The sequence below is a fragment of the Vibrio scophthalmi genome (assembly GCF_040869025.1).
GTDB lineage: Bacteria > Pseudomonadota > Gammaproteobacteria > Enterobacterales > Vibrionaceae > Vibrio > Vibrio scophthalmi.
Genome location: NZ_CP134272.1, coordinates 1,265,069 through 1,321,718, shown reverse-complemented (window position 1 = coordinate 1,321,718; position 56,650 = coordinate 1,265,069). Strand labels below are relative to the sequence as shown.

Genomic DNA, 56,650 nt, shown 5'->3' with positions numbered 1-56,650 from the left:
ATGTCTTCCTGACCCATTGAACCGGATAAGTCAACGACAAGCATCATATCGCGATGTTCGAGTTGATTCATGATCGGTTCTCCATACCAAACGGGTCTTGCAGCCGACAAGATCACAGCAACCCAAATGGCAGCTGCCAGTGTCTTCGCAAGCCATTGTTTTGGTGCAACTTGTGAAGCGGCAATTGGTAGATAAGGTAAGAAAAGTGGCGCAGCATTCTTTACTCTTGGCGCAAGGAAATAGATCACCAAAGGTAAAGGAAGTGCCAGTAATACTGGCCACCAGACAAACTCTATATTGAACAACTAGGCTCTCCTTTTCTTTGGCGGTAATGCCTGATTGACCCATTGAGAACAATGCTCAACGAGTTCGTTGCTGTTTTCGACTGCTTGACGTGAATAAAGGACCTTCTGCCATTGTTCAAAATTGGATTCAAACAAAGGTGAATCAATTTGTGAGTCTAAAAAGACGTACCAATCACGCCCCGTAAGTTGAGCGATTTGTTCTCTCGGGTAGTAACAAAGTGCCACTTGGCGAACCAACTCTATTGCCGCCGCAGGCTTTTCTTTTGGGATCAGCAATAACGCCGTTTTCTTTGGCGCTAAGCGTTTTTTTTGCCATCGCAAATAGACGGTAATCAATAACAATACAAGAACGACAGCAGCTACGGTTGCCCACCAGCCCCAAGCAAGGGGAAACCAGGATGGTACATCCGGTAAGTGTAAATCATTCAAAGGTAATACTGTGTCGTTGTTAGAGCTGGTCATACATTCATCCAGATAGTTGCTGTAACAGTGGTTGTGCACTGGTTAAGGCGCTAAAACTGATCCCTGTTTTGTGTGCGAGAGTTTTTAAGCCTTGTTGTTTGTGAGTAAATGCCAACTCAAGTTGTTGGCGGGTTTTTGGTGACGAAAAATCAAGCCAAAGCGTTTTCTTTCGATCGGAAACTTGTTCGACTCCGCGGAAAGGAGTTTGTCCTAACTCCAACGGGTCTGAGATGTGAATCATGCGCACGCGATTATGTTGTGCAAGTTTTGATAAGCCGCGTTCATCCTCTTTTGTCAGGCGGATGAAATCACTCATCAGGATAATTTCAGCGCCTTTAGGCGCAAGACGATGGATCGCTTGGAACGCCGCCGATAAGTTGTGTCTGCTATCTTGCCGGTTTGTGGCGAGTTGTTGTTCATTAAGGGTGATTAATTGCTGCAAAATGGCCAATGGCCCACGATTTTGTGCGCTAGGCTTGATCTCAACCAGTTGAGTACCAGTATCAATCACAGCACCAATACGGTCTTTCTGCGCGACAGTAAGCCATGCGACAAGGCTTGCCATGTGCATCATCACTACGGATTTCAGCATCAGCGTTGAGCCAAATATCATGCTAGGGCTGAGGTCTAGGTACAGAACCACTGGCTTTTCTTTCTCTTCACTAAACAACTTGGTGTGAGTTTTACCTGTCCGCGCCGTGACTCGCCAATCTATGCTGCGAATATCGTCCCCAGTCTGATATTGACGAACTTCGGCAAAGTCCATTCCTCGACCTAACTGACGACTTTGATGTTGCCCAAGCAGTTGCGACCACAGGCTTTTTGCCGGCGGTAACCATTTGACGCTTTGCTGCTTATAAAATAGCAACTCATCGAGTGTGACATTGACGCCATTGGCATCAAAGGGAAGCTTGTGTTCCATCATGACCCTTAAGCGCTACCAACCAAAGAGAGTAATCGCTCAATCACCTGATTACCCGTTGTGCCTTCAGCTTGTGCATGATAGCTGAGTAATAAACGATGACGAAGTACGGGATAAGCCATTGCTTGAACATCTTCAGGAGAAACAAACGCTCGGCCAGATAACCAAGCATGGGCGCGAGCACAGCGGTCAAGTGCGATAGTTGCACGTGGGCTAACGCCAAGCTCTATCCAACTTGCTAGGGTTACGTCATATTGATCTGGTTGACGGGTTGCCATCACCAAACGAACGATATATTGCTCAACGCTTTCAGCCATATGAATATTGAGCACTTCTTGTCGCGCTGAAAAAATGGCAGCTTGGCTTAATGTCGGCGGCTCAATACATTTGTCACCTTTTGCTTCGCCACGATTTAAACGCAAAATCGCCAGTTCGCTTTGCGCATCAGGATAATCGACATTGAGATGCAAAAGGAAACGGTCCAATTGCGCCTCTGGTAACGGGTAAGTACCTTCCTGTTCAATTGGGTTCTGTGTTGCCATAACCAGAAATAGATCAGGAAGCGGATAGGTTTTTCTGCCAGCCGTGATTTGTTTTTCCGCCATCGCTTCGAGCATCGCCGCTTGAACTTTCGCTGGAGCTCGGTTGATTTCATCTGCCAGAATTAGGCTGTTAAAAATAGGCCCAGCTTGGAAGGTAAAATCGCCAGTTTCTGGACGGAAAATATCCGTACCAGTGAGGTCTGCTGGCAGTAAATCAGGGGTGAATTGAATGCGGTGAAAATCACCTTCAATGCAATCTGCAAGCGATTTTACGGCGCGAGTTTTGGCTAACCCGGGAGGACCTTCTACCAAAATATGTCCGTCGGCCAATAGAGCAACGAGTAATTGTTTAACTAATTCTGTTTGCCCAACGACTTGGCTTTCTAGGTATTGTCGTAATTGGTCAAAGGCTTGTGATGTCATTGGTGTTGATCTCCTTGTTTTCCATTTAGTCACCGTACCAAAGGAAAGGTTTCATCATAATGGCCTGTTTGATGTTTTTATCACCAAATTGCCACATTAATGGCCGAGATTATGTATCCATAGCCAAAACCGATATTGTAAGAGATGTTTGATATCATAATCAGTGAGTTAAGCAATAGATAATCTATGAAATCTTAGGTTTCTGGCAATAAGTTTTCCCTAACAGTGAGTGTTCTGGCACAAGCTTTGTCGTTCTGTAGGCAATAGATAATGGTTAGTATAACAATCCGTTACCCAATTAGGTCCATGGTAAGGGCTTAGGTCCCCATTTTTTGGGGAATTACGTTTAACGTAGAAAGGGTGCTACAGAACAGCTATCTTTACTACGTTGTACCAGGTGATGGACATCAATTACGCTAGAATAAGGCTGCTTAAATGGGTACACTCAATAGAGTTATTTTGTATAGGTAAGTTTAAGTCCATGAGTGATTTTGAAAAAGAACTAGAACTGATGTCGCAGCAGATAAGCGAAGAGCCAGAAGTTGCTCTACCGTCTATTGATGAGCAAAAAAAGATTGCGGCAGAGCTTAAGCGCTTAGAAGCTGCAGGTGAATTAACTCCTGAAGTATTAGAGCAATACTTTGGACAGTTTTACGCTAAGTCTGATGCGCCAGTTCATTAAATGATCAGTTAAATCACTGGTCCTCGAATCCGAAAAGCCGAGTTTTCATTGATGCTCGGCTTTTTGATGCCTGCTCCGATCTACCTCACTCATAGTACTGTAAGTAATGATATTTATCAGAATTAAATGGAAGTAAAGTTAAATTTTTAATTTGCTGTGGTTGAATTGTTCGCGATGGTAAATAAATTCACTTTTTATTAAATTTAAAATTCTCATTTAAATCAGTTTGTTGTAATGATTGTTTTGTTATTAATGTTGTTGGTATTTTTATAGTTCTAATGGGTTAAGAGTAATTTTACTAAATTAATACTAAAGTATTAGTTAGTTTTATTTGTGGTCTTTATTGTTTTTAAATATTCACGTAAAGTTCGCGTTGGTTATTATTGATGAGACTGACTAAATAGACCTTTATGAAGTGGAGAGATTATTATCTCAACAAGGTGTAAATTTGAGTAATATAAAAATCTTGCCAGCATTAGTCGTCGATAATGAAGTTGTCTTTGTTGGTAAGCAGGGGCGAAATTCACTTTCATTTACAAAAGACGTTAGAAATAAGATTAATGAAATCCAGCAATCGCCTAATAAAAACAGAATGAGGGTAAAGACGTTGTAAGGATATACGTGGGTATGGCCACGGAGAAAAAGCAAGGCTAAGTGGCAGATGTCTATAACCGCATAAATTATCGATTTAGATGACCAAGAGAGTTTTTTGTTAAAAACTAAACAATACTGATGTTAAGAAATACCATTTATTCGTGTTGTACAGTTGCTAACAAATTCTTACATTTGCTACTCATGCTAATTGAACACTATTTACGTGCTGCATTACTAGACAAGAAAGCAGTAGTCGATATTATTCCGTTCAAAATTACTTTGCCGATACGCTAAGTGCACGAGTTAAGTTAAATTGTTCGATATTGGGGTGTTAATGAACGTTAAATTGAAGGATTGCTTTCCCTTATCAAAAAATATATTGATCATGGTTTATATTCCGGCTGTGAGCTTATTAATATTTGCCGTCATTATGAGTGTAAAAATGGGTATTCCATTTGAAGTGCTATCCAAAGACCCACTCTCATTTTCCGGCGCAAATCCTTTGACGGGCGTTCTGTCTAATATTGGGGTTATTATTTGGTCTGGTGCTGCATCAGTCTGCTTAATGACCGCGTTGTTGTTGAAGAAATATGGCTACCCAAGTAATCGGGGGCTGTCACTTTTTTTTGCGGGTGTGATCAGCCTTGTGCTGCTTCTAGATGACTGCTTTATGTTGCATGAAGTCATTTATCCCCAATGGCTTGGTATTCCTGAAAGCATCATTATGATGACCTATGCATTGATGTTGCTGGCTTATCTTTATCTATTTCGTGAAAAAATTCTTAGTGCAGATGTCTCCTTGCTGTTGGTGTTTTTTGTCATGTTTGGGTTATCTGCGATAGTTGATTTTGTCTTGCCTAGTACATTGCACTCTTGGCACTTTGTTATTGAAGATGGCGCAAAATTCATTGGGATTGTGAGTTGGTTTAGCTACCATACACTTATCTGTTTTACAGAGATAAAGCTCTCCATACTCAAGTAGTTCACCGATAAATGAGTCATTAGCGTTGCAATGTAAGTCAAAGAGTTAACCGTTTTGCTTTGCTATCATAGCTGAAGTTCAGCGCGGAAGAGTAACAACGGAATGTACGACTATATTATTGTGGGCGGCGGTATTATCGGTGCCTCGACGGCATGGCAGTTGAAAAAAAAGTTGCCAGATAAACGGATTCTTTTGGTTGAAAAGGAATCAGAGTATGCCCTACATCAAACCGGCCACAACAGTGGGGTTATTCATGCGGGAGTATACTATGCGCCAGATTCGCTCAAGGCCGATTTTTGTGTGAGAGGCGCCGTAGCGACTAAGCAGTTTTGTGCCCAACATGAGATACCCTTTGAGGAATGTGGCAAGCTAATCGTCGCGACAAATTCACTAGAAGTGACTCGTCTAGATACGCTTTATCAGCGTTGCCAGCAAAATGGGATTGATGTTGAGCGATTGGATGAGGTGCAACTCAAACTGGCTGAGCCGAATATTCGTGGCTTAGCCGCTATTAGAGTTCAGCAAACTGCCATTGTCGATTATAAACGTGTAACCCAGGCCATGGTGGCTGAGTTTATCTCCTTAGGGGGCGAAGCTCGTTTAGGGATAGAAGTGATTGGCATCTCTGAACTTGACGACGAAGTCCAACTCACCTGTGCATCTGATGAGCAAACGTTACAAATAAATTGCCAGTATTTAATTACTTGTGCAGGCCTTATGGCCGATCGCATCACAAAAATGTTGGGCATCGCCACTGATTTTCAGATCATTCCTTATCGTGGTGAGTATTTTAGATTAGCGTCGCGCCATAACCGAATTGTAAATCATCTTATTTATCCAGTGCCTGATCCTCAATTACCATTTTTGGGGGTTCATCTAACCCGTATGGTTGATGGTTCGGTGACGGTTGGACCCAATGCCGTCCAAGGATGGAAGAGAGAGGGTTATGGCCGATTTAACTTTAGTCTTAAAGATACGCTGCAGATGTTGCGTTTTACCGGCTTTTGGAAGGTGACATGGGCAAACTTAAGTACGGGTATTAAAGAGTGGCTTAATTCTCTTTGGAAGCCGGGGTATTTGACGTTAGTTAATAAATATTGTCCAGAGATTAGATTGGATGATCTAGAAAGTTATCCTGCGGGAATCCGTGCCCAAGCCGTAACTAAAGATGGACAATTAGTGCATGATTTTTTGTTTAGTGAAAGCGCGCGATCGCTTAATGTTTGCAATGCTCCAAGTCCTGCCGCAACATCAGCGATACCGATTGGTGAATATATTTGCGGCAAAGCGTTGCAAAAATTCGTTGATCATTAAAAGCAAACGCCCAGCTTAACTGGGCGTTAAATGCAGTAATTTCACGATCCTAACGGAAAATTTCGTTTCGATATCACTTCATTGCTATGAACATAATTTGCCTTGTTTAGCAACGCTATCAATCATGTAATCACCACGAATATTGCGATAAACGATCGCATGCCAAATTTCGCCGTTTTCTAACTCAATTTCAATTGCATAGTTTGTACCGTTGACGACTTGGCTGCGCACTTCATTGACTTGTTTTAATGGTGAAGCGGTATTCATACGATCCATTAATGTTGCGACTGCTTTCTCAACTTCAGGCGTCATTTCAGCAACTTGCCAGCCACCTGCGAGTATCTTATTTTGGCAGATTGGTGAAGTTGCTTGTTTCGGTTCAGATTGTGTTGCGCAGCCGGCGAGTGACAAGGCGGCAAACGCAGTAACAGCCATTAATTTCTTCATGTTTTTTCCTTCCTAACAGGCTACTTTGCAGCCGAGAGTGAGTAAGTGCTTGTTATAATTTGAATGCAGTATGGAGTATTGTCAAAAAGATCATTGGGATCTTAGTCAGTTTGATGTCAATTTTTCGTACAAATCTGCTTGAACCTTCTTGGTTAAGCTGGCGGTATAGATTAAAGCTAATATCGATAACCAGCAGTGGAAGGATACGATGAAACAGGGAGGTGCTATGAAACCTTGGCTATTATTGCTGTTGGTCTGTCTATCACTCAGCGGTTGTGGTACTAAATTTGTCTATAACAATGCCGATTGGATAGCGATTCGCTTTGTTGAAGAGTTTGTTGAACTTAACGACAATCAGCAAGAGGTGATCAGCTTTGCCATTGAGGATGCCAGTGTGTGGCATCGTCGCGAAGAAATTCCCGCCTATATTGCGGAATTGAACCAAATTTTACTGATTTCTCCTAGTACATTTACCGAAGCCCAATTTATCTCGCATGAAGCTCGCTGGCGTCAATTTTCATCCCAGTTATTAGATCGGTTTTATCCAGTCATTACGCTGTTGATTGCTAGCATGAGTGATGCTCAGGTTGAGCAGTTTATGAACGCACTACGAGTGCGTCATGTGCAATTTAAGCATCAGCGAGAATCTGAAGACGAAGCAGAACTCATCGCTCTTTATAAAAACAGAATTAGCGAAAACCTTGAAGATTGGTTGGGGCCGCTAACGTCCTCACAGTTGAAGGTTATCGACGCTTGGGCATCCGATTTACAAGTAACGACGCCGTTATGGTTTGAGTACCAAACTCAACTTAGAGTCGAGCTCATAAGGCTGTTTTCTCACCGACATAACCCAGATAAATTGGCTGCTTTGTTAAACTCGCTGCTTTATAGCCCAGAGCTGTTTTATTCTGACCAACTTGATAAACGTATTGAGCATAATAGTACGATTGGGCGTGCTTACTTGGTTGAAGTGATTAATCTAATGACAGAGCAACAGACTCAATATTTTCGTGATGAAGTTCGAAGTTGGCAGGATATATTGGCTGAGTTGCTCGACTAACACACGGCTAAAGTGGCATGTAAATTTAGCTGTTTTGTCGGTAGAGTGGCTTTCTATCAAGGAAAGATGAATTGGCGATAACGAAATAAAGCGAAGGAACGTGGATGGATTGGTGGTTGCTATTTTTTGCTGGAGTGATTGGCGGAGTCATAAACAGCGTTGCGGGCGGAGGCAGTTTTATTACCTTCCCAGCATTAATGTTGGTCGGAATTTCACCGGTTGTCGCGAATGCAACCAATACTTTTTCTGTCAGTGCTGGTTACGTGTCGGGGGCTTATGGCTTTCGAGACGACTTTATGCATCAACCCGCTAGAGTGGCTGTGATTCTTGCGTTAAGCGTGGTGGGGGGGACTATAGGGGCTGCTTTACTCATTACCATCGATGAGCAGCTTTTTACTCGTACTATCCCGTGGTTGTTGCTCTTTGCGACCTTGCTGTTTCTGTTCGGCTCTTACCTCAGTCGTTGGCTTGAAAAACAACAGACAGCGAAATGGATTTTACCCGCGGTATTGATTTTAGTCAGTGCTTATGGGGGCTTTTTTAACGCGGGTTTAGGCATTGTGGTATTGAGCTATCTGATTCTGGCGGGGTACCAAGACATTAATCAAATGAACGGTCTCAAATTGGTCGTGTCAAGCGGCGTCTCTCTGAGTGCCATGGTAGTGTTCGTTTATCAAGATATGATTGCGTGGTTGCCGGGGTTGGCCGTATTAACGGGCAGTGTGTTTGGAGGGTATCTTGCGGCTCGAATTTCGCGTCAATTAGCGCCTATCTATATTAAAACCTTTGTTGTGATATCCAGTACCATAATGACGGGTTATTTCTTTGTTGATGCCTATATCTAAGTGCTCGATAACTATTTGTGTTGACTCTCACATAACCTTTAATAGCCTCATCCGTTAGTGTGATTTTGAGATCTTGTTTGCGGTTTTTTTATACGATTTTGCTGATAATTTCACTGCACGCATTGGGCTTATTATCAGCCAATAACGGAACGGCTCTTTAGTTTTGTTCGTGCTTTTTCGATATTTCCAGTAGATAGAGGAGGAGTTATGGATAGAAAATTAGGTCACGTGATGACAAACAGCCGCATGATCACCTTTATTGCGTTTCTCGCAGCAATCTTCGCATGGTTTTTACATATGAATGCGTTGTTCTTTGTCTCTGTGGTCGCGCTCATTGGTGCCGCGTGCCTGTTTATTAAAGATAAGTATTTTCCTGTAAAGGTGATTCATCCGTCCAATCGGGAGAAGAATGCATAGCAACGGTTTTGTTGTGAACCGATCCCTTACTGCACAAAGAGATTCAAAAGAAATTAAGCAGCCGATTGGATTTCACCATCGGCTGTTTTGTTTTCACTGTGTTATTTCTTCTCTACAGTTCCTTCTCCGTGATTCCTCTGACAGCGCGTCTAAAGCGATACCTAAACTGGCTCAATTTCGCAGAGCTCAACGTATAGCACCCCCATCGCGTGGGTTTTTGCGACACTATCGTCAAGGGCAAGATCAGCACTGAGCTGAGAAGGCGGAGATGCTTGATATTGAGGCGTGGAAATGACATGCGGTCTGCCCAGATTTCTCGACCACGCAACTGAGAGGGTTGAGTACAGGTATATTGGCGAAATGCTCGAGAAAATGCCTCTTGCGATTCGAAACCATATTCAAGCGCGACATCAAGAATACGCTGGTCACAGTGAGCAAGTTGTTGCATAGCCAGGTTGATTAGTGATGTTTTTGATACTGAGAGATAGAAATCCCGGTGGTCGCCTTAAACTGATGCTGTAAGTAGGAGCGACTGAACCCACACTGCTGAGCGACCTCTTGAATAGCAACTTTATTCGGCAGCTGTTCTTCAATGATATCGATAATGTTGAGTGTTAGGGACAAATTCATTGTGAATCGCCAGTAAAATAACAACGAGGTTTAGCTTATGGGGGAGAGTGGTAAAGCCAAAGTGTAAAGACAAAAAGTCGATAATGTTTGTGATGCACTTCGCTTGTAATGTTGGTGTTAATGCAATACCCATTAAATAAAAAATCCGACACTCTCGATGAAAGTGTCGGATTTGTTTAGTGCTTAGTGATCGTTAAATCACATCTTGTCTAATTATTGCGGTTGTTACGCTTGAATTAGAGTCGCAGCTTGTTTCATCGCTTCTTTTGTCGAACATTCAATAACTTTTGCGTTTGCAAAGCGGTGAGCATCTTTCACTTGGATATCGTGAGCAAGGATAACCAGTTTCGCGTTGGCTACGTCTAGGTCAGTGATGCGGTTTTGAATGCCGTTTTGACCTTGTGTTTCTACTTTGATCTTGATACCTGCTGCTGCGCCTGCTTTTTCTAGCGCTTTTGCTGCCATGAAAGTGTGTGCAACACCTGATGGACAACAAGTTACTGCAACTACATCGTACTCGCCTTCACCTGCCACTGGAGCGACTGCCGCTGCTTGAACTGGTGCTGCTTCAACTTCTTCAGCTTGTTCTTCAACGACTGGTTTCCAGAAACCAACGATAAGTGCTGTTGTTAGAGAGCCTAGAGCGATGCCCACTACGTACATTGGAATGTTGCTTGATACAGGCGCTGTAATTAGACCACCCCACGGTGCGTGTAGCAGGATGTCAGTTAGGAAACCGAACACACAACCTACGATACCACCCGCAACGATTGAAGGAAGAACGCGCATTGGGTCGTTTGCTGCGAATGGGATAGCACCTTCAGAGATACCGATTGAACCCATGATTGCTGCTGCTTTACCTGCTTCTTGTTCTTCTTTAGAGAATTTCTTCTTGAATAGGAAAGTTGCAAGAGCCATACCTAGAGGAGGCGTACAGATTGCAATACCAACACCACCCATTAGCCATGGTTGAGTATCAACTTGAGTTTGAGCGAATAGCGTTGCTACTTTGTTGATTGGACCACCCATGTCGAATGCAGTCATACCGCCTAGGATAGCACCTAGAACTACTTTCGATGCGCCTGCCATTGAAGCAAGGAACTCGTTCATTGAAGTCATGAACAGTTTGATTGGCTCACCAATGCCCCATAGAACGATACCAGCTGATACTAGAGTACCGATTAGTGGGTAGATAAAGTACGCACCAAGAGCAGTCATATTTGGAGAAAGAGGGATTTTCTTCAGTTGGTATACAACACCACCCGCAAGGAAACCTGCCACGATACAACCTAGGAAACCGCCGCCCATGTCAGCCATGATGCCAGAAGAAATCATAGCTGGAGCCAGTGCTGGTTTATCCGCGATTGAGTAACCGATGAAACCACCTAGAATAATCGGGAATAGCACCAAGCCTTTAATGCCGATATTTGAGATATCTGCCAAGATGCCAGTTGCAGGAACCGCACCTTTACCAGATGCCATTACCGCAAGAGCCAGTAGAACACCACCCGCAACGATAAAAGGTAACATGTGAGAGGTACCAAAAAGTAGGTGGCCTTTTAATGTGCTGAGTGTCTTTTTAAAATCAGTATTGCTGGTATTTTGAGCTGTTAGGGTACTCATAAATAATCCACCTTAAGAATTGATTAAAATATTCAGAATTTCGTTTTGATCTTTCGCGTTATTAATATCTTGGATAAATTCATCACTGAATTTTCCAAATAGTTCTTGTAGTACATAAATATGATGATCTGCACCGTTATCAGGTGAAGCAATCATAAAAAACACGGTTGGTTTGATACCGTCTTCGTCACCGTAGTCAATACCTTCGCGCTTTACACCAACTGCGATTGCAGGGTCGATAACGGCCTTGCTTTTCGCATGTGGGTAAGCGATACCTTCGGTTGAAGTGACGCTGACAGATTCACGAGTTTCAATATCTTGTAAAAATGATTCTTTATTGCTGATTCGATTTTCATCAAATAGCATTTTAGCCAATTCTTCGAACACTTCTTTTTTATTAGTTGCTTGAAGTTCGTGTTTAATTAATTTGACGTTTGTTAGTGTAGTAATCATGTTTAACTCGGGTGTTGAAGTAATGCGATAAAATTAATCCAAGCGAGTGTTTTGCGAAATAGCAAAAAAAAACCATCCACTGTAGATTTGTATCAAGCGGATTTAAGTGTGATAGAGGTCATCAATAAAACTGTGAGATATTTGGCAATGGGCCGTTTGAGAATTGAGAATTGAGAATTGAGAATGGAAAGAAAAAAGCCCCGCGAATGCGAGGCTAAAGAAACATGGGTTGTCGATTAACTGTAAGCGCGAGCCACACGCCCTTCGCAATCAATCGTGTAGTTTTGTGCGTAAGCTGGAATGAATACCGATTGACCTTTTTCAATCAAGCAAGACTCCCCATTAACGTGCGTCAGCACCATTGCACCATCCAAAGGTAGCAATATCTCGGCGCTTTCCGTGTGGATCTGACGTTGCTGTGAATGGGACACAATGGCGAATTTGAAGTCGTCAACTGGGATTGGGTATTCCAACATCGCATCACATTCAATAGGATTTAATAACAAGCTGTCGTGGGGTTTCTCGTCAAATTTTGTACATGAAACAAGTTCGTTAATGTCCATAAACTTAGGCGTAAGACCGGCACGCAGTACGTTGTCTGAGTTGGCCATAATTTCAAGGCCCGTCCCTTTAAGGTAAGCATGAGGTGTTTCGGCATCGAGGAACATGGCTTGACCGGGCTGCAGAGTGATCACATTGAGCATCAATGGAGCAAACAAACCAATGTCACCTGGGTATTGGGTTTCGAGCTCTACAATCAGTTGATATAGCGGTTCTTCGGCATTTTCTACTCGTAGAAGAAGTGCGGTGATTGCTTGATTTTTTTGCTCTCCATCGACAGAGAGTAGATCTGAGAAAAACAGCGATAATCCGCGTGCGGTTGGGTTTGCTTTCAATTGAGCTAACAGTGGCTCAATGGTCGGAATCGCAAGGCGAGTAAAGTTCTCAATGATCTCGGTAACGCATCGAAAGCCGTTCATGGCATGGTATTCTGTTAACGCATAGACTAATTCTGGCTTATGGTTCGCGTCTTTGTAATTTCGATTTCCAGCACTTTGCGGAATGCCGAGCTGTTCTTCAAGAGCAAATCCGCGTTCTGCTTGACTCTTATTAGGATGAACCTGAATAGATAACGCTTTTTCTGCTGCGAGCACTTTAAATAAGTAGGGTAATTCACCAAAGCGTGTTGCAACCTTTTCACTCAAGAATGAATTGATATTCTGCGCAATAAGTGAAGACAGCTTAGTAGGCTCTCCATTTTGGTTGTGTACGGTTGAACAACCGTTAGGGTGTGCCCCCATCCAAATTTCAGCTTGTGGCTCACCGGTTTGGTTTGCCATACCAAATAATTGATTGAATGATGATGAACTCCCCCAAGCGTAGTTTTGTATTACGTTGGTCATCGGAAAAAAAACAGGGTTTGGCGCAAGATCAGACATAGCAATCACCGTAAGGACGAGTGTGGATGTTAAGAGGTTTATGGATAGTGATGGTGGTCATCGACGTTGCATTTCTTCACCTTAAAGTGAGATGCAGATATAAAACGCGATCACTGAGCGACCATCTCTCCGTTATTTGATGTGGTTTATTACCTAGCGGATATTTTGCTGGGAGAGGGAGGTGTGCTGTAGTGAAGAAAAAACTCATTTACTGGAAGATTGTATCGGACTGTTGGTTGTGTGATTGAGATCGAGTAATGCATGATGAGCAGAGTCTTGCCAGGATGTTCAGGTTAACTAATTGTTATTTATAGCTTCCTTATGTAGGAGGCGATTGGTTGAATGGTCATGATGGGAGATAATGGTAAGCTGCAATATTGGTGCTTTTGCTGGATTTTTGTAACTTAAGTTCCGAACTGTGACTTTACTCAGTAGCACGAAATGAGCGGGCGATGTATATCTATCCCAAGAGCATTTTTGGTGTATGCAAAGAGTAAATAATGATTTTCCACGATTTGATTTCGTCAGTATTGGGTGAGCGCGAGCCTTTGCATAACATATGGTTTGCTGGTGATTTCCATACCCCACCTGAATTTAGTTACCAAGTGAATTTTCCACGTTTAGAGCTGGTACTTGATGGCGAATATGTCAACGAGATGGAAAGCCATGATCGCAAAGTGACTCATATCACCGCGAGAGCAGGAGATGCGATTTTTATTCCGCCAAACTGTTGGAATAAACCTGATTGGGACACTAACTGTTCTGTTTTGAGTATTTTGTTTGGTCGTCGCCAATTAGGGCTTAGCTTGGTAAGCAAGCGCAAGGGCGAGACCGGTTTTTATGATATCCAAAAGCACAGCATCCAGACGCGTTCAGGATTTGCGATTGATAATATTCTTGAAGCACTGAGTTCGCTGGCGCGTGAGAGCCATAAAAAACCAATGGATGAGCTGTTACTGCAAGCATTATTGCAATACAGCAAAACCATGTTGGAGGCGCCTGTCGAGCAAACTCAGAGTCGCGTCCAAGATCTCTATCAAGGGATTTGTATTTATATCCAAGAAAACTTTCACCGCCCGATCACGCGCGACAGTATTGCAGAGCGCTTTAGTATCTCTTCGAACCATTTGTCCCGCCTATTCCGTCAACAAGGCCATATGACATTGGCGGACTACATTACTTGGGTGCGTGTTGATCGCGCTAAATTTATGTTGAAGAAATATAACTTTAAACTGAGTGATGTTTCGGTACGTTGTGGTTTTAAAGATGTGAACTATTTTTGCCGAGTTTTTAAAACGCGAACAGGGCGCACTCCAACGGAATATCGTGGTTCGGCTTAATTAAACACTGGGTTGATAATAGAGACTGAAATCGGCGCCTAAATTATGCGATTAGGCGTGACATTGAATACATCAATAGAGCTTGTAGATCGACACTGCTTCTGGTTGACAATAACCGTTCAGCCATTTGCCCGCTTAGCAGGTTACGGGTGAGGTTGGTAGCGGAAACGATTTGATCACGAGTGGGTTTTGCAGGAATTACCAGTGCTATTGCGATATGTACATCGCCCATCTTTGATGCCCAGTCTATTGCCTTGTCATTCACGATAACGGCGATAGAAACGTGTTCAACACCACCAAACATAACATGTGGTAAAGCGATGCCGGGGGTGACACACGTTGAGGAACGTTCTTCACGTTTAATGAAAGCAAGAATGAGTTCATCGGGATCGTCTGGATGAATTAATTGGGCAAGCCCTTTTAAACATTCAAACTTTGTCAGCTCAGTGCGCGCTTTGGCATAGTGCCAATGAATTTCGCTCGGTGGGCAAATTTGCGGTAAGCGCTGAGCCAATTGACTGGAAAACTCATAGTTGATCTGTGAACCCACCAGGGTGAAGTGATCAGCAATGATGTCTTTGATGACAAAACATGCCAGTTCCGCGTCAATACCGATTGCGGTAATTTGGCATAAATCACCTTTCAAGAGTCCTGCTTGTAACATCGCCATTGACTGCGTCAACTTGGCGCAACGGTCTTGGGTGATGTTGAGGATATGCAGGGAGCTTTTGAATTTTTTAGCAATGCGATGCAGCGGCGAAGCGACATGAGCACTGGCGTTAGCATCATCAACTAGAAAGGTAATTTGGTATTCGTTCATCCGCAGTTGGCGCTTTTATTTATCTATCGGCAATGAACAAGAAAGACTTTGTCGACGTTCAACAATACGTCTTCAATTGGGATCTGTACGATGTTCATACCCTCAAATCGGCCTGCTTGTTCAATCTCAATATCAGAGACGATCAGCACGCGATCGGCATGGGTAATATCAACGGGGGTTAATGGGTTTTCAATGCCCATAGCGCCTTGGGTTTCAACTTTTATTTGGACGTTAAATTTAGATGCCGCTTTTACTAAAGCGTCTGCGGCCATATAAGTATGTGCAATGCCTGTAGGGCAAGCTGTCACAGCAACAATTTTCATCATGAATCTCGACTCTATTTTTGCTGGATACTAGCATATCAAAGCGACAAAAGATCGATTTAAACCACTGATAGATAAGAGCCTCATCACAGTTTGAAATGAGTGTTACATTTTTCCAGTTAATGCTAGATTCCTCCTGTATCTCACCGAGACAAGTGTGGCTAATCTATGCACAAACCAGAACACTCCTCGGTCTTCTTAGCTATAGGTCATTTGGGTAAAACAGTAATGGATATCACCAATCTCATAGAGCCAGAGACGATTAGTTTAGAGTTAAAAGCTCAAACAAAAGAAGAAGTATTGCTGGAGCTTGTCGAGTTGTTAGAATCGGCAGGCAAATTGGACAATAAAAATGAATTTTTAGCGGATATATGGAAGCGAGAGAAGATAGGTAATACCGGTTTTGAGCAAGGTATTGCGATTCCTCATGCCAAAAGTTATGCGGTTTCGACTCCAGCGGTTGCTGTTGGAATTAGCCGTAAAGGTATTGATTATGGTGCGGAAGATGGCGAACTATCGGACGTGTTCTTCATGTTGGCTTCTCCAGATGGAGATGATCACCACCATATTGAGGTATTGGCGCAATTGTCATCGAAACTGATTGAAGATGGCTTTGTGGACTCGCTTAAAAAGGTAGAGACAGTCGAACAAGCGCTGGTTTTACTTACCGATGTCGAAACTGAGCAAAGTCACGCCCATTATCAAGATCGAGTCGATCTATCTTCGGTTTCCCCAAGCCCATTAAAACAGAGCTTGGCGCGAGCGAAAGAGCACTTGCTATTTGGCACTTCCCACATGATCCCTTTTATTGTGGCTGGTGGGGTATTACTGTCGCTATCGGTCATGATTTCCGGCCATGGTGGCGTGCCAACCAACGGCATCCTCGCTGATATCGCGCAAATGGGCATTGCGGGATTAACTCTTTTTACCGCAGTGCTTGGCGGTTACATTGCTTACTCTATCGCCGATAAGCCAGGTCTTGCTCCGGGGATGATTGGCTCTTGGATTGCTGTTAGCCATTACAACACAGGCTTTCTTGGTGCAATTGTGGTGGGATTCTTTGCCGGTTTTGTGGTTCATCTGCTTAAAAAAATTCAGTTGCCAAGCAGTATGACCTCGCTAGGTTCGATCTTTATCTATCCGTTGGTCGGTACTTTTGTCACTTGTGGGGCGGTGATGTGGCTGATTGGTACACCGATTGCCAATGCTATGGAGTGGCTTAACAATTGGCTGGCGGGCCTTGCAGGGTCAGGAAAAATTATCTTAGGTACGGTCCTCGGCGCGATGACGGCGTTCGATATGGGCGGTCCAATTAACAAGGTCGCGACACTATTCGCGCAGAGCCAAGTGAATACCCAACCATGGTTGATGGGTGGGGTTGGTATTGCGATTTGTACGCCGCCGCTCGGTATGGCATTAGCAACGCTATTTTCACCGAAGAAGTTCAAGCGTGAAGAGCGTGAGGCAGGTAAAGCTGCGGGCATCATGGGCATGATTGGTATCAGTGAAGGCGCGATTCCTTTTGCCGCCGCAGACCCAGCTCGAGTCATCCCAGCCATCGTTGCTGGTGGCATTGTCGGGAATGTGACTGGCTTTATGTTCCATGTCATCAACCATGCGCCATGGGGCGGTTGGATAGTTCTACCCGTGGTGGATGGTAAGTTGGGCTACATAATCGGCACTCTTGTTGGGGCGATGACGACGGCAGCTATTGTCATCTTATTGAAAAAGACCGTTAACGAAGATGAGCATTCATCCAATGCATTGCACTTTGGCGCGGTGGAAGGTGAAGGTGAGGCCGAAGTATTGGCAGTCACATCTTGCCCTTCAGGCGTAGCGCATACTTTCTTGGCGGCAAGATCATTGGAAAAAGCGGCGCAGGCACTGGGAGTAAAAATTAAAGTCGAGACGCAAGGCGCCAATGGGATTAACAATCGTATTACGGCGAAAGATGTTGAAAAAGCGCGATTTGTTATTTTTGCTCACGATGTGGCGATCAAAGATCCTGAACGATTTAATAATATAAAAATAATTGATGTCTGCACCAAAGATGCCATGTTAAGTGCTGCCGCTTTGCTTAAATCGAAAGCATAGGGTCGCCAATTTTAATGTCGTTATCTAAACAGTTCCCCCTAAGCTAATTAGTCTTTCCCCCTAGACTAGTTTGCTCCTGTAATCCAACGTCGTTGGGCTAAAAGCCAGTCAGTATTCTGACTGGCTTTTTTCTATTTAACAGCTTCAATCATTCATAAACGGCTCAAATGAATTTAATTGTGACACCGCAACGTTGGTGTGTTTTTGTACGAATCAGCTTGGTTTTACCCTTCCTTTATTTTACTAAATCCTTGTTTATCATGGTTTTAAATTGAGATTTTTGAGATGGGATGTGCAGGAGAATAAAAACTAAAATGTCATGCAGCCTTCAATAAAGTGAAACACAACTGTCATATTTCCTCCCTAAAGTGGGCATCGTTGAATAAACACAACGGCAATAAAGCCATTAAAGGAACTTGTGATGAAAAAGACAGTTATCGGAGCGATTGCTCTACTAAGCACACTAGCAGTGACTCCAGCTTCAGCGAAAGAAACTATCTCTGCGGTAGGTTCTAGTAGCGTAACTCCGCTGATGGAAGTTTTCTCTGAAACATACATGAAAGACAATGCGAACGTATTTATCGAAGTACAAGGACCTGGTTCTTCGGCGGGCGTAAAAGCGGCAAAAAATGGCAGCGCTGACTTAGGCATGTCATCACGCAACCTAAAAAATTCAGAAAAAGAAGCAACATTGATTGAAGAAGTGGTTGCTCGAGATGGTATCGCGGTTGTAGTTAACCCTAATAACAAACTTGAAGGCCTAACCGCTGAGCAAGTAACCGCAATCTACAAAGGTGAAATTACCAACTGGAAAGATGTTGGCGGCGCTGACAAGCCAATCGTAGCGATTACTCGCGATACGGCTTCAGGCACTCGTGGTGCATTTGAAGACATCATGAAGCTGAAAAAGAAAGTATCAGGTATGAAAGTATCGGCTATTTCTCAACGTGCTCAAGTGGCGAACGGTAACGGTGCACTGAAAACCATGGTTGCTTCTAACCCATACGCAATTGGTTATATTTCACTAGGTACTGTCGATGGTTCAGTGAATGCGCTAGACATCAACGGCACACCAGCCTCTGTTGCTAACGTGAAGAATGGCACTTACCAAGTTGCTCGTCCTTTCCTAGTGCTTTACCAAGAAGGCAAGCCTTCAGCTGAAACACAAAAATTCCTAGACTGGATGTTAACCGCAGACGCACAAGCGCTTGTTGAGCAGAAAGGCTACATCTCAGTTAACTAATACCTTGAAACATTAATTAATTGCTCAGCCTACTTTTGGGCTGAGCCTTTTGTTACACGACTGCCCAGATAGTTTGGGCAAGTACGGTGATTTTATATGTCCATCGCAACAAATAGTGAAAAGCTTATGAACACTGAAGCGACTCAAATTTCAAAGCCTGGTTTACGAGCGAAAAAGCGCGTTGACTGGAAAGAGCGCATCTTTCATGGCTTGTTTCTCACCAGTGCCGTTATTGGTATTGTCTCTCTAGCCGTTATTGCTTACTTCATCGTGCGCGAATCGCTACCCGCTTTTCAAGAAGTAGGTGTGAGTGGCATCGTTCTTGGTCAAGATTGGTTACCACCTGCGCTTTACGGTGTGGCAACCATGATTGTGGCATCGGTTGTATCAACATTTGGTGCTGTTGTCGTTGGTGTGCCTGTTGGCGTGTTAACCGCCGTTTTTATTGCAGAAATCGCCCCAAAGCGTTTAGCTGACGTGATCCGCCCTGCGGTGGAACTATTAGCTGGTATTCCTTCGGTTGTGTACGGTTTCTTTGGTTTGGTGATTATTGTTCCGCTCATTCAAAATGTGTTTGATGTGCCAGCGGGCAATACGATTCTTGCCGGTATCATTGTACTTGGCGTGATGATTCTACCTACTGTGATTACCGTTTCTGAAACCTCAATTCGCGCTGTACCTCGTGCATACAAAGAAGGCTCTCTTGCTCTTGGTGCGTCAAAGATTTATACCATCTTCAAGTTACTCGTTCCGGCGGCACGTTCGGGCATTATGACCGGTGTCATTTTGGGTATTGGCCGTGCTTTAGGCGAAACGATGGCGATTATTATGGTGATGGGTAATGCTCCAGCTATGCCTGAAGGCATTCTGGATGCAGCCAGAACGCTAACGGCGAATATCGCCATTGAGATGTCGTATGCAAGCGGCGTTCACGCAAGCGCACTTTACGCAACAGGTGTTGTTCTGTTGGCATTTATCATGATGCTCAATGCAGTGCTGCTTTATCTTAATCGTCAGAAGACCAAATAGAGACGGGTAATGATTATGGATTACGCAAAACTAAAACGCTCGCGTCAGTTTAAAGATAACATGCTTAGTGCATTCGTATGGGCTGCAGCGGCGCTAACGGTTGGATTCCTGTTCTGGATTATTTGGTACATTTTGTCGAATGGTCTTCAGCACGTAGATTGGAATTTCATTACTGACGACTATACACGTACAGGTGATGAACACGGCATTTTTCCAATGATTGTGTCGACACTGTATATGGTTATTGCATCGATTGCCGTTGCCGCGCCATTGGGTATTATGACGGCCATCTACCTCACAGAATATGCCAAAGTGGGTAGTCGATTAGTGAAAGTGATTCGCTTCTGTACAGAGTCACTCGCTGGTATTCCTTCGATTATCTTTGGCTTGTTTGGTATGACATTCTTTGTTGCCATTCTTGGATTGGGCTTTTCGATTCTGTCAGGTGCACTTACGTTAAGTATTCTGATACTACCTGTCATTATTCGTACCACTGAAGAAGCACTAATGTCGGTACCTCAAACATACCGAGAAGGTTCTTATGCTCTAGGGTCTTCACGAATTTACACCATCTGGCGTTTGATCTTACCAAGTGCGATGCCAGGTATCTTAACTTCGATCATTCTAAGTACTGGTCGTGTCATTGGCGAGTCAGCTCCGGTGTTTTTAACGGCAGGCATGGTAGCGCGTATTCCAGATTCTTTATTAGATTCAGGACGCACCCTAACCGTACACCTTTACAAACTGACGACTGAACTCTTCACCATTGAAGAGTGGAACCAAGCATACGGAACCGCCACCGTACTGATTGTTGTTGTCCTGCTGATCAATATGATCACCAAGTTAATTGCTAAACGTTTTAATACAGCAACTTACTGATTCGAATTTAAGATTTAAGAGAAATAGTTATGAACAAATTTAACATTGAAAACCTAGACTTGTTTTACGGTGAGAGCCAAGCATTAAAATCTATTAACCTGCCGATCCCGACTCGTCAAGTGACCGCTCTTATTGGCCCTTCAGGTTGTGGTAAATCGACGTTATTACGTTGCTTAAACCGCATGAATGATCTGATTGAAGGCGTAAAAATTACGGGCAAACTGACCATGGATAATGAAGATATCTATGGCAATATCGATGTGGCAGACCTGCGAATTAAAGTAGGAATGGTATTCCAAAAGCCAAACCCATTTCCGATGAGCATTTATGAAAACGTTGCTTATGGCTTGCGTGCTCAAGGGATTAAAGACAAAAAGCATCTTGATGAAGTAGTAGAGCGCTCATTGCGTGGTGCTGCATTGTGGGATGAAGTTAAAGACCGCCTTAAATCACATGCATTTGGCTTGTCTGGTGGCCAACAACAGCGTCTGTGTATTGCGCGCACCATCGCAATGGAGCCTGATGTTATTTTAATGGACGAACCAACATCAGCATTAGACCCGATTGCGACGCACAAAATCGAAGAGTTGATGGAAGAACTGAAGAAAAACTATACGATCGTCATTGTGACTCACTCAATGCAGCAAGCACGACGCATTTCTGATCGCACCGCATTTTTCTTAATGGGGGAGTTGGTTGAGCACGATGAAACCAATGTGATTTTTAGTGCACCACGTGATGACCGTACACAAGGTTATGTCAATGGTGACTTCGGTTAAAACGTATTTACTGGTACATACTATAACTATAAGCGATGGTAACTATTGCCCCTCATAATGAGGGGTTTTTTTATGTCTGAAAAATGCCAAATAGAGGCATCAAATGTGGCTATGAAGTTATTTGTATAAAAGATGGTCATTCTGTAAACCTCTTCCCCGTTACATCTGTGATTAATTTAGCTTTCTAATGATAAAGTTGTAGCTTTATTTATTTTTCATCACTTCAAATTGCTATAAAGCCATACTTATTCCATGGCTAATGGCTGGTTGAATAATGCAAAATAAATAAATTTATCTCATTTTAGTGTTTTTTAAATGGTGTTCTCATTTATTGGAAATTTTGCAATCTCAAAGTCTGGAACAAGTTGAATAGAGAATAATTATAGTTTGTTTTTGTCGCAAATAAATACAGACTATGTGCTTGTTGAGGTGATGCTATCTGCTCGTTTTAAATGAGCGTGCGTTATTTCGCTATGAAAGGGGATTGGTCTATGGCAGGGAATTTGGTATGAGAGAGATAGGTATTATAAAACAGCATGGTGACGAGCATGTCGTTGCCTACCGTGTGTTAGATATCGCGATTATTATCGCTACTATTTTAATGACCGCCAATATTTATGCTGACAGTTGGAATATTTACTATCTTTTAGCGACCAGTGTTGCGGTGGTTTCATTTAGTGTCATGGCCGAGCTACTTGGTGTTTATAACCCTTCATATACGTCGTCTCTGCGTCAAACTTTACCACCTATTTTGCTGTCCTGGTTTTGTGCCATTGGTTTGTTACTTGTACTCGCTTTTGGTTTTAAAATTACTGACTCGTTTTCTCGTATTGCGATGACGTTTTGGTTTGTTGGCACACCGGTATTACTGACTTCTTACAGATTGGTGAGCAGTAAAGTTCGAACTTCAGCGAAGTCGGATTCTTATGAGAAAAAAAGCATCATCATTGGCGCAACACCAGCTGGTCTAGCTTTGGCGAAGGAGATCCAATCAAGTCGTCATCATGGCCTTAACCTCGTCGGCATTTTTGATGACCGCAGCCTCGATCGTCTTGCAGATGAAAACCTTGATGTGCAACTCCGAGGTTCAATTAATGATGCTTTGCAAATGGCGAAAGAGCGCGACTTCCGCCACGTATACGTTGCCTTGCCAATGAAAGCATCTAATCGAATTAAAGAAGTGATCAATTACTTCGCCGATAGCACCGCTCGTGTTTATATCGTGCCAGATTTTTTCACTTATGATCTTATTCAATCACGTTGGCGCAATGTGGGTAATATTCCCACGTTAAGTATCCATGATACGCCATTTTATGGTATGTCGACTTTTGTAAAACGACTAGAAGATATCGTCGTTTCAGCGCTTATTCTTTTGCTTATTAGTCCGGTGCTATTAGCGGTTGCCATCGGTGTGAAACTGTCTTCTCCAGGTCCAATTATATTTAAGCAACATCGTTATGGTATTGATGGTAAGCAGATCAAAGTGTGGAAGTTCCGCTCAATGCGCTCTATGGATAATGGCCAAGTAGTAAAACAAGCTACGAAAGGTGACCCACGAATTACCAAATTTGGCGCATTTATTCGTAAAACTTCTTTGGATGAATTGCCGCAATTTATCAACGTCCTCCAAGGCCGCATGTCAATTGTTGGTCCTCGTCCTCATGCTGTATCGCACAACGAAGAATATCGCCAAATTGTTGACCGCTATATGTTACGTCATAAAGTGAAACCAGGCATTACTGGCTGGGCGCAGATTAATGGCTATCGCGGAGAAACAGATACTATCGACAAAATGGAAAAGCGTGTCGAATATGATTTGACCTATATTCGTGAGTGGTCACTGTGGCTCGATATTAAGATAATCTTCTTAACCATATTTAAAGGTTTTGTAGGTAAAACCGCATATTAATTTATCCAATAAGATTAGGTGTAAAAGTGATTAACAAGCTGTTTAAAATCCTTGTGCTGAGTTGTATTTCTATTGGTTCGGTCAATGCGAATACCACGGTTCTGTACAAACTTGCGGCTGGTGACGTCATCAGTATTAAAGTCTACGGTGAAGAGAATCTCACCATAGAAGAGCAAAAAATCGATAACCGTGAAGTGATCGATTACCCGTATTTGGGGGTGATTAAACTCGGTGGTAAGACATTAGAGCAAGTTCAGAGTGAAATTACTCAAGGTCTGCAAGGTGACTATTTAGTTAGTCCTAAAGTGAACGTCGCTATTGTTCAATATCGTAATGTTTACATTAACGGCCTCGTCAATAAACCTGGTGGCTATGAATACGAACCGGGACTCACGGTACAAAAGGCGATTTCATTAGCGGGTGGCGTGATGAGTAAGTATCGACGCAGTGCGAGAGCTTACCGCACTAAATCTACAGAAGCTGATCAATATGCCAATCTTACTGCAGAACAGTTAGCGAGGGAATTTGATAAAAATACAGAAACGGAAGCTGAGTTATACCAAGTCATTCACCCCGGTGACACGATTCATGTCGTTGCTTCTTTTTGGTAATAAGCCTCACCAGCCAACTCAATTTGACGAATTATTAGGGAAAGTATGAAGTTACTAAGCGATGAGAAAACCTCGATTGAAGGGGAGTCGGTGGATTTTGGTAAGTACATCGTATTACTAAAACGCAGTTGGTTAAAAATATCACTGTTTACCACTCTTGTTACGGTACTTGCTGCGTTATTTGCATTATCAATTGCCCCGACCTATCAAGCAACTGCGACACTATTGATTGAATCAAACACCAGTAAAGCCGTCTCGATCGAAGAAGTAGTGGGTATTGATTCTACTCAGCAAGAGTACTATTTAACTCAGTTTGAAATTCTAAAATCGCGTCGTATCGCTGAGCGTGTTATTGCGCAATTGAATTTGGAGCAAAATAAAGAGTTCAATCCCTATATTGAACCCAAGCAATCCTTTAAAGCAATTGTGAAAGAGAAGATTCTAGCGCTACCGATGTTTAAGTCAGAAGAGGCGAAAGTAGAGCCTACCGCAGAAGAACTGGCGACCAAGGTGCGTTATGCGGTGTTAGCGAACTTTCAATCGAGATTGTATATCTCGCCTATTCGTAAAACACAACTAGTCCGCATTACCTTTGAATCTGTAGACCCACAACTTGCGGCAGATGTGGCTAATGCTGTGGGGGAAGCTTACATTCTTGAAGGACTTGATGCTCGATTAGATGCCACTGAACATGCATCGTCTTGGATTTCTGGTCGAATGGCGCAGCTACAAGAACAATTGAAGCGCTCTGAAAATGCTCTAATCGAATTTCTGGCGCAGGAAAAACTTGTTGATGACGATGATAGCGGTATTGATGTTCAAGCGAGCGCAGTAATTAATGATCTTATCTTGCGTTTAAGCGAAGTCACTGACCGTCGAATTCAACTGGAATCTGCTTATAGCACATTGAGTAGTGGTGGTTCATTGGCCATCACTGATGTCTCTTCAGTACCTGAAATATCTAAACACCCTCAGGTGATTAATTTGCGTGGTTTGTTGTCTAACGCCAAACATGAGCAAACAGAATTCTCGAAAACCTATGGCCCTAAGCATGAAAAGATGATCGCTGTTAGTGCCAAGCGTGCCAACCTTGAGGAGCAGTTGAATCAATTGATCCGTCAATTGGTCGGTGGTATAGGTAAAGAGCTGCAAGCCGTGCGCTCTCAAGAGCGTTTGATTTCACGCGAGTTGGATAAGCGTAAACAAGAATTCCAAAGTTTGACGGTGAAAAAACGTCAATATGAAGCGTTACTGCGTGAGGAAGAGACCAACCGCAATATTTTAAATATCTTCTTAAATCGTCAAAAAGAGACCACGGCAACCAGTGATTTTGATTCACGAAATGCCCGTTTTACTGATGAGGCTCTGGTACCGCAGTTCCCGGCTAAACCGAACAAGAAATTGATCGTCGGTCTTGCGATGATCGCAGCGCTGCTTCTGTCGATCTCGGTTGTGTTGTTGCTGGATGCCTTTAATAACACCATTACGTCAATTAAACATTGTGAAGACAAACTCGGCATAATTCCACTGGGCGGAATCCCTAGGCTCAACAAATTTAAGAAGCGAGCGCTGGGTAGTGATGTCTTCTTTAGCGAAAAGTTCATGACATTTAACGAGTCGATCCGTTCGGCTAGGACAGCGCTAGCACTAGCAAATAAAGACAATAAATTTATTACAATCTCTTCCTCTTTACCGAATGAAGGGAAAACAACGTGCTCAATCAATCTAGCACTCGCATTTTCAAAAGTAGAGAACACCCTGCTTATCGATTGTGATTTAAGAAAGTCAGCGGTTGCGGAGCGTTTTGGGCATAAACGTTATAAGCCAGGTTTAACCAACCATCTTCTGATGAACGCCAGCTTAGATGAGTGTCTGTTTGTCGATGAGCGCTCGGGGCTAACGGTACTGCCAGCGGGTATGCCAACTCAGAATCCACAAGAACTGCTAAGTTCAGAACGCTTCTCACAGCTGTTACACCAACTTGCTGAGCGCTTTGACAAGGTCATTATCGATACGCCACCCGCTCTAGTGGTCAGTGATAGCATGATTGTAAGTAAAATCACCGGCAAGGTTGTGGTGGTGTTAAGGGCGTCTAGTACACGAGTTGTCACTCTACGCAACACAATATCCAGATTTATGTCTCATGACGTGCAGTTTGAAGGTTTGCTGCTAAACCAAATTAGTGAAGGGAAAGGTAAGCAAGATTATGTTTACGGTGACTACATTCACCATTTGGACAAAGTTCCTCAAGCACAGCAATCATAAGTGGGAAACCTAAAATGGATTTTATGTATAGCATCGTTGTGCCGCATTACAACAGCGAGCAAGGTTTGAAACGGTTATTAAACTCGATTCCTACTAGACCGGATATTCAAATCATCGTTGTTGACGATAACAGCAGTGAAGCGCTGGATAGTCAGCGCCTAGCTGAGCAGTATAAGGACCATCATCTAGAGTTTCTAACGAACAATACGGGTATTAAAGGAGCGGGCTCTGCTCGTAACGTGGGGTTAAAACAGTTACGTAGTCGATACACCTTATTTGCGGATGCAGATGATCTGTTTTGTTCAGGGACTTTTGAGTTACTTGATACGGTTTTGTATGGTGATGATATTAGTTATTTTTCTCCGACTAGCCGTTGTGATGTCACGGGTGAGTTATCGGATCGTCATCATATTTATGCCAATTTGGTGCGTGATTTCCTGAATACAGGTGATGAGGATATTCGTTATCACTTTTCGGTTCCATGGAGCAAAGTCTTTCGTACCGAGTTTATCGAAGAGAATGGGCTCTATTTTGACCAAGTCATTGCATCCAATGATGTGATGTTCTCGCTGGTTTCCGGAAGAAAAGCAGCTTCTATTTCGGTTCATCCGCAGGAGATTTATTGCGTGACGCGCGGTAAAGGCACCCTGACAGTGAATTTTAAACCTGCGGTGGTGCGTTCACGTTATGAGGTGGAATTAAACAGAATCGATTACATTGCCTCCTTCGCTGTACCAACAGACAGTACCTCACTTTACAAGATGGTGAAGAACTTCCGTAAGGTGATGTCACTGCGAGACTTTATGCAGGTAGTGGGTTTGGTTTTTCAAGGAAAAATTTCGGTTGTGCCTAAGCGCACATACTACTACCTAAAAAACCCAATGGCATTGTTCGGTCGTTTTATCAAAAGAAAACAATCTCTGAGCAGTCAAAAATATCAAGCGTAGTAATTCGTTACTGCTTAAAAATTGAAAAATTACGGAAGATTTATGAAGATTACAGTTGTTGGTACCGGTTATGTCGGCTTGTCGAATGCAGTGCTTCTGGCGCAGAATCATCAAGTGGTCGCATTGGATATTGATGAAGGAAAAGTCGCCAAAATCAATCAGCGTATTTCGCCTATTTCAGATACTGAAATTGAGTTGTTTTTGGCAGAAAAAACGCTGGATTTAACCGCAACCATCGATAAAGAACTCGCGTACAAAGAGAGTGATTTCATTATCGTGGCTACGCCAACAAATTATGATGCAGAAACGAACTTTTTTGATACCAGTTCAGTCGAGTCGGTGATCAAAGAAGTCAAGCAGTATGCGCCACAAGGTGTGGTGGTGATCAAATCAACAATCCCTGTGGGCTTTACTGAACGAGTGAAGCAAGAGCTTGATTTTGAAAATATCTTGTTCTCGCCTGAATTTTTACGTGAAGGCAAAGCGCTGCATGACAACCTTTACCCTTCGCGCATTATTGTGGGTGAAACCTCGCCTCGCGCTGAAACGTTTGCCGGGCTATTGCTTGAAGGTGCGGTAAAAACAGATATTCCAGTGCTGTTCACCAATTCGACAGAAGCTGAAGCTGTTAAGCTGTTCTCTAATACTTATCTGGCGATGCGTGTGGCGTATTTTAATGAGCTGGATTCTTACGCAGAAAGTCATGGCTTAGATTCACGTCAAATCATCGAAGGTGTCGGTTTAGACCCGCGTATTGGCTCTCATTATAACAATCCTTCGTTTGGCTATGGCGGCTACTGCTTACCAAAAGACACCAAACAGTTATTGGCTAACTATCAAGATGTGCCAAACAATATTATTCAAGCAATTGTTGAGGCAAATACTACCCGCAAAGATTTCATTGCTCGTTCGATAGTCAACAAGCAACCTAAAGTAGTGGGTATTTACCGTCTGATTATGAAGTCTGGTTCAGACAACTTTAGAGCGTCGAGTATCCAGGGCATTATGAAGCGCATCAAGGCGAAAGGGATCGAAGTCATCGTATATGAACCATTGTTAGAGGAGCCGACATTCTTTAACTCAGAAGTGGTGAATGACTTTGCTTCGTTTAAACAGATCAGCGATGTGATTGTGAGTAACCGCATGGTGGAAGAACTAGCGGATGTCGCGGATAAAGTTTACACCCGTGACCTATTTGGTAGCGACTAAGGACAAGGTTGAATACTTGATGAAACTCGTCACCATTAATCCTCAGAAGTCGACCACCATGGGTGGGGTAGAGACGTTGATCAGAAGTTTGCATACTCTATTTGATTGTGAAAACTATGAGTTGTATCAGTTTGAACCTGAGAAGGAACATTATCCTGAAAGTTCAAAGATCCAATACGTTAAGTATGGCAGTGGTAACAAAATCGCGGCAAAGTTAAGCCAAATTGATGCGGTGAGAAAGCTGCAACTTTCTGCCGAAGACGTTGTGGTGTTGTTTCACCCCAATGACTTGCTCTACTTGCCTCTACAGGTATTGAAAAAGACCAAGGTAGTATTGGTGCAGACCAATAAGTTCTCGGTCTTTTTTAAACCGTTATCAAAATTAATTATGGCTTTGTTACACAGTAAAATTGATTTGTTTACGGTTTATACCGATCAAGACAAGCAGGCATTAGCGACGTTATTTCCTCGCTTGGTTTCGAAGGTAAAAGTGATTCCTCGCGGCTGTAAGCTTTCGACTTCGTCGGATCCACAACAGTTGAGCAAAAGGTTAGTGACGATTGCTCGAATTGATGAAGAGCAGAAGAACTTCTCAGCCATGATAGAGGTTATCGACCAGTTACCTGATGGGTATCACTTAGATATCTATGGGGATGGCCGTGACAGCGAAGTGAACGCTTTGATTGAGCGTGTCGCGGATAACAACAAAATCCAATTTAAAGGCCCTACTAGCGATGTAGCCGATACGCTACAAAACTATGCTGCGTTTATTATGACCTCAAGGTATGAAGGTTTTGGACAAACTCTCATCGAGGCACGAAGCCAAGGTTTACCGATAGTTGCTTATCAAACCTTTGATGCATTGCCATGGATTGTTGAAGAGGGGGTCAATGGCTATCGTGTTATTGAAGGCGATAGCCGTCGCTTTGCTGAGCGAATTATCGATATTTGCAGCAACGAAGCGCGTTACACCACCTTATCAAATAATGCACTAAACAAAGCGAAAGAAACTGAAATAGAAGTTGTTAATCAGTTATGGCAGGAGGCTGTTGCATGAAATATTCCGTGGTTGTACCTATTTACAACACCTTTGATTATGCCCAACGCATCGTAGAGTGGTTTATTCAAGAAGTATCGGCCCGTACAGAGCAAGACGCAGAGCTAATACTGGTCGATGATGGCTCAAAGCAGGGACCTAACTACACGATTGATCATCCGAGTATTAGATTGATACGAAAAGAGAACGGTGGCGTTTCAAGTGCTCGTAACGTTGGTATTGAGAATGCGCGTGGTGAGTTTGTCTTATTTTTAGATTCAGACGACAAATATCAATCCGGCTTATTCAGTTACTTGGATAAAGTGCTGTTGGAACGCACTAATTTAGATACGATATTATTTTCGTTCGAAAAAGTATCCGATGATAAATCAGAGCAAGCTCAGAACCGTGCTCAGCACTGAGGGATCCCCTCATAATTTCCCCAAAGCACAACCATGTTTGAATAGATTTTGAGCAAGCAGGGTTGCAGCCGCGAGCAAGTCTTCCCTCGTTATTGTGTAGCCAGAATGCCGCAAAACTTCCATCCCTAAGCGCACTGTTGAGAGTACATTTCGATTTTTGACAGTGTTAGCTTGGAAGTGCTTATCCCAACCTTGTTTCTGACCATGAACTCCAGCAAGCCAAAATGTCAGTTGAAGCATTAGGGCGATTAGCAGCATGATATCAAAGCGCTCTGAGCTGCTAGTTCGGCTATGACGGAGGCCTAAACCGTAGGCTGGGCTTTTCAAGTCTCGGAAGGTTTCTTCAATTTGCATACGCTTCGAGTAGAGCCTAACAAGTTGCTTTGGTGTTCGGATTTCAACGGGCAAGTTAGTCGCTAAAACCCATGGTTCTTTTGTCGAAGCGGAGTAGATTTTAGGTGACGGATGATGACAATTAGTCCGTGTCGAACGCTGATTTTTTCGGCCTTTAGGACGTGATTTATACAGTGCAATTTGACATGAAATTGGGTTGCTCTTAGTCAACCTCTTATAGCCTAAAGTCTTTGAGCGACTTGAGGATATGCTATGTAAGTTGCTGATAGGTTGCCAGTTTTCCGCACCTAAATCTGCATATTGCACTTTCCCTCTGACTCGACTTAACCAGTACCAACCTAGCTTTTCAACGGATTTATACCATGGCACTTTAAAGCCAGCATCACTGACAATGAGCGGTGTAGTGTTACTCGGTAGAATGCTTGCAAGGTCGGCTAGAAATTGGTCATGAGCCTTCTTTGAACATTGCTCTGAAAGCGGAAAGGCTTTCTCATAAAGAGTAATAGAACGACCATGTAGTGCCACCGAAGCCCGCAATACCATAAGCCGTTTTTGCTCACGAATATCAGACCAGTCAACAAGAACAATGGGCATCGAATTACCTGAACAGATAAAGCTGGCATGCCAACGGTATACAGCGAGTCGCTCTTTGTGCAAGTGACGATTACCTAACAATCTGTCGATTCGTTTGATGTTATGTTTTGTTCTGGCTTTCGTTGGCAGGTTACGACCAAGTTCGGTAAGAGTGAGCGTTTTACATTCAAGTAATGCGTGGCAAGCCAGCGTTAAACTGTTGAGTCGTTTTAAGTGCAATTCAGGGCAGAATTGGTAAAGAGAGTCGTGTAAAATATCGAGTTCGCACATCTTGTTGTCTGGTTATTGATTTTTCTCAGAACCATTTGATCACATGACAAGATGTGCATCTACCTTAAATTTATGATTTTTATCAAAATCATTAGGGGATTCCTCAGTGCTCAGCAGGTGACTGGTCAACAAGCGCTGTCTCAGTATTTAACCAAAGAGATCCGTCTTCATATATGTGGTTTGATGGTATCACGTCGACTACTTTCCGAGCACTCATTGAGATTCGATGAATCTTTGCATTTCAGCGAAGACTTGCTTTTTATCATTGATTACCTGTCATTCGCCCATGATTGTTATATTAGTGATGAAATTCTCTACTTCCATGTGATGCGTAGTGGTTCCGCAATCAATAGCCCACTAACACAAAAAGATACCACGCACATCGATGCGTTTGCTCAAATTTCCATCCAAGCGAAAAAGTCGGCAAGGGAGCAGGATGTTAACTTTTTCATTTCTACCTGTTACATCAACCTAATCAAGTTTTTGATTAAAAATAAGACTCAAGATAAGGATGTATTTGAAAAAATCATCTCAAATCAACAGTTTTTATTTGGTCAGCTCGATGCAAAGTTGAGTCGATATTCCGTCATCGTGATGGTTTTGCGGTTGTTATTTAAGCTGGATGGATTAACGCAGCATCGCATGTTACGTCGATTGAGTTATACGGGGTAGGCATGAAAGTTCTTAATATATCGGAAACCACACCGGGTGGAATCGAAACTTTTTTTGAGTCTCTGTCTCGCGCAGAGTCTGTGCAAAATGACTTTTTAGCGTTTAATTATCATCGTTCAATTTTGCCACTAAAGCCCAAAGGGTTTAGACCATTCAATGTACTCGTTTTACTTTGGACTTTACTGTTTAAGCTAGAGATCAAGCAGTATCAAGTCATTTTTTTACACAGTACTTTTGCTGGTTTTTTGCGCCCATTTTTATGGCCTTTCGCAAAGTGGCACAGGGTGTCAGTCGTTTTTTGTAGTCATGGCTGGTCGTTTAATGTCCACTACAGCTCAAAGTTCAAAAATACGCTCTATCGTTCGATCTATATTGGTGCCGAACGATTGCTGGCGCCTTTTTGTGACCAAATTTATTGTATTTCCCCTTCTGAATATCGCGAGGCACAAAAGATCGGTCTTAAAGAGAATAAGATCACTCTTGTTTGGAATGGTGTACAAGGTAGTGCGTTACCATTGACTAATACTGATAAAAATCAGCATAAAGGCGTAACTCGCATGTTGTTTGTTGGCCGCTTAGACATGTGTAAAGGGCTGCATCTGTTTATTGATTCACTCAAGAAATTGCCGAAGGTTGATCAACCTATCGAGCTCAGTGTTATCGGAGAACCGGTGCACAATGATTGTCCGGAATTGTATGAGTTATTGGACAGCTCTATCGACAATGTCACGATTAAACGACTTGGGTGGGTAAAAAACAGTGACCTAGACCAACACTTCCAACAAGCCGATTTTGTGGTGGTGCCTTCTTTGTGGGAAGGCTTTGGCCTGAGGAATCCCCTAATGATTTTGATAAAAATCATAAATTTAAGGTAGATGCACATCTTGTCATGTGATCAAATGGTTCTGAGAAAAATCAATAACCAGACAACAAGATGTGCGAACTCGATATTTTACACGACTCTCTTTACCAATTCTGCCCTGAATTGCACTTAAAACGACTCAACAGTTTAACGCTGGCTTGCCACGCATTACTTGAATGTAAAACGCTCACTCTTACCGAACTTGGTCGTAACCTGCCAACGAAAGCCAGAACAAAACATAACATCAAACGAATCGACAGATTGTTAGGTAATCGTCACTTGCACAAAGAGCGACTCGCTGTATACCGTTGGCATGCCAGCTTTATCTGTTCAGGTAATTCGATGCCCATTGTTCTTGTTGACTGGTCTGATATTCGTGAGCAAAAACGGCTTATGGTATTGCGGGCTTCGGTGGCACTACATGGTCGTTCTATTACTCTTTATGAGAAAGCCTTTCCGCTTTCAGAGCAATGTTCAAAGAAGGCTCATGACCAATTTCTAGCCGACCTTGCAAGCATTCTACCGAGTAACACTACACCGCTCATTGTCAGTGATGCTGGCTTTAAAGTGCCATGGTATAAATCCGTTGAAAAGCTAGGTTGGTACTGGTTAAGTCGAGTCAGAGGGAAAGTGCAATATGCAGATTTAGGTGCGGAAAACTGGCAACCTATCAGCAACTTACATAGCATATCCTCAAGTCGCTCAAAGACTTTAGGCTATAAGAGGTTGACTAAGAGCAACCCAATTTCATGTCAAATTGCACTGTATAAATCACGTCCTAAAGGCCGAAAAAATCAGCGTTCGACACGGACTAATTGTCATCATCCGTCACCTAAAATCTACTCCGCTTCGACAAAAGAACCATGGGTTTTAGCGACTAACTTGCCCGTTGAAATCCGAACACCAAAGCAACTTGTTAGGCTCTACTCGAAGCGTATGCAAATTGAAGAAACCTTCCGAGACTTGAAAAGCCCAGCCTACGGTTTAGGCCTCCGTCATAGCCGAACTAGCAGCTCAGAGCGCTTTGATATCATGCTGCTAATCGCCCTAATGCTTCAACTGACATTTTGGCTTGCTGGAGTTCATGGTCAGAAACAAGGTTGGGATAAGCACTTCCAAGCTAACACTGTCAAAAATCGAAATGTACTCTCAACAGTGCGCTTAGGGATGGAAGTTTTGCGGCATTCTGGCTACACAATAACGAGGGAAGACTTGCTCGCGGCTGCAACCCTGCTTGCTCAAAATCTATTCAAACATGGTTGTGCTTTGGGGAAATTATGAGGGGATCCCTCAGGGCTTTGGCTTGATCGTTGCTGAGTCTTTACGCAACGGTACGCCTGTGTTTGCTTCAAATGCTGGGTCACTCGCAGATATGCTTAACGATAAAACCGGCTGGGTTTTTAATCTAGAAAGTAAGACGGATTTGTCTCAAAGTATAGAAAAGGTATTGGTGAATAAAGCTTATCTTAATATTAGTCAGCAAGATTGTGTTGAGCACTTTGAGCATAACTTTCATGAAGATATTATGAATCAGCGCTACTTCCAGTCATTTTCGACACTCAGCTAGGAGCTCCCAGTGCAAAAAGCGGTATTTCTATTTTTTTGTTTGCTAATTCCGTTTGAGAACACTGCGCTTGCCTCTATTGGTGGCGTATTTACTGCACCACTTGGGATCACTATGATCCCGTTGCTCGCGTTGCAGATTGCTCTGTCTTATCGTTCTTTATCGGAGACGGAGTTCAACACGGTCAAATTACTGTTCGGTTTTTTTGTTTATTCCTTCTTACTGCTGACATTCTTTTATGGGGATTACAATAAAACCTTTCTATTTGACCGAGGACTGAGATTTCTACTTCTGCTCATTCCTCCTGTCGTCGTCTTCCTGACGGTGATTCGTCAAGATGAAAAAACGATATATCAGGGATTATTAGTCATCGCTGGTGTTGTTATCTTCGCATTTTTATTGAATTTGGCGGCGCGTGGCTTCATCAATAGTTCTTCATTTTTCCACCAAAACTATGCGCTGTCTCCACATCGAATGCGGGGCTTTACTTTTGAAGCAAGTACATTTGGCTTCCAGTTTTGTTTAGTGTTGTTAATGGTCGCGGCTATTTTCCGTATCAACCTCTTTGTGATTACGCCAATCATTGTGGCAAGTGTGCTATTAATCACTTCAAAGGGGACATTGATTTGTTTCTTGATGACCATTTTTATTACTTTTGTCACCTTTAGTCGTATCAATGCTTTCCATAAGTTGTTGGCCTCATTGATTTTGCTCTTTGGTATCACCGTGTTTGTTTCAACATTTTTGGGCGGTTCTATCGTCAATGACGTTGAACGTTATACCAGTGTCGCGACTCGCGGAACCGCGGTGATGACAGCAATCATCTCATTAATCTATAACCCAATTGGCAGTGGTTTCTTTGGCTATCTACCATCCATGTATGAATATGGTGTACATGCAGTGAGCTTTGTCGATGGTCTAGCGCCTGGGCTACTAAATTTTTCTGAATTCTCAAAATATTTAGTCGTGGGTGAAACCAAAAGTGTATCGACTAAGTCGTTCTTTTTTGATTGGGTCATATTTGGCGGGATTTTTTTCGTCTATGTTTATGTAAAATATGTTGGACGGCTGTTTAAGTTTTTCGTTAAACACCGCATGCAATATGATTTTGCTGTGCTGCTGTTTTTAGTGTTATCCAGTGCTTTTTTTATGACGATTGATGCAAGATATATTGCGCCATTTGCTTTAGCGTTTGTTTATGTTCGTTATCGAATCGTACAAAAAAGAGTGTTGCAGGATGATAAAGAACAAACCACACAAGGATTGTCTTATGTATGAGCGCGTCGGGATTTTAACTCTAATGGTTGGTTCATTGCTTTTGATAACGCTTTCTCTTATCAAAGGAGCGGATGATTGGCAAAATCAGACAATACGTAATTATCTTAGCGACATTAAAAAGTCGGCTGAGCAAGAAAACGGCATAGTAGGGACGTTAAATAGCTTAGTGGAACCTGTGTCCCAAGGCCCTTTTATCGACCATCAAGCCTTCGGTTTGTACTATTCATGGTTGGCTTTTACTTCGCAAGATAAGGCGTCGATAGAGACTTTTTCATTGAAGTCCGTGGAGCAGTTTCAATTGCAATTGGCACAGCGACCTCTCGATTCATCTGTGGTGATCGATAAAGCAAACCAAATGTGGAGAAATGGCGCAGAGTTTGATGCGGTCGTGGCTGAGTTCCATTATGCCCAAGAGGTAGGCCGCTATGAGCCTTTTACGGTGATGCAGTCTTTAAAATATTATTTGGCACATTGGCCAGAATTATCGTTAACAGATAAAAAACAGACAATTTCTTATTTGTTGGATCATAAAAGATATAAAATGAAACTTTGGCAATATGATTCAATATTGAAGCTGCCAGTTATAGGTGAGAGAGCCTGTAATATTTTGGCATTTAACAGCGTAAAGCCCTATTACTGCCGTATGAAAATTAAATAGTATCGATTCAAAGGTAGTTATATGGTTAGTTCGTTCTTATGCAATTAAAAAGGATATTTATGAAAAGGCTAAAAATAGCAAGCATGGCGCTTGCACTCTCTGTTGCATCTATGGCAAATGCTGAATTAATGACTCAAGATCAACTTGATAGCCTGTTTCAAGATGCCTCAACAAGCCCAGCAGCATTGGTGGAACAGTTTTCTCAGTATCCTGCTGCCGATAATTTGGTGCCATTTTTGAAGGAAACAGCAAAGCAGAGAAACGAAATTTTGCCACAAGTTATCACACATGCCTTTATCAAATATCCAGAACATATTGATTTAATCGTGCAAACCGCGCGTGAACTAGGATTATCAAACCAAGATATTACCATTGCGGCAATTGAGGCTGGGATTGACCCGACGATTATCGCACAGGCCACCGCGGCGGGTATTGAAGCTGTTGCTGAAACGCCAGTGCCAAATGCACCTACGAAAAAAAATCCGATTTCCGCCAATTAAGTGATTTCGTAAAAACAAAAAATGGCTGTTGGTAACAGCCATTTTTTGTGCTTAAACAAGTGGTCAATGTGGGTAACTCACTTGATTGTAAACGAGGTAGAGATTTCCACTCCCCCGTATTTACTTCGAAATGGCCTTGATAGATATCGAATGCTCATCAAGCGGTTTACCAAGCGATAGCTGCACCGAGGGCAAAGTTAGTTTCATCAGGGGCTTGGATAGGAGAGTTGAAATTAACTTCAGCAAATAACTTGGTGTACTCAAGCGGAACTAACGACACTCCAAGGTAGCTGTTATTTTGGGTGCCAGTTAATGCAGAGTTAGCGGAGTCTTGGTTAATAACCTCATGACCAGCATAACCAGTAAGGGCAACGGTGAATGCGATTTGACCGGCAATGGCAAAGGCGTTTTTATCTACTGAGCGCGATGGTTGTGAATCATTATTAAAATTCTGATGGTAGTAGGTAACCCCTAAATTGGTGTCACCCATTTCTAAACGAGCGGTGGTATGAAAATATAGAGCGTCAGTTTTGTTATTTGTCGCGTTAGTTTCCGTTGAACCAATACCACTGACTAATATCAGATCTGCGAGATTATATTGGCCAAAGAATTCCGTAAGGGTTCGTTTTTGTTCGCCAGACTCAAAACCGTATGTACCATTGAGGGTAAAGAGTTCGTTATCGTAAACGTACTTTATGGTATCGCCTTTAACACCAACTGAGTTGAGGTTGGATTGACCGCCAAATACTTCGGAGTAATCAGTTCCACCTAAGTCGTCAGATGATGTACTGTGTTTACCATAAGTCAGAGCGCCGATTGACTCCTCGTATAAACCGATAAAGTACTGTGAGATGAAGATTTGATCTTCATTTTTATCTTCATCAGCATCAAGATTGACTTGTGCTTCTGTTCCTCCCGCGACGGAAACGAGATCAGTGATTGCATAGCGGGCACGAACACCAATTTTAGAATCACCAAATGAGTACTCATTGTCTTTTCTATCGAGAAATAGAGCGCTCGCTTTTATATCGCCGTAAAAATCAAGATAAGCAATATCGTTATTGATCATCTCGTAACCGTGAGAAGTGGCGCTGATAAGAAGTATAGAGGACATCGAAACTATACGTTTATTCATGATTCTTCCGTTAATCAAAATCTGGCTGATAATCAACCTTAAAGCAAACGGAAAATATATTATAAATAGAGATTTAATTGTGTCCCAAATTTGAGAGTTAGCGTAATTATTTGGCGAATATTTTGACTTAATGACGCGGAGAATTGAGACTCTTTGGTCGTGAAATAAATATTATCAGCAAGGACGTAAGAATGATAAATAGACTTGAACGTGGTTGTTTTGCAAGTCTAGTCGCGCTACTTATATGGCTGCCAATGCCATTGGGATCAAATCGAATTTGGGCATGGACCATTGGGGAAGTATGGATAGCGAGTACTACTTTCGTTTTAGCTTGGGTGCTCTATAAGAGCCGAGAGATGGCGAAAGATCGTCAACCTCTCTCAATTCGCCAATTGAAGCCTTTTCGTTGGCTTATCATCCCTGTCGCAGCCTTTCAAATATGGGTGTTTTGCCAAATTATGCCACTACCAATATTTATCCTTGAATGGATATCGCCTGCATCAGCAAGTGCCTATCAGGATGTTGGTGCCGAATGGGGCTACATTTCACTGGATCCCGCTGCAACCTATATATCTTTGATTAAAGGGATCGCTTATCTATTTTTTATCTGCTGTTGTGCCATGTTAATTAATAGTAAAAAGCGACTAAAAACCGTCATGCTTGCAATAGTGATTAGTGGCACGCTGCAAGCTTTGTATGGTGCGATTAATGTTTTACTTGGGGTTGAATCGTCTTGGGTTTTCAGTTTGCCAGAAACAGACATTGCGACGGGGTCGTTTGTTTATAAGAATCACCTGGCTAACTATTTATTGCTCTGCCTCAGTATGGGGATAGGATTAATTGTTATTGATCTGAGTAGTTCCCAAGAGCGCCTGTCATCGTGGCAAGAGTGGGTTAATGCGCTGCTTCAGTTGTTAGTTTCAAAGAAGATGTTGATTCGATTTGCTTTGATCATCATGGTTATCGCTTTGGTTATGACTCGATCGAGAATGGGCAATAGTGCCTTTTTTGCCGCCACTTTTGTCACTGGTGTTATTGCATTGTGTTTTTATAAACAAAGACCGCCTAAGCTGACTTGGTTGCTAATTAGCTTATTTGTTATCGATATTATCGTATTGGGCTCTTTTTTCGGATTAGAGAAAGTGCAGCAAAGAATTGCGGAATCTCATTTAGGCAGCGATACCAGACCTCTCGTGGTTGAATGGAGCATACCGATGATGAAGGACTTTCTGTTGACGGGAAGTGGTTTAGGGAGCTTTTATATTGTTTTTCCAAGCTACACTCAACAAGCGATTGGTTATTATGATCATGCTCATAATGAATATATTCAATTCATTGCTGAGGCAGGGTTACCAGCGACGTTATTTTTATCAATATCATTGATTTGGGCGTTGGGTTTAGCTATCTGGGTGATTAGTCATCGACAAAGTCGCACATGTAAAGGTGCGGCCTTGGGAGGGCTTATCGCTCTGGTCGCAATGTTACTGCACATTACTGTTGATTTTAATTTGCAGGCACCAGCTAATACGGTCACCTTTTTGGCAATATTGGTGATTATCGGAGCGAGCTATTCTATTGCGACGCCTTTGAAGAGGGTAAGAGGGGATGTTTAAGCGTTTTTTAGTGGTATGTAGCGGGAATATTTGCCGCTCTCCTTTAGCGGAAGTATTGCTTAAGCAGTATTTACCACTTGTTGAAGTGCGTTCTGCTGGAACGGCAACAAAGCAGAGTGAACTAGAGGGATTTCCAGCAGACAGTACGATGGTAAGTGTCGCCAATGATATTGGTATTGTGATTGATGAACACAAGGCTCATCAATTGACGAAAGAAGATTGTCTCTGGAGCGATATTATTTTGGTGATGGAGCCCTGAGGAATCCCCTAATGATTTTGATAAAAATCATAAATTTAAGGTAGATGCACATCTTGTCATGTGATCAAATGGTTCTGAGAAAAATCAATAACCAGACAACAAGATGTGCGAACTCGATATTTTACACGACTCTCTTTACCAATTCTGCCCTGAATTGCACTTAAAACGACTCAACAGTTTAACGCTGGCTTGCCACGCATTACTTGAATGTAAAACGCTCACTCTTACCGAACTTGGTCGTAACCTGCCAACGAAAGCCAGAACAAAACATAACATCAAACGAATCGACAGATTGTTAGGTAATCGTCACTTGCACAAAGAGCGACTCGCTGTATACCGTTGGCATGCCAGCTTTATCTGTTCAGGTAATTCGATGCCCATTGTTCTTGTTGACTGGTCTGATATTCGTGAGCAAAAACGGCTTATGGTATTGCGGGCTTCGGTGGCACTACATGGTCGTTCTATTACTCTTTATGAGAAAGCCTTTCCGCTTTCAGAGCAATGTTCAAAGAAGGCTCATGACCAATTTCTAGCCGACCTTGCAAGCATTCTACCGAGTAACACTACACCGCTCATTGTCAGTGATGCTGGCTTTAAAGTGCCATGGTATAAATCCGTTGAAAAGCTAGGTTGGTACTGGTTAAGTCGAGTCAGAGGGAAAGTGCAATATGCAGATTTAGGTGCGGAAAACTGGCAACCTATCAGCAACTTACATAGCATATCCTCAAGTCGCTCAAAGACTTTAGGCTATAAGAGGTTGACTAAGAGCAACCCAATTTCATGTCAAATTGCACTGTATAAATCACGTCCTAAAGGCCGAAAAAATCAGCGTTCGACACGGACTAATTGTCATCATCCGTCACCTAAAATCTACTCCGCTTCGACAAAAGAACCATGGGTTTTAGCGACTAACTTGCCCGTTGAAATCCGAACACCAAAGCAACTTGTTAGGCTCTACTCGAAGCGTATGCAAATTGAAGAAACCTTCCGAGACTTGAAAAGCCCAGCCTACGGTTTAGGCCTCCGTCATAGCCGAACTAGCAGCTCAGAGCGCTTTGATATCATGCTGCTAATCGCCCTAATGCTTCAACTGACATTTTGGCTTGCTGGAGTTCATGGTCAGAAACAAGGTTGGGATAAGCACTTCCAAGCTAACACTGTCAAAAATCGAAATGTACTCTCAACAGTGCGCTTAGGGATGGAAGTTTTGCGGCATTCTGGCTACACAATAACGAGGGAAGACTTGCTCGCGGCTGCAACCCTGCTTGCTCAAAATCTATTCAAACATGGTTGTGCTTTGGGGAAATTATGAGGGGATCCCTCAGGATGGAGCCTGAACATATTGTCAGTGTCGCGAAAGTTTCAACTCAGGCTCGTGGTAAAACATTTTTGCTTGGTCAGTGGGGAGAGGGCAGTATTGCTGACCCGTTTTTAAAATCTCTGGACTGTTACCAAGCTTCAGCTACCCAGATTCGTTCGGCTTGTCAGTCTTGGAGTAAAAAACTTTAACGGATCTATTTTGCTGTATCAGAGTTGAATCGAGCGTTTTTGAGTTGCGAATTTCATTTGATACATATTGCTGTCGGCCGTTTTAAGTAATTCACTAAAGTTGCTACCTTGGGCTGGGTAGCTAGCCAGACCCAAGCTGGCGCTCAGTTGAACCGAGGTTTCTAGGGATAGCGTAATTTTTTCGTCGAAGCAGCTTAGAATCGCCTCCAATGTTTGTTCCATTTCTTCTTGTCTTTGTTGCGGCAGTAATAATGCAAATTCATCGCCGCCCATACGATATGCACGACAATGGCATTCTACATTCTCGAACCGTTTAGCCAGTGTTTGCAGGGCAATGTCGCCTGCATGGTGACCATATCGGTCGTTGATTTGTTTGAAACCATTGAGGTCAAGCAAACAGACAGTAAAGTGGGTTTTGCTTTCTATTTTACGATTGACGTCTTCTGTCATCGCAAGGCGATTCTTAATTTTTGTTAATGCATCTGTTAAAGCTAAGTGTTTGTTGTAATTGGACTCTAAATGCAAAATATAGCCAACCAACAGAGCACAAATGAAAAGTAATGACATCAGAAACCATTGCGTTTGATTAAGCAGTCTTGCTTGAACCATTTGCTGCTGATATATCGGGCTTTTGATGCGGAAGTTGACATTTACATAAGTGATCATGTCTTGATAGATTGAGTCTAGCTGGTTGGTCAGCACCATCGCCTGTCGTTTGGATGTTAGTCTCCAAAGCTCTGGCTCCAAGCTAATATATCGTTGGAATAGAGCGGAAAAAAATTCTCGAGCACCTGTCAGTTGCATGAAACTGTCGGCTTCTTTGGCGTTAAGCAAGAGGTCAAATCGACTCCATGTAAGCTCGTAACTTAGCTCTGCTTTTTGTCGATATTGATCGTTCTCTAACGCAAAAGGGGTGACAGATACTAGCGCTGAAAACTCTTTACTTAATTGGAACAAAAACCAAGTCGCTTGGTTTTGTTGCTCCGAATAGGACCGTGCTAACTGTCGTGTTTCAGAAAAAACATACAAATTAGCGAGAATGAGTAAAGCAGAGAGGGCTAACAACATACCTTTCAAGCGAGCTTGTAGGGTTGAAAAACCTTTTGTTTTGTTTTTATTAGTCATTACTATTGCTATAAAGTACGATTTCATCAATTTGCCACACCATTTGTGAATGGTAAGTAGCGTTATCGATTTCAGGATATTTATCGAGATTGTAAATCATCCAAAATGGGCCTTTGTGCCTTATTTTCATCGGTTCGTTGTTCATAGATAAGGCAATAATAGGTTGATAATTATTAATGTCTTCGATGGTGCTGGTCGCTCGATAATCATTGAGGGCTGAGAAGGTCACGGCAAAGGTGTTTTTATCACCATAACGTTCTATTAATTCGATGACAGGAATACCAGTAAACTGCCGAGCGTCTTCAAACCAAGGTAAGTGTGTTTCAAACGTTTCCGTTTCAAAATTGCTTAACAGCGTTTCAGTATCTGTGTAGATAACCGATTGATCCGGAAGTTGAATTTTAAGGGGTGAGCCAAAAACTACTGCTGAAAAAAGAATTGGCATCAAGGTAATCAGGACGCGCATATCGATTCCTTGGGCATTTTTATAATGTAAGTAAAATTATATGTATGAATGTACCAAAATGAAACTGATTTATTAATAAATATGACATTAATTGGCGTGTAATTACTGTCATTGGACGTTTAAACGGTTGAATCATTGCTCATTGTTTGTCGATTATCAGCGGCTGTTTCGACCATAGTGTAACTTCATCTGACGGTTTAAAAGTAATTGAGAGCGATGGTTGATTATTGCTCACTTTTCAATGTCATACGATTCTAGCAGCTGTTATTATCAAATGTTATGTTTTATCAACTCAAGGAATGAGTGACATGCGAACCTTTGCGATTTTATCTGATATCCATAGCAATGTTTATGCATTGAGTGCGGTTGTCGAACATGCCAAGCGCCTTGGGATTCATCAATTTATCAATCTAGGTGATATTCTCTACGGGCCGATAGCACCTCAACAAACCTTCCAGTATTTGCAATCACTGAATGCGATCACTATATGTGGCAACCAAGATCGGCAAATATTTCAAGCGACTCAGGACGATATTGACGCTAATACAACTATGCAGTTTATCTGGCAGCAATTAAGTCAAGAGGCGATGCTGTGGATGCAAGCGTTGCCGTTCGATTATCAGATTAGTGACGATATCTATGCCTGCCATGGTACGCCAAGCGATGATTTGGAGTACTTACTGGAAGATGCCCGCCATGGGCATGCGCAATTGCGTGATGATCAATCTATTCTCGATCGTTTAGATGGACAAACCTCTCCTATCATTTTATGTGGTCATACCCATACGCCTCGTTGTGTCACCCTATCAACAGGACAAATTGTGATTAACCCTGGGAGTGTTGGTATGCCTGCTTATACCGATGATGAACCGTTTCTTCACTCGATGGAAAGCTATAGTCCACATGCCCGTTATGCAACATTAACACTGAATGTAGAGCAGCAGTGGGATGTGGCGTTCCATTGTGTGGACTACGATGTGGCTTCTGCTGTTGAGCAAGCGTTGTGCCGAGAGAGAAATGATTGGGCGCAGTTTTTAACCACAGGACGAGGGTTGTCTTCCTAAGTAATGTCTTTTCAAATAAGGTAAAAGAATGAAAACAATTGGTTTAATCGGTGGAATGAGCTGGGAGTCGACAACCAGTTATTACAAAGCAATCAATGAAGGTGTAAAAGCGCAGCTTGGTGGTTTGCATTCCGCAAAAATCTGTCTTTATAGTGTCGATTTTCATCAAATTGAGCAACTGCAGCATCAAGGCCGTTGGGACGATACAGCAGAAATTTTAAGTCAAGCAGCTCAATCGGTACAGGCGGGTGGCGCGGATTTTGTGCTGATTTGTACCAATACGATGCACAAAGTTGCATCTGTAATTGAACAAGCGATTTCGATTCCAATTTTACATATTGCTGATGCGACGGCGATGCAACTGGTTAATGATGGCGTGACCAAAGTCGGCTTGTTAGGTACGCGTTTTACGATGGAACAAGATTTTTACAAACAGCGCCTAACCGAGCAATTTGGTATTGAGGTGGTGATTCCTGATGAGCCACAGCGCAATCTTGTTCATGATGTTATCTATAACGAATTGTGCCAAGGTATCGTGTCAGACAAATCGCGACAAGAATACCTTCAGATCATTGCAAGCCTTGCCGAACAAGGAGCGCAAGCGGTGATTTTGGGGTGTACGGAAATCGCGTTGTTGGTGGAACAGAACCACACCTCCGTGCCTCTGTATGATACAACGCAGATCCATGCAGAAGCCGCGGTTCGGCATGCGTTGCAAGAGGCCTAAATGAGCCTCGTGAGACAAATTCAGTACGGTCGTCAGTTTGCGTGTAAAGTATAAACATTAAGGAAGAGGAGAGAAGATGGAACTTGATATCTATATTGTCGATGCGTTTAGTGATGAACAGTTTAAAGGGAATTCAGCGGCTGTAGTACCAGTTAATGAATGGCTAAGCGATGAATTAATGCAAAATATCGCCGCAGAAAACAACCTTTCGGAAACCGCGTTTATTAAACAAGAGTCGCTTAATCAATATATTATTCGCTGGTTTTCTCCTCTCACCGAAGTGGATTTTTGTGGTCATGCGACGTTAGCGGCCTCCTATGTACTGTTCAATGTATTTGAGAGCCAAGGCGAGCTCGAATTTCTCACCAATAAGGTCGGCTCTCTGTTCGTCAATTGCAAAGATGATGGCCGGATTGAGATGAGTTTTCCAAATCAGTCACCGACTGAAGTAGAGGAGATCCCTGAAAGCCTGCGAAACGGTTTATCTATTATGCCAAGTTGTGTGTTAAAAAACCGTCAAGCCTACTTTGCGGTGTTTGATGATGAGCAAGACGTCTATCAAGTTCGCTACGATTCTGCGCAATTGGAGCGACTAGCTCCACTCGATGTGGTCGTGACCGCCGCTGCACAAGAGTATGACTTTGTGTCACGTTATTTTTGGCCTGCTAATGGCGGGGATGAAGATCCGGTAACAGGTTCTATTCATTCTGGGCTTGCGCCGTACTGGGGTGAGCGATTGGAAAAACAAGAGCTGTTCGCTCACCAAGCGTCAGCGCGAGGGGGGAATTTGTATTGCCGTCTTTTAAGCGACAGAGTGCTTATTTCCGGTTTCGCCATGATTTACCTCAAGGGCACGATCTACGTGTAGTTAGTTGCTAATTTTTAGTCAGAAGTTAGTTAGCCAACTTTTGCTGTAAGTGCTCAATGGCAAAATCAATAAAAGCCCGTACTCTGGCCGGCATATATTGGGTTTGCGGATATTGCATTGCGATCGCGCCATGGTAATTACTCTTTAGTGTCCAGTCGCCAAGTACTTCGATTACCTCTCCAGTAGTGAGTGCTTCGGCGATCACGAAATCGTGGAAAATACCAATACCTAAGCCACTTTTAACGCCATTTAAGCGCATTTGAGAGTGGTTTACTGCATATCGACCTCGCACTGAGATGGAGTGGTATTCATCATCTTTGAAAAAGTCCCAGATATGGTCACGCTCAGTTTCAGCAAGATATAAGCATTGATGCTCAATAAGCTGCGTAGGGTGATCTGGCATGCCGTATTGTTGAATATATTCAGGGCTGGCGCATAAACGCAGATGCGTCTGGCCAATCTCTTTAAGTACGAGATTCTCATCAGGCTTGTCAGTCAGTTTAAAAGCAATATCGATACGATCACGCAGCAGATCAAACTGGCCATCCGCCACGCGCAAGCGAAGTTCAATCTCTGGATATTTTGCTAAAAACGGCAGCACCAGAGGCTGTAATACTGAGTTTAGAAACGCTTCTGGTGCAGCAACAGTAATCGAGCCACTTGCTTCCGTGTGATCGCTGGTGGATAGTTCAATGGCTTGTTGCGCGGCATTCACCATCAACAATGCTTGGTCATACACTTTTTGCCCGGCTGGAGTGATGATTAATGATCGAGTCGTTCGTTCAAACAACTTTACTGACAGTGCTTTTTCTAAACGTGTGATCAATTTACTTAGAGCGGAAGGCGTTACGTCTAAAATCTTGGCGGCGGCAGTAAAACTGCCTTCGTTCACAATAAGAATGAATGAAGCGAGGTCAGGTAGTAACGCGATAAGGCGATTGTTGATCATAATTAGTCACATAGTAATATATTTATAAATAAGGATTTTTTGCGATTTATATCTCGGTTTAGAACCAATACAAAGACTAAGGTATCTCCAACGACAACAGACGAGGAGACCACGATGCTCTATGCCGATATGATGCTCGACCTTTGGTCGACACTCGAAAATATCCTGTTATTTATTGCTGCAATCATGGTGCTTGCAGGTATTCAACTCGGAACACACAGCGCTTAGTTAAGCTGATTTGTGCCTCAGATTCAATAATGTTTTTCCACTTAGTGGGATAATGCAATTTCTTCTCCTAGATTACACTTAACAAATGTAGGTTGATTGAGCGTTCACGCCTTAATCAACCTAGCGCCTGGCCAATGTACAATTCATTAATGAAAGCCGAAATGGGCGCTATTTATAAAGATAATGATAAGGAATTGAAGATGTCCTCTGCATTTTACCAACAGATCCAACAACAAATTGAAGATGTAAAAGGTGAAGGCCTTTACAAATCTGAGCGTGTAATTACTTCTCAGCAGCAAGCGCAAGTCAAAATCTCTACTGGCCAAGAAGTTTTAAACTTTTGTGCGAACAACTATCTAGGCCTTGCTAACCATCCTGCACTTATCGAAGCGGGTAAAGCTGGTATGGATGAGCACGGCTTTGGTATGGCATCAGTTCGCTTTATCTGTGGCACTCAAGACATCCATAAAGAGCTTGAGCAGAAGCTATCTCATTTCCTAGGCAAAGAAGACACCATCCTTTACACCTCATGTTTTGACGCTAACACAGGTCTATTTGAAACTATTTTAGGTGCAGAAGATGCCATCATTTCTGACGCATTGAACCACGCTTCAATCATTGATGGTGTGCGACTATGTAAAGCAATGCGTTACCGCTACTCAAACAACAACATGCAAGAGCTTGAGCAGCAATTGATTGCCGCAAAAGAAGCGGGTGCGCGTCATACTCTTATTGTTACTGATGGTGTGTTCTCAATGGATGGTGTGGTTGCCAACCTTCCTGCTATCTGTGATCTTGCCGATAAGTACGATGCTTTGGTGATGGTTGATGATTCTCACGCGGTGGGTTTCATGGGTGAAACAGGTGCTGGTACACCGGATTACCATAATGTGGTTGATCGTATCGATATCATCACCGGCACATTGGGTAAAGCACTCGGCGGCGCATCAGGTGGTTACACGTCTGGTAAGAAAGAAGTGATTGACTGGCTTCGTCAACGTTCACGTCCTTACCTGTTCTCAAACTCAGTCGCACCAGCAATCGTAAACGCATCACTACGTGTGCTTGAACTGCTGCAAGAAAGCGGCGATCTACGTACACACCTATGGGAAAACGCCGCGCATTTCCGTGCTCGTATGGAAACCGCTGGCTTTACCATGGGCGGCGCTGATCACGCAATTATTCCAATCATGTTGGGCGATGCAAAAGTTGCAGCAGAATTTGCAGAGCGCTGTTTAGAGAAAGGCATCTACGTTGTTGGCTTCTCATTCCCAGTGGTACCAAAAGGCCAAGCGCGTATCCGTACACAAATGTCAGCAGCACATTCACGTGAACAGCTAGATCGTGCGATCGATACCTTTATCCAAGTTGGTCAAGATATGGGCATCATCTAAGCCCGCTTTTGTTTTTTATGGTGACGGCACATATAGTGCCGTCACGACTAAGAACGAGCTATGTTGTCATTAAGAATAGATTTTTTTGCTACGCACAGAGCGGAGCAATATTGGGTGAATAGAATGAAAATTAAAGCATTAGCAAAGCTAAAGCCTGAAGAAGGCATTTGGATGACAGAAGTGGACAAACCTGAACTTGGCCATAATGATCTGTTAATCCGCATCAAGAAAACCGCCATTTGTGGTACTGACGTTCACATTTATAAGTGGGATGAATGGTCGCAAAAAACCATCCCAGTACCGATGGTTGTTGGCCATGAGTATGTAGGTGAAGTAGTTGGAATTGGTCAAGAAGTCCGTGGTTTTGAACTTGGCGACCGCGTTTCTGGTGAAGGCCATATCACTTGTGGTCATTGTCGTAACTGTCGTGGCGGCCGCACTCATCTATGTCGCAACACGATTGGTGTGGGCGTAAACCGCACTGGTTGTTTCTCTGAATACCTGGTGATCCCAGCTTTTAATGCTTTCAAAATCCCTGCGGATATTTCAGATGATTTAGCGTCAATTTTTGACCCGTTTGGTAACGCAGTGCATACCGCGCTTTCATTTGATCTTGTGGGTGAAGATGTCCTGATCACAGGCGCTGGCCCTATCGGCATCATGGCGGCAGCGGTGGCTAAACACGTTGGTGCTCGTCACGTTGTGATCACCGATGTGAACGAATACCGTTTAGACCTTGCTCGTAAAATGGGCGTGACCCGCGCAGTTAACGTGGCGAATGAAAGGCTTGAAACGGTGATGGAAGAGCTGGGCATGAAAGAAGGCTTCGATGTTGGTCTTGAAATGTCAGGCAACCCAATGGCGTTTAACTCAATGTTGAGCACGATGAACCACGGTGGCCGTATTGCTTTATTAGGTATTCCACCATCAGACATGGGTATCGATTGGACACAAGTGATCTTTAAAGGCCTTGTGATCAAAGGTATCTACGGTCGCGAGATGTTCGAAACTTGGTACAAGATGGCTTCGCTAATCCAATCTGGCCTAGATCTGACCCCAATTATCACTCACCACTACAAGGTTGATGACTTCCAAGAAGGCTTCGACGTCATGTGTAGCGGGATGTCTGGTAAAGTTATCCTAGATTGGGAATAACGAAAACCAAGGGATAATACTGGGGTGTAGCGCGTTCTAAGTTACACCTTATGAAGGCGTTAAGAGAGTGTGTGACTCCATTTAATGTCGATAATCCTAGCAAGCCCCAAGAATTTCTTGGGGCTTTTTTTCAACGTATGGTTATAAATTGAAAAGGGCACTTTATGAATCATTGCCATGTTGATTGCGTGTACCTTTCTCTGTGGTAAAGGTTTCGCTTTACCGCCATGAGGCTCAGTTACCTTGCAAACAGAGCTGTCTAGAACTATGAGAACACAACGCCGCGACGTTCAAGTTCTGTCACGATGGCGGCGCTCAATCCCTCACAGCTATTAATTTCGGCCAGTTGTATTTCGAGCAGTTTATGGCCATCAATGACTTTCTCAAGTTGCAGTAATTCAAGGCATTTGAGGTTAGTGAGTTTTTCGATCCCCTCAAATGACTCTAAATCGAACTCATCACCAGTTCCGTCCCAGTTAGGCATTATCATAAAGTGAGTATCACAGCATTCACCAGATAAATAATCGACTCTAGCTAATTGTTTATCGCTAATTTCGATAGCAAGAATTCGCTCTCGAACTTCAGGAATACAAGCAAACCACGCATATTTTTTGTTGTCCCCATAGATAAGGTCCTGAAAGCCCATTGCGTGTATGTTATCTAATTGGGATTTGATCATTTCATCTTCCAGATACAACCAACCTAAAACCAGTAATTTTAAATTGTCGTTCATAAATTAGCCTTTTTACCGAGGAGAATAATGTTTAGTTTATTAAATAGCTTTAAATATGAATAATATGGACATCAACAGTATAAAGCTCGCTAAGCTGTACATGGCACTGGAGAATGAACCTCCACCTCCATAGCTAAAAGCGAGGAGCTTAGTTGTGGAGCATTGATAGTGTTTAGCGATTCGTCGATATGCAAAGAAATACCAGGTTGATATTAAAGGCCATACAATCAAAAAGAGAACTCTACCTTCAGCCTTTGATGCAACAGCCGTTAATAGAAATGGAGTGACAAGGATAAATAGATAGATCAATGCTAATCGTTTCAGTTTTTTCCCCGTCTCTTTATCTTTGCTGTTATACATTTTAGTTATCGTCGAAAATAAACCAGAATTTCATTAAAGGAAATGTACACTGAAATATCAATTATAACTATGAAAAACAAGGAGGTTTACCTGAGTTCGACGGTCAGGTTCGGCTTTGACAAAATCTGAACCGCTGGAAAGTGATGTTAGCCAAGCCAGCGTGTTGCGAATAGGCGAAAATAGTGAGACGTTAGGTGCTTAAATGGATGGTTAGCAAGGGATGGAACGTGGAGATGTCGGTGCAAAAAGAACGGATATTAATTCAACTCTTTGAAAGAGAATCGAAGACACAGCAGTTAGTCGCTCTGGTGGATGTTTGTCTCGACAGTTTGAATGAGCCTGAGTTTCTCCTCTGGCGAAGTGGGAAGCGTGACTTACTTATTTCTGATGTCGCTGACAGTCATTGGATCAAAACGTGTACCGGAGGGTACATTACCGAAGTTGTCTTTCATGCTGATGGAACATTGGATGAATATCGATTATTTGATCGCTTCAAAACGGAAGGGAAGTGGTGTTTAGAAAACGGCATCCTCGATATTGAGATTTTAAAAGGGGATAATCGCTATTGTTTTAGCGTGGTCGGTAATGCCGATATCAATATCCACTCGGCCGTAGAGCATAAAAACCACGAATTGCACTCCTATCTAAAACTTAGCCAAATAAAGTAAAAAAGCTAGCTACAGAGTGCTAGCCTTTTTAGGTTTGATTGCGCTACTTTGAAGCGAGTGTGATGAATTTACTCGTAGTCAGATGCGTAAGTTTCTTCGTAAGTGTGCGAGTAAAGCTCGAATAAGTTACCAAACGGGTCTTCTAGGTAGACCATTTGCGCAGGTTTAGAATCATCTTCTGGGTGGTAACGCATAATGTCCATACGTACTTTGCCGCCAAACTCTTCAGTTCGAGCAATCACACCGGCAAAGTCATCTGTTTGTAGACAGAAATGGAAAATCCCGATGCGAGAAAAATCAACGTCGTGACGTTCTTGGCGTTCTTTCATTTCGAATAGTTCAACGCCAATGCCATCATTGGTTAGTAGGTGGGCAATATTGAAGCCTTTAAAACCTTCGCCGAACACAGCAATGCACATGCGTCCAATGGCGGTTTCACGCTCTTCTTCAACTTTAGTGTTGTTCATGACAACCTTAAGACCCAGCGCTTTGGTGTAGAACTCAACCGCTTTGTCCATATCACCCACCATGATACCAATGTGATTCATCTTCATAACTTGCTCCAACTTAATTCTAGTGTTGATTATTTAAGTGAACTGCATCTGCAATGCGTTTCGATGTGGAGAAGTATAGGTTGATAGGTGTTGTGTGAAAAATTATCATAATTTATAAAAATAATAATTTTTTGTTATTGCCTTGTCTCCGCCGAAATATCTCACACAGAGCCTGATGTGCTGATTGATTTTTGGTCGATAACGGGGATGCATGAGTCGGTAGGTAGTGAGTTTTGAGCGCTTCACACTCTTACTCGATGGTCTGATGTTGAAATGGCCCTTGGGAACTCTAGGAGCGTGAGCTTAATGAGAACTAACTGAAAAAAGAGCAAATTGGAAAGCGATAAAGCACTGAGTCACTTGAAGTTCATTCAATTTTTCTTTGTGTGAACCAAACCTCTAATCAAGTTGACTACCATTCTAATTAGAACACTCATAATCGTCGTTTGTAGCGACCAACTAGCCTAAATAGGCGCTAAGCAATGCTTGGAACCTATTTACGTTATAAATGGCGATAACAATAGAGACTGGTTGCGATTCTGATCAGCGAGATATAATGAGTCTCGCTGACCTAGATGCAAAAGGTTAGCTACAAATGCAACCTGCGCAGTTCCTTCTTATCAACTTTACCCACACTAGTTTTGGCAATTGTGTCGACAAACTTCACTTTGAGCAGCAGTGCTTCTCTCGCTAGGATGCCTTTGTTGATGAAGTCTTTAGCAAAGCTAAGCAGTTCTTTTTCGGTGGCTTGAGATCCTTCCTTAATAGTGATCAGCGCTAACGGCACTTCTCCCCATTTGTTATGCGGCATGCCAATAACGGCGACTTCAGAAACCGCCCGATGCTGATGGATAATATCTTCTAGTTCTAGTGAGCTAACCCATTCACCGGAGATTTTAATCATATCTTTAACTCGATCAGTGATCTTGATAAAGCCTTCATCATCGATGGTGGCAACATCACCGGTATGCAAGTAACCGCCGCGCCACAGGGCTTTTGAGTTCTTATTATCTTTATAGTAATTTGGCGTTAACCACGGCGCTCGAACGACTATTTCACCACTTGCTTCGCCATCGTGGTCGATTTTTTTCATCTCTTCGTCAACAATCTCGACTTCAACCATCGCCACTTTTCTACCTGTCTTGGTGCGATATTCAGCTTGTTGGTCGATATCCAGTTTTAAGTGTTCTGAGGTCAGTTGCACAATAGACAGAATTGGGCCCGTTTCACTCATCCCATAGCCTGCAAAAACATCAATGTCGCGCTCCAGCGCCGATTTACATAACGCTTTGGGCAGTGCAGCTCCGCCAATAACGACTTTCCAGCGAGAAAAGTCGACAGATTGAGATTTCGGTGAGCTCAATAGCAAATGCAAAATAGTTGGAACACAGTGGGAAAAGGTCACTTGTTCTTGTTCTATGAGGCCGAGTAAAACGTCTGGGACGTATTTCCCAGGGTAGACTTGTTTCACACCAAGCATGGTCGCCATGTAAGGAAGTCCCCACGCATGGACGTGGAACATTGGCGTGATAGGCATGTAGACATCACCTTGATGCAATCTTCCCTGAACGGCATTTGTGCCAATGGTGCTGAGTATGCCAAGTGTGTGCAGAACCAGTTGGCGATGCGTAAAGAAAACCCCTTTCGGCATGCCAGTTGTGCCGGTGGTGTAAAACGTTGTAGCAACGGTATTTTCATCAAAATCGGGGAAGTCGAAGTGTGCTTCTTCCTGTTCGAGCAGTTGTTCATATTCACACTCTTCGTCATCTCGCAAGACAACGTATTGTGTGATGGTATCGATGCGGCCTTTAATCTGATCCAGTATAGGCAAAAACTCTTCGTGGATTAGCAGTATGTCATCTTCGGCATGGTCAATGGTGAACAGGATCTGTTCAGGAGAAAGACGAACGTTGATCATATGCAGCTTTGCGCCAATCATCGGGATAGCAAAGTAGCACTCTAAATATCGGTGTGAATCGTAATCCATGACGGCAACAGTATCGCCTTTTTTCACGCCCATTCTGGTTAGTGCATTGGCAAACTGTTTTACTCGATCGTGAAAAGTTTTGTAGTTGTGACGGCGATGGTTGGCATAAACAATTTCACGCTCAGGATCAAAAGCCACAGGGGAGAAGAGTAGGTTTTTGATCAGTAGTTGATAGTTGGATGGATCATTTACGTATTGGTTCATGTTGATTCTTCGTTTCTTTTTTATTTGTTAGTTATCAAGGTCGTTGTACGTATGACGAACTTATTGATCAAGGGTGAGCTATTCTTCTGTGTAGCGCAAATATGTTGGTTTCCAACTGTTAAGCGGGTAAACCTTTTTATTATAACCTGAATCGTTAAGAGGTAGGCTCAGGCTCGATTTATACCTAAGATGGCTAGGAATATTAAACGCGTCTTTTCATGACAGCGACCAATATAACTTTATTCGAAGACGTTCGGAAAGGTAACTTAACGTGGTAGAAAGCGGAGAGTTCTTTTTGGATTGATTTAGTGAATGTAAAAGCAATTAATCGTGCGGCATAAAATGAGCCATGCTGTCAGTATTGAGATGAGAGCATGGCCTTTTCAATCCGTGAAAATCAGATGATTACAGTACCCAAGTTAGGGTAAGTAACAAACTGACTGTGGCTGTCGCCAAGAACATAATTGAGAGAGTGATGATTTCACTTAGAACCGAGGTCGGTTGGCTTGCTGTGCTCTCTTCTGCAGTCTTGCTGCAAGCGTCTATCGATAGTGATGTAGAATTCATATTCCTCTGCCTCTTGTGCAAGTCGTTGTCTAACAGGCAGGTATTTTACTTATTTTGTGATTAACTTCAAATAAATGATTCTAATGAGTAGCTAATTTATTTTTTATTGATGTCTGTTTTGTTGGGGCGGATGTCAGTATTAGTACGAACATCGATTGACCACTGGGTTTGCGGAAAGTAAAAAAGCCGAGGATTATTCGGCTTTATCATTATACATACTCATCAATATTGTTCATTTTCATCGCAACTTTTTCACCTTGAAGTGTTTTGACAACGATACCTTCTGTATTGCGAATTTGAATTTGATTTTGTGGGCTCAGTGAAGCACTTAACTTGCTACCGTTGGTATCAAGGGAGTCATTGATATAAGCGGTGGCATTTTTTAAATCTTGTTGAATATGTGGTTGATAAATAGCATTTGCGATCCGCATAGTTCCACCAATTCAATAGAGGTTAAACATTGTACACCATTTAAAATATCAGTCGGTGGCATTTGCGTCTATCTACGAATGCTCAATATTTGGACGTGAGCGATGGTTTTTTGTGCAGAAATTACGGTGTTGATTTAGACTCCTGAGCTTAAAAGCTGAGCAATTTTGCGCACGTCCGTGCCTTTACCAAACAAAAACTCCATCTCGCCGATACCTGAGGCCCAAATTTTAAACTCGGAATCCAAATCGAATGTCCCTGCGGTTTCAACGGAAAATGCGCTGATTTTGCTGTAAGGCAGCACAAAGAATTTCGCTTTCTTACCGCGTAATCCTTGCACGTCGATAGTGATTATCCGTTTATTGGTGAGTACGAGTAGATCACGAATAGTTTTGTATTCTAACTCTACCGTTTCGTCTTCTTGAATTAAAAAACCATAGCGCTTTTGGTTTGCGCCGACTGTTTCTTCGGTTAAACCGGCAAGTTTCATTGGCTTTAACATTAGTCGCTCCTTCCCACTTGAAATGGTTTTCTATATTGGATTCGTATCTAGATTTAGTTAGGTCACTTATACTAACACCATGCAGGCTTGTTGGTTGATACGCAAGCAGCAAGTCTTAATGGCAAAGCGCAGTACACAGAAAAAGCTCGGCGTGATAGCCGAGCAATATGTGGAGGTTGCTGTTTCAAAAATAGAGATGTATTTACACTTTAAATTCGGCCACCAATTGATCTAAGTGGTGACATTGCTGTTCAAGACTCCCACAGGCATTGTCAGCACTATTCACCATTTCAACCATTTGTTGGCTACTACCAGCAATACGATGGATATTCCCATTTACTTCGTTCGCGACGCTGGCTTGCTCGGTCGCTGCAATGGCGATTTGATCGTTCATATCGTTGATACTCTCAATTGCACTGCGAATGGTGTTAAGGGAGAGGGCGGCAGATTGTGCGGTAGAAATGGTTTCATTACTGCTTTGCTGGCTAGAATCCATTACGGTGACTGCGCGCTTTGCACCGTCTTTTAGGCGTTCGATCATCGCTTGTATTTCACCAGTGCTTTGCTGGGTGCGGCTGGCGAGAGATCGTACTTCATCAGCGACAACTGCGAAGCCTCGGCCTTGCTCACCCGCTCGGGCAGCTTCAATAGCGGCATTGAGCGCGAGAAGATTGGTTTGTTCAGCAATATCACGAATCACGTCTAGAATGGTGACAATATTACCTACGTCGCTATCGAGCGTATTAATGACGCTGCTGGCATTGCTGACATCGGCGGAAAGCGACTCAATAGAACTCACGGTAGAGGTAATCGTGTTGTTCGTGGTTTCAGCTTCCTTATTTGCTTCACGGCTGGAATCGGCTGCGACGATAGCATGCTCGCTGACCGTCTCTGTAGTGGCCAGCATTTGCGAAACGGCTGTAGCGACCATTTCACTTTCTTGTTGTTGACTACTACTAAAGTTTGCCATGCTATGGGTTATTGACTTGATATTTTCCATTTCAGATCGAACAGCATTAGATGAAATGACCACTTGCTCGACGGTAGTGTGAATGCGAGAAACAAAAGTATTAAACGATTTTGCCAGTGCGCCAAGCTCATCCTTGGTATCAATGTCAATACGTTGAGATAGATCCGCTTCGCCTTGGCTAATATCATTCATCGCGAGTTGTAATGATTTGATTGGATTAACCACAAAGCGACTATTCATCCAGAAGGCGAGAACGGCAACCAGTACCGCAAACGCAGCGCTAAACTGAACTGCGACGTTTGAGCTAGAAATTGAAGCATTTACTTCTTCAATTAAAACTTCTTTTTGTAATTCGATATCGTCTTTGATCAAACCTAGATTTTCGC

The 56,650-nt window shown here is 42.8% G+C and carries 60 protein-coding genes (2 of these 60 cut by a window edge); 36 read left to right on the top strand and 24 right to left on the bottom strand.

Annotated features, from left to right (window positions below; genetic code table 11):
• The 4 genes in view from RJD38_RS20870 to RJD38_RS20855 are tightly spaced (at most 8 nt apart) and all read right to left on the bottom strand, a layout consistent with a single transcriptional unit that may run on beyond the window.
• A protein-coding gene (locus tag RJD38_RS20870) for a vWA domain-containing protein (protein ID WP_367971547.1) crosses the window boundary here: on the bottom strand, positions 1 to 305 show its 5' end (the start). Its footprint begins 664 nt before the window's first position; 305 of the gene's 969 nt are visible here — the first part of the coding sequence; it begins with the start codon at positions 303 to 305; the stop codon falls past the left edge of the window.
• Positions 306 to 767 (bottom strand): DUF4381 domain-containing protein, encoded by a 462-nt coding sequence (locus tag RJD38_RS20865; protein ID WP_367971546.1) that lies wholly within the window; start codon positions 765 to 767, stop codon positions 306 to 308.
• 4 nt (positions 768 to 771) lie between these two features.
• Positions 772 to 1,689: a DUF58 domain-containing protein gene (locus RJD38_RS20860; RefSeq protein WP_367971545.1), complete on the bottom strand. Its 918-nt coding sequence runs from the start codon at positions 1,687 to 1,689 to the stop codon at positions 772 to 774.
• Between the two features lie 8 nt (positions 1,690 to 1,697).
• Positions 1,698 to 2,654, bottom strand: coding sequence for an AAA family ATPase (locus RJD38_RS20855; RefSeq protein WP_367971544.1), 957 nt, complete (start codon positions 2,652 to 2,654; stop codon positions 1,698 to 1,700).
• A gap of 481 nt (positions 2,655 to 3,135) precedes the next feature.
• Here RJD38_RS20855 and RJD38_RS20850 point away from each other — a divergent pair, with 481 nt between their 5' ends.
• The 3 genes from RJD38_RS20850 (at position 3,136) to lhgO (ending at position 6,226) form a co-directional block, all read left to right on the top strand.
• Positions 3,136 to 3,336, top strand: a complete 201-nt coding sequence (locus tag RJD38_RS20850) for a hypothetical protein (protein WP_005592857.1) — start codon at positions 3,136 to 3,138, stop codon at positions 3,334 to 3,336.
• Between the two features lie 928 nt (positions 3,337 to 4,264).
• The gene (locus RJD38_RS20845; RefSeq protein ID WP_367971543.1) at positions 4,265 to 4,912 is read left to right on the top strand and encodes a hypothetical protein; all 648 of its coding nucleotides are present in this window, start codon (positions 4,265 to 4,267) and stop codon (positions 4,910 to 4,912) included.
• A gap of 102 nt (positions 4,913 to 5,014) precedes the next feature.
• On the top strand, positions 5,015 to 6,226 hold the full coding sequence (gene lhgO, locus RJD38_RS20840; protein WP_367971542.1) for an L-2-hydroxyglutarate oxidase: 1,212 nt from the start codon (positions 5,015 to 5,017) through the stop codon (positions 6,224 to 6,226).
• Between the two features lie 84 nt (positions 6,227 to 6,310).
• On the opposite strand, the gene RJD38_RS20835 is transcribed toward lhgO, so the two are convergent.
• Positions 6,311 to 6,673, bottom strand: a complete 363-nt coding sequence (locus tag RJD38_RS20835; RefSeq protein ID WP_367971540.1) for a cystatin domain-containing protein — start codon at positions 6,671 to 6,673, stop codon at positions 6,311 to 6,313.
• Positions 6,674 to 6,899: 226 nt separating this feature from the next.
• On the opposite strand from RJD38_RS20835, the gene RJD38_RS20830 reads away from it, so the two are divergent.
• The 3 genes from RJD38_RS20830 (at position 6,900) to RJD38_RS20820 (ending at position 8,995) form a co-directional block, all read left to right on the top strand.
• Positions 6,900 to 7,733, top strand: a complete 834-nt coding sequence (locus tag RJD38_RS20830) for a DUF6279 family lipoprotein (RefSeq protein WP_367971538.1) — start codon at positions 6,900 to 6,902, stop codon at positions 7,731 to 7,733.
• Positions 7,734 to 7,837: 104 nt separating this feature from the next.
• Positions 7,838 to 8,578, top strand: coding sequence for a sulfite exporter TauE/SafE family protein (locus RJD38_RS20825; RefSeq protein ID WP_367971537.1), 741 nt, complete (start codon positions 7,838 to 7,840; stop codon positions 8,576 to 8,578).
• A 207-nt stretch (positions 8,579 to 8,785) separates the two neighbouring features.
• Positions 8,786 to 8,995, top strand: a complete 210-nt coding sequence (locus RJD38_RS20820; RefSeq protein ID WP_005597911.1) for a hypothetical protein — start codon at positions 8,786 to 8,788, stop codon at positions 8,993 to 8,995.
• A gap of 112 nt (positions 8,996 to 9,107) precedes the next feature.
• Here the strand turns inward: RJD38_RS20820 and RJD38_RS20815 are convergent, their stop codons facing one another.
• The 5 genes from RJD38_RS20815 to manA all read right to left on the bottom strand — a co-directional run bounded on the left by RJD38_RS20815 (position 9,108) and on the right by manA (position 13,140).
• Positions 9,108 to 9,443, bottom strand: a complete 336-nt coding sequence (locus RJD38_RS20815; RefSeq protein WP_367971536.1) for a helix-turn-helix domain-containing protein — start codon at positions 9,441 to 9,443, stop codon at positions 9,108 to 9,110.
• An 11-nt stretch (positions 9,444 to 9,454) separates the two neighbouring features.
• Positions 9,455 to 9,625 carry a helix-turn-helix transcriptional regulator gene (locus RJD38_RS20810; RefSeq protein WP_367971535.1) on the bottom strand — a complete coding sequence of 57 codons (171 nt, stop codon included), beginning with the start codon at positions 9,623 to 9,625 and terminating at the stop codon, positions 9,455 to 9,457.
• Between the two features lie 225 nt (positions 9,626 to 9,850).
• On the bottom strand, positions 9,851 to 11,248 hold the full coding sequence (locus tag RJD38_RS20805) for a fructose-specific PTS transporter subunit EIIC (RefSeq protein ID WP_367971534.1): 1,398 nt from the start codon (positions 11,246 to 11,248) through the stop codon (positions 9,851 to 9,853).
• Between the two features lie 12 nt (positions 11,249 to 11,260).
• On the bottom strand, positions 11,261 to 11,701 hold the full coding sequence (locus tag RJD38_RS20800) for a PTS sugar transporter subunit IIA (protein WP_367971533.1): 441 nt from the start codon (positions 11,699 to 11,701) through the stop codon (positions 11,261 to 11,263).
• 236 nt (positions 11,702 to 11,937) lie between these two features.
• Entirely contained in the window at positions 11,938 to 13,140 is a 1,203-nt protein-coding gene (gene manA, locus RJD38_RS20795) for a mannose-6-phosphate isomerase, class I (protein ID WP_367971532.1), read from the bottom strand.
• A 500-nt stretch (positions 13,141 to 13,640) separates the two neighbouring features.
• On the opposite strand from manA, the gene RJD38_RS20790 reads away from it, so the two are divergent.
• A complete protein-coding gene (locus RJD38_RS20790; protein ID WP_367971531.1) occupies positions 13,641 to 14,480 on the top strand; it encodes a helix-turn-helix transcriptional regulator in 840 nt (279 codons plus the stop codon).
• A 43-nt stretch (positions 14,481 to 14,523) separates the two neighbouring features.
• Here the strand turns inward: RJD38_RS20790 and RJD38_RS20785 are convergent, their stop codons facing one another.
• On the bottom strand, positions 14,524 to 15,300 hold the full coding sequence (locus tag RJD38_RS20785) for a PTS sugar transporter subunit IIA (protein ID WP_367971530.1): 777 nt from the start codon (positions 15,298 to 15,300) through the stop codon (positions 14,524 to 14,526).
• Positions 15,301 to 15,323: 23 nt separating this feature from the next.
• Positions 15,324 to 15,623, bottom strand: a complete 300-nt coding sequence (locus tag RJD38_RS20780) for a PTS fructose transporter subunit IIB (RefSeq protein ID WP_009386460.1) — start codon at positions 15,621 to 15,623, stop codon at positions 15,324 to 15,326.
• Positions 15,624 to 15,851: 228 nt separating this feature from the next.
• On the opposite strand from RJD38_RS20780, the gene RJD38_RS20775 reads away from it, so the two are divergent.
• From RJD38_RS20775 to RJD38_RS20720, 12 genes are all read left to right on the top strand, one after another.
• Positions 15,852 to 17,717, top strand: coding sequence for a fructose-specific PTS transporter subunit EIIC (locus tag RJD38_RS20775; protein WP_367971677.1), 1,866 nt, complete (start codon positions 15,852 to 15,854; stop codon positions 17,715 to 17,717).
• Between the two features lie 421 nt (positions 17,718 to 18,138).
• On the top strand, positions 18,139 to 18,960 hold the full coding sequence (locus tag RJD38_RS20770) for a phosphate ABC transporter substrate-binding protein (RefSeq protein WP_367971529.1): 822 nt from the start codon (positions 18,139 to 18,141) through the stop codon (positions 18,958 to 18,960).
• A 96-nt stretch (positions 18,961 to 19,056) separates the two neighbouring features.
• On the top strand, positions 19,057 to 19,989 hold the full coding sequence (gene pstC, locus RJD38_RS20765; RefSeq protein WP_005597891.1) for a phosphate ABC transporter permease subunit PstC: 933 nt from the start codon (positions 19,057 to 19,059) through the stop codon (positions 19,987 to 19,989).
• 15 nt (positions 19,990 to 20,004) lie between these two features.
• Positions 20,005 to 20,868: a phosphate ABC transporter permease PstA gene (gene pstA, locus RJD38_RS20760; RefSeq protein ID WP_367971528.1), complete on the top strand. Its 864-nt coding sequence runs from the start codon at positions 20,005 to 20,007 to the stop codon at positions 20,866 to 20,868.
• A 29-nt stretch (positions 20,869 to 20,897) separates the two neighbouring features.
• Positions 20,898 to 21,647 (top strand): phosphate ABC transporter ATP-binding protein PstB, encoded by a 750-nt coding sequence (pstB, locus tag RJD38_RS20755; protein WP_009386456.1) that lies wholly within the window; start codon positions 20,898 to 20,900, stop codon positions 21,645 to 21,647.
• Positions 21,648 to 22,155: 508 nt separating this feature from the next.
• The gene (locus RJD38_RS20750) at positions 22,156 to 23,556 is read left to right on the top strand and encodes an undecaprenyl-phosphate glucose phosphotransferase (protein WP_367971527.1); all 1,401 of its coding nucleotides are present in this window, start codon (positions 22,156 to 22,158) and stop codon (positions 23,554 to 23,556) included.
• A gap of 26 nt (positions 23,557 to 23,582) precedes the next feature.
• Positions 23,583 to 24,167 (top strand): polysaccharide biosynthesis/export family protein, encoded by a 585-nt coding sequence (locus RJD38_RS20745; RefSeq protein ID WP_367971526.1) that lies wholly within the window; start codon positions 23,583 to 23,585, stop codon positions 24,165 to 24,167.
• A 45-nt stretch (positions 24,168 to 24,212) separates the two neighbouring features.
• Entirely contained in the window at positions 24,213 to 26,432 is a 2,220-nt protein-coding gene (locus RJD38_RS20740; RefSeq protein WP_367971525.1) for a GumC family protein, read from the top strand.
• Between the two features lie 14 nt (positions 26,433 to 26,446).
• Positions 26,447 to 27,379 carry a glycosyltransferase family 2 protein gene (locus tag RJD38_RS20735; protein ID WP_367971524.1) on the top strand — a complete coding sequence of 311 codons (933 nt, stop codon included), beginning with the start codon at positions 26,447 to 26,449 and terminating at the stop codon, positions 27,377 to 27,379.
• Positions 27,380 to 27,421: 42 nt separating this feature from the next.
• Positions 27,422 to 28,588 carry a nucleotide sugar dehydrogenase gene (locus RJD38_RS20730; protein ID WP_367971523.1) on the top strand — a complete coding sequence of 389 codons (1,167 nt, stop codon included), beginning with the start codon at positions 27,422 to 27,424 and terminating at the stop codon, positions 28,586 to 28,588.
• Between the two features lie 19 nt (positions 28,589 to 28,607).
• A complete protein-coding gene (locus RJD38_RS20725; protein WP_367971676.1) occupies positions 28,608 to 29,645 on the top strand; it encodes a glycosyltransferase in 1,038 nt (345 codons plus the stop codon).
• Positions 29,642 to 30,046 (top strand): glycosyltransferase family 2 protein, encoded by a 405-nt coding sequence (locus RJD38_RS20720; RefSeq protein ID WP_367971522.1) that lies wholly within the window; start codon positions 29,642 to 29,644, stop codon positions 30,044 to 30,046. The genes RJD38_RS20725 and RJD38_RS20720 overlap by 4 nt, the downstream gene beginning before the upstream one ends.
• Positions 30,047 to 30,055: 9 nt before the next feature.
• Here the strand turns inward: RJD38_RS20720 and RJD38_RS20715 are convergent, their stop codons facing one another.
• Complete coding sequence (locus tag RJD38_RS20715) at positions 30,056 to 31,264, bottom strand: IS4 family transposase (protein ID WP_032073033.1); 1,209 nt, start codon at positions 31,262 to 31,264, stop codon at positions 30,056 to 30,058.
• 51 nt (positions 31,265 to 31,315) lie between these two features.
• On the opposite strand from RJD38_RS20715, the gene RJD38_RS20710 reads away from it, so the two are divergent.
• The 7 genes from RJD38_RS20710 to RJD38_RS20680 are packed head-to-tail and all read left to right on the top strand — an operon-like array spanning position 31,316 to position 36,798.
• Entirely contained in the window at positions 31,316 to 31,936 is a 621-nt protein-coding gene (locus tag RJD38_RS20710; RefSeq protein WP_367971521.1) for a hypothetical protein, read from the top strand.
• Between the two features lie 2 nt (positions 31,937 to 31,938).
• Positions 31,939 to 32,811 carry a glycosyltransferase gene (locus tag RJD38_RS20705; RefSeq protein ID WP_367971520.1) on the top strand — a complete coding sequence of 291 codons (873 nt, stop codon included), beginning with the start codon at positions 31,939 to 31,941 and terminating at the stop codon, positions 32,809 to 32,811.
• A 59-nt stretch (positions 32,812 to 32,870) separates the two neighbouring features.
• A complete protein-coding gene (locus RJD38_RS20700) occupies positions 32,871 to 34,079 on the top strand; it encodes an IS4 family transposase (RefSeq protein ID WP_032073033.1) in 1,209 nt (402 codons plus the stop codon).
• Positions 34,060 to 34,365 (top strand): glycosyltransferase, encoded by a 306-nt coding sequence (locus tag RJD38_RS20695; RefSeq protein WP_367971519.1) that lies wholly within the window; start codon positions 34,060 to 34,062, stop codon positions 34,363 to 34,365. Before RJD38_RS20700 ends, RJD38_RS20695 begins: the two co-directional genes overlap by 20 nt.
• Positions 34,366 to 34,374: 9 nt before the next feature.
• Positions 34,375 to 35,640: a hypothetical protein gene (locus tag RJD38_RS20690; protein WP_367971518.1), complete on the top strand. Its 1,266-nt coding sequence runs from the start codon at positions 34,375 to 34,377 to the stop codon at positions 35,638 to 35,640.
• Positions 35,633 to 36,298: a hypothetical protein gene (locus tag RJD38_RS20685; RefSeq protein ID WP_367971517.1), complete on the top strand. Its 666-nt coding sequence runs from the start codon at positions 35,633 to 35,635 to the stop codon at positions 36,296 to 36,298. Before RJD38_RS20690 ends, RJD38_RS20685 begins: the two co-directional genes overlap by 8 nt.
• A 59-nt stretch (positions 36,299 to 36,357) precedes the next feature.
• The gene (locus RJD38_RS20680) at positions 36,358 to 36,798 is read left to right on the top strand and encodes a hypothetical protein (protein ID WP_367971516.1); all 441 of its coding nucleotides are present in this window, start codon (positions 36,358 to 36,360) and stop codon (positions 36,796 to 36,798) included.
• A 166-nt stretch (positions 36,799 to 36,964) separates the two neighbouring features.
• Here RJD38_RS20680 and RJD38_RS20675 read toward each other — a convergent pair whose 3' ends face one another.
• Positions 36,965 to 37,933 carry a porin gene (locus RJD38_RS20675; RefSeq protein ID WP_367971515.1) on the bottom strand — a complete coding sequence of 323 codons (969 nt, stop codon included), beginning with the start codon at positions 37,931 to 37,933 and terminating at the stop codon, positions 36,965 to 36,967.
• 191 nt (positions 37,934 to 38,124) lie between these two features.
• Between RJD38_RS20675 and RJD38_RS20670 the strand changes: the two genes are divergently transcribed.
• From RJD38_RS20670 to RJD38_RS20655, 4 genes are all read left to right on the top strand, one after another.
• Positions 38,125 to 39,546 carry an O-antigen ligase family protein gene (locus tag RJD38_RS20670; protein WP_367971514.1) on the top strand — a complete coding sequence of 474 codons (1,422 nt, stop codon included), beginning with the start codon at positions 38,125 to 38,127 and terminating at the stop codon, positions 39,544 to 39,546.
• Positions 39,539 to 39,805 (top strand): hypothetical protein, encoded by a 267-nt coding sequence (locus RJD38_RS20665; RefSeq protein ID WP_367971513.1) that lies wholly within the window; start codon positions 39,539 to 39,541, stop codon positions 39,803 to 39,805. The genes RJD38_RS20670 and RJD38_RS20665 overlap by 8 nt, the downstream gene beginning before the upstream one ends.
• Before the next feature lie 103 nt (positions 39,806 to 39,908).
• Positions 39,909 to 41,117 carry an IS4 family transposase gene (locus RJD38_RS20660; protein WP_032073033.1) on the top strand — a complete coding sequence of 403 codons (1,209 nt, stop codon included), beginning with the start codon at positions 39,909 to 39,911 and terminating at the stop codon, positions 41,115 to 41,117.
• Between the two features lie 14 nt (positions 41,118 to 41,131).
• On the top strand, positions 41,132 to 41,314 hold the full coding sequence (locus RJD38_RS20655; protein WP_367971512.1) for a hypothetical protein: 183 nt from the start codon (positions 41,132 to 41,134) through the stop codon (positions 41,312 to 41,314).
• 18 nt (positions 41,315 to 41,332) lie between these two features.
• Here RJD38_RS20655 and RJD38_RS20650 read toward each other — a convergent pair whose 3' ends face one another.
• Positions 41,333 to 42,439, bottom strand: coding sequence for a GGDEF domain-containing protein (locus RJD38_RS20650; protein WP_367971511.1), 1,107 nt, complete (start codon positions 42,437 to 42,439; stop codon positions 41,333 to 41,335).
• Positions 42,432 to 42,905 carry a hypothetical protein gene (locus RJD38_RS20645; protein ID WP_367971510.1) on the bottom strand — a complete coding sequence of 158 codons (474 nt, stop codon included), beginning with the start codon at positions 42,903 to 42,905 and terminating at the stop codon, positions 42,432 to 42,434. The genes RJD38_RS20650 and RJD38_RS20645 overlap by 8 nt, the downstream gene beginning before the upstream one ends.
• A 308-nt stretch (positions 42,906 to 43,213) precedes the next feature.
• Between RJD38_RS20645 and RJD38_RS20640 the strand changes: the two genes are divergently transcribed.
• From RJD38_RS20640 to RJD38_RS20630, 3 genes are all read left to right on the top strand, one after another.
• On the top strand, positions 43,214 to 43,969 hold the full coding sequence (locus RJD38_RS20640) for a metallophosphoesterase family protein (protein WP_367971509.1): 756 nt from the start codon (positions 43,214 to 43,216) through the stop codon (positions 43,967 to 43,969).
• A 28-nt stretch (positions 43,970 to 43,997) separates the two neighbouring features.
• Positions 43,998 to 44,696, top strand: a complete 699-nt coding sequence (locus RJD38_RS20635; RefSeq protein WP_367971508.1) for an aspartate/glutamate racemase family protein — start codon at positions 43,998 to 44,000, stop codon at positions 44,694 to 44,696.
• Between the two features lie 76 nt (positions 44,697 to 44,772).
• Positions 44,773 to 45,564: a PhzF family phenazine biosynthesis protein gene (locus tag RJD38_RS20630; protein ID WP_367971507.1), complete on the top strand. Its 792-nt coding sequence runs from the start codon at positions 44,773 to 44,775 to the stop codon at positions 45,562 to 45,564.
• Positions 45,565 to 45,589: 25 nt separating this feature from the next.
• Here RJD38_RS20630 and RJD38_RS20625 read toward each other — a convergent pair whose 3' ends face one another.
• Positions 45,590 to 46,513 (bottom strand): LysR family transcriptional regulator, encoded by a 924-nt coding sequence (locus RJD38_RS20625; protein WP_367971506.1) that lies wholly within the window; start codon positions 46,511 to 46,513, stop codon positions 45,590 to 45,592.
• 428 nt (positions 46,514 to 46,941) lie between these two features.
• Between RJD38_RS20625 and RJD38_RS20620 the strand changes: the two genes are divergently transcribed.
• Together RJD38_RS20620 and tdh are read left to right on the top strand one after the other, a co-directional pair.
• Complete coding sequence (locus RJD38_RS20620) at positions 46,942 to 48,135, top strand: glycine C-acetyltransferase (protein ID WP_367971505.1); 1,194 nt, start codon at positions 46,942 to 46,944, stop codon at positions 48,133 to 48,135.
• Between the two features lie 123 nt (positions 48,136 to 48,258).
• Entirely contained in the window at positions 48,259 to 49,290 is a 1,032-nt protein-coding gene (gene tdh, locus RJD38_RS20615) for an L-threonine 3-dehydrogenase (RefSeq protein ID WP_367971504.1), read from the top strand.
• Positions 49,291 to 49,555: 265 nt separating this feature from the next.
• Here the strand turns inward: tdh and RJD38_RS20610 are convergent, their stop codons facing one another.
• Positions 49,556 to 50,023, bottom strand: a complete 468-nt coding sequence (locus RJD38_RS20610) for a DUF6892 domain-containing protein (RefSeq protein WP_367971503.1) — start codon at positions 50,021 to 50,023, stop codon at positions 49,556 to 49,558.
• 593 nt (positions 50,024 to 50,616) lie between these two features.
• Here RJD38_RS20610 and RJD38_RS20605 point away from each other — a divergent pair.
• Positions 50,617 to 51,051: a hypothetical protein gene (locus tag RJD38_RS20605; protein ID WP_367971502.1), complete on the top strand. Its 435-nt coding sequence runs from the start codon at positions 50,617 to 50,619 to the stop codon at positions 51,049 to 51,051.
• Between the two features lie 68 nt (positions 51,052 to 51,119).
• Here RJD38_RS20605 and RJD38_RS20600 read toward each other — a convergent pair whose 3' ends face one another.
• The 6 genes from RJD38_RS20600 to RJD38_RS20575 all read right to left on the bottom strand — a co-directional run.
• The gene (locus tag RJD38_RS20600; RefSeq protein ID WP_367971501.1) at positions 51,120 to 51,605 is read right to left on the bottom strand and encodes a VOC family protein; all 486 of its coding nucleotides are present in this window, start codon (positions 51,603 to 51,605) and stop codon (positions 51,120 to 51,122) included.
• 589 nt (positions 51,606 to 52,194) lie between these two features.
• The gene (locus tag RJD38_RS20595) at positions 52,195 to 53,796 is read right to left on the bottom strand and encodes a long-chain fatty acid--CoA ligase (RefSeq protein WP_367971500.1); all 1,602 of its coding nucleotides are present in this window, start codon (positions 53,794 to 53,796) and stop codon (positions 52,195 to 52,197) included.
• 405 nt (positions 53,797 to 54,201) lie between these two features.
• Positions 54,202 to 54,363 (bottom strand): hypothetical protein, encoded by a 162-nt coding sequence (locus tag RJD38_RS20590; RefSeq protein WP_156773183.1) that lies wholly within the window; start codon positions 54,361 to 54,363, stop codon positions 54,202 to 54,204.
• A 209-nt stretch (positions 54,364 to 54,572) separates the two neighbouring features.
• Positions 54,573 to 54,794 carry a hypothetical protein gene (locus RJD38_RS20585; protein WP_005597830.1) on the bottom strand — a complete coding sequence of 74 codons (222 nt, stop codon included), beginning with the start codon at positions 54,792 to 54,794 and terminating at the stop codon, positions 54,573 to 54,575.
• A 134-nt stretch (positions 54,795 to 54,928) separates the two neighbouring features.
• The gene (locus RJD38_RS20580) at positions 54,929 to 55,294 is read right to left on the bottom strand and encodes a PH domain-containing protein (RefSeq protein WP_065431580.1); all 366 of its coding nucleotides are present in this window, start codon (positions 55,292 to 55,294) and stop codon (positions 54,929 to 54,931) included.
• A 202-nt stretch (positions 55,295 to 55,496) separates the two neighbouring features.
• A protein-coding gene (locus RJD38_RS20575; protein ID WP_367971499.1) for a methyl-accepting chemotaxis protein crosses the window boundary here: on the bottom strand, positions 55,497 to 56,650 show its 3' portion. Its footprint extends 478 nt past the window's final position; only the last 1,154 of its 1,632 coding nucleotides appear in the window; its start codon lies beyond the right edge, outside the window; it ends in the stop codon at positions 55,497 to 55,499.

Coding starts and splice junctions, on each gene's coding strand:
- RJD38_RS20865 (WP_367971546.1), bottom strand. CDS start 767: ATGACCAGCTCTAACAACGACACAGTATTACCTTTGAATGATTTACAC.
- RJD38_RS20860 (WP_367971545.1), bottom strand. CDS start 1,689: ATGGAACACAAGCTTCCCTTTGATGCCAATGGCGTCAATGTCACACTC.
- RJD38_RS20855 (WP_367971544.1), bottom strand. CDS start 2,654: ATGACATCACAAGCCTTTGACCAATTACGACAATACCTAGAAAGCCAA.
- RJD38_RS20850 (WP_005592857.1), top strand. CDS start 3,136: ATGAGTGATTTTGAAAAAGAACTAGAACTGATGTCGCAGCAGATAAGC.
- RJD38_RS20845 (WP_367971543.1), top strand. CDS start 4,265: ATGAACGTTAAATTGAAGGATTGCTTTCCCTTATCAAAAAATATATTG.
- lhgO (WP_367971542.1), top strand. CDS start 5,015: ATGTACGACTATATTATTGTGGGCGGCGGTATTATCGGTGCCTCGACG.
- RJD38_RS20835 (WP_367971540.1), bottom strand. CDS start 6,673: ATGAAGAAATTAATGGCTGTTACTGCGTTTGCCGCCTTGTCACTCGCC.
- RJD38_RS20830 (WP_367971538.1), top strand. CDS start 6,900: ATGAAACCTTGGCTATTATTGCTGTTGGTCTGTCTATCACTCAGCGGT.
- RJD38_RS20825 (WP_367971537.1), top strand. CDS start 7,838: ATGGATTGGTGGTTGCTATTTTTTGCTGGAGTGATTGGCGGAGTCATA.
- RJD38_RS20820 (WP_005597911.1), top strand. CDS start 8,786: ATGGATAGAAAATTAGGTCACGTGATGACAAACAGCCGCATGATCACC.
- RJD38_RS20815 (WP_367971536.1), bottom strand. CDS start 9,443: ATGCAACAACTTGCTCACTGTGACCAGCGTATTCTTGATGTCGCGCTT.
- RJD38_RS20810 (WP_367971535.1), bottom strand. CDS start 9,625: ATGAATTTGTCCCTAACACTCAACATTATCGATATCATTGAAGAACAG.
- RJD38_RS20805 (WP_367971534.1), bottom strand. CDS start 11,248: ATGAGTACCCTAACAGCTCAAAATACCAGCAATACTGATTTTAAAAAG.
- RJD38_RS20800 (WP_367971533.1), bottom strand. CDS start 11,701: ATGATTACTACACTAACAAACGTCAAATTAATTAAACACGAACTTCAA.
- manA (WP_367971532.1), bottom strand. CDS start 13,140: ATGTCTGATCTTGCGCCAAACCCTGTTTTTTTTCCGATGACCAACGTA.
- RJD38_RS20790 (WP_367971531.1), top strand. CDS start 13,641: ATGATTTTCCACGATTTGATTTCGTCAGTATTGGGTGAGCGCGAGCCT.
- RJD38_RS20785 (WP_367971530.1), bottom strand. CDS start 15,300: ATGAACGAATACCAAATTACCTTTCTAGTTGATGATGCTAACGCCAGT.
- RJD38_RS20780 (WP_009386460.1), bottom strand. CDS start 15,623: ATGAAAATTGTTGCTGTGACAGCTTGCCCTACAGGCATTGCACATACT.
- RJD38_RS20775 (WP_367971677.1), top strand. CDS start 15,852: ATGGATATCACCAATCTCATAGAGCCAGAGACGATTAGTTTAGAGTTA.
- RJD38_RS20770 (WP_367971529.1), top strand. CDS start 18,139: ATGAAAAAGACAGTTATCGGAGCGATTGCTCTACTAAGCACACTAGCA.
- pstC (WP_005597891.1), top strand. CDS start 19,057: ATGTCCATCGCAACAAATAGTGAAAAGCTTATGAACACTGAAGCGACT.
- pstA (WP_367971528.1), top strand. CDS start 20,005: ATGGATTACGCAAAACTAAAACGCTCGCGTCAGTTTAAAGATAACATG.
- pstB (WP_009386456.1), top strand. CDS start 20,898: ATGAACAAATTTAACATTGAAAACCTAGACTTGTTTTACGGTGAGAGC.
- RJD38_RS20750 (WP_367971527.1), top strand. CDS start 22,156: ATGAGAGAGATAGGTATTATAAAACAGCATGGTGACGAGCATGTCGTT.
- RJD38_RS20740 (WP_367971525.1), top strand. CDS start 24,213: ATGAAGTTACTAAGCGATGAGAAAACCTCGATTGAAGGGGAGTCGGTG.
- RJD38_RS20735 (WP_367971524.1), top strand. CDS start 26,447: ATGGATTTTATGTATAGCATCGTTGTGCCGCATTACAACAGCGAGCAA.
- RJD38_RS20730 (WP_367971523.1), top strand. CDS start 27,422: ATGAAGATTACAGTTGTTGGTACCGGTTATGTCGGCTTGTCGAATGCA.
- RJD38_RS20725 (WP_367971676.1), top strand. CDS start 28,608: ATGAAACTCGTCACCATTAATCCTCAGAAGTCGACCACCATGGGTGGG.
- RJD38_RS20720 (WP_367971522.1), top strand. CDS start 29,642: ATGAAATATTCCGTGGTTGTACCTATTTACAACACCTTTGATTATGCC.
- RJD38_RS20715 (WP_032073033.1), bottom strand. CDS start 31,264: ATGTGCGAACTCGATATTTTACACGACTCTCTTTACCAATTCTGCCCT.
- RJD38_RS20710 (WP_367971521.1), top strand. CDS start 31,316: ATGTGCATCTACCTTAAATTTATGATTTTTATCAAAATCATTAGGGGA.
- RJD38_RS20705 (WP_367971520.1), top strand. CDS start 31,939: ATGAAAGTTCTTAATATATCGGAAACCACACCGGGTGGAATCGAAACT.
- RJD38_RS20700 (WP_032073033.1), top strand. CDS start 32,871: ATGTGCGAACTCGATATTTTACACGACTCTCTTTACCAATTCTGCCCT.
- RJD38_RS20685 (WP_367971517.1), top strand. CDS start 35,633: ATGTATGAGCGCGTCGGGATTTTAACTCTAATGGTTGGTTCATTGCTT.
- RJD38_RS20680 (WP_367971516.1), top strand. CDS start 36,358: ATGAAAAGGCTAAAAATAGCAAGCATGGCGCTTGCACTCTCTGTTGCA.
- RJD38_RS20675 (WP_367971515.1), bottom strand. CDS start 37,933: ATGAATAAACGTATAGTTTCGATGTCCTCTATACTTCTTATCAGCGCC.
- RJD38_RS20670 (WP_367971514.1), top strand. CDS start 38,125: ATGATAAATAGACTTGAACGTGGTTGTTTTGCAAGTCTAGTCGCGCTA.
- RJD38_RS20665 (WP_367971513.1), top strand. CDS start 39,539: ATGTTTAAGCGTTTTTTAGTGGTATGTAGCGGGAATATTTGCCGCTCT.
- RJD38_RS20660 (WP_032073033.1), top strand. CDS start 39,909: ATGTGCGAACTCGATATTTTACACGACTCTCTTTACCAATTCTGCCCT.
- RJD38_RS20655 (WP_367971512.1), top strand. CDS start 41,132: ATGGAGCCTGAACATATTGTCAGTGTCGCGAAAGTTTCAACTCAGGCT.
- RJD38_RS20650 (WP_367971511.1), bottom strand. CDS start 42,439: ATGACTAATAAAAACAAAACAAAAGGTTTTTCAACCCTACAAGCTCGC.
- RJD38_RS20645 (WP_367971510.1), bottom strand. CDS start 42,905: ATGCGCGTCCTGATTACCTTGATGCCAATTCTTTTTTCAGCAGTAGTT.
- RJD38_RS20640 (WP_367971509.1), top strand. CDS start 43,214: ATGCGAACCTTTGCGATTTTATCTGATATCCATAGCAATGTTTATGCA.
- RJD38_RS20635 (WP_367971508.1), top strand. CDS start 43,998: ATGAAAACAATTGGTTTAATCGGTGGAATGAGCTGGGAGTCGACAACC.
- RJD38_RS20630 (WP_367971507.1), top strand. CDS start 44,773: ATGGAACTTGATATCTATATTGTCGATGCGTTTAGTGATGAACAGTTT.
- RJD38_RS20625 (WP_367971506.1), bottom strand. CDS start 46,513: ATGATCAACAATCGCCTTATCGCGTTACTACCTGACCTCGCTTCATTC.
- RJD38_RS20620 (WP_367971505.1), top strand. CDS start 46,942: ATGTCCTCTGCATTTTACCAACAGATCCAACAACAAATTGAAGATGTA.
- tdh (WP_367971504.1), top strand. CDS start 48,259: ATGAAAATTAAAGCATTAGCAAAGCTAAAGCCTGAAGAAGGCATTTGG.
- RJD38_RS20610 (WP_367971503.1), bottom strand. CDS start 50,023: ATGAACGACAATTTAAAATTACTGGTTTTAGGTTGGTTGTATCTGGAA.
- RJD38_RS20605 (WP_367971502.1), top strand. CDS start 50,617: ATGTCGGTGCAAAAAGAACGGATATTAATTCAACTCTTTGAAAGAGAA.
- RJD38_RS20600 (WP_367971501.1), bottom strand. CDS start 51,605: ATGAAGATGAATCACATTGGTATCATGGTGGGTGATATGGACAAAGCG.
- RJD38_RS20595 (WP_367971500.1), bottom strand. CDS start 53,796: ATGAACCAATACGTAAATGATCCATCCAACTATCAACTACTGATCAAA.
- RJD38_RS20590 (WP_156773183.1), bottom strand. CDS start 54,363: ATGAATTCTACATCACTATCGATAGACGCTTGCAGCAAGACTGCAGAA.
- RJD38_RS20585 (WP_005597830.1), bottom strand. CDS start 54,794: ATGCGGATCGCAAATGCTATTTATCAACCACATATTCAACAAGATTTA.
- RJD38_RS20580 (WP_065431580.1), bottom strand. CDS start 55,294: ATGTTAAAGCCAATGAAACTTGCCGGTTTAACCGAAGAAACAGTCGGC.